The organism is Gordonia sihwensis (assembly GCF_029632925.1).
Lineage (GTDB): Bacteria > Actinomycetota > Actinomycetes > Mycobacteriales > Mycobacteriaceae > Gordonia > Gordonia sihwensis.
Map to the genome: position 1 here is coordinate 56432 of NZ_CP121249.1, position 46315 is coordinate 102746.

Below are 46315 nucleotides of genomic sequence, written 5' to 3' on the forward strand. Positions count from 1 at the left end.
AGGTACTCCTTTGGACGCGTAGACACTGCACTGAGCGATCTGCTGATCGAGATGGTGGCGGGTGCGAACAAGGCGTTCGACATGCGACTCGAGCAACGTCCGCGCCCGGTCTGAGGAGGGTGCCGCGAGTATGTCCCGAACGTCGGGGAGTGGGACGTCGAGCCAGCGCAGATCAGCGATGAGCCTTGCTGCCGTAAGCAGACTAGTGGAATAGCGGCGGTAGCCGGTCTTGGGATCGACTTCGGTGGGCTTTAGCAGTCCCAACGCATCATAGTGGCGCAGGGCGTGAACGCTGAGCCCCGCGCGCTTGGCGAACGGCCCGACATTGAGAAGATCATCACTCACAACTCCAGAGTCGTGCTTCGGGTTGCCCGAGAGTCAACCCCCGGGACGCGAGCATGGCCACTGGCGCACGCTCTTGCCGCGTTGGGCTACTGCTCCAACGTTCGCTGTCCCAACGACATCTGGAGACGCACCAGGTAGCCGTCGGGGTCCTGCACGAGGAACTGGCGAACGCCCGCCTCCTCGCTCAGGCCGATCCTGCATCCCCGTCTCGCCCTCAGCCCGGTAACGAGCAGCCCCTTTGCGGGCGGTGACCTGCGAAACCATGAACATCCTCGCCGCGACGGCGACCGGGTAACCGTCATCGACGATCAGGCGCGCGAGACGGAGTCTCGTGCGCGGGGTCAGGACAGCGTTAGCGTGGGACACGAGGGCCTCCTCGGGCTCGTGAAGCGGTCAACTAGACAGCTCCACTTCACAGCCCGGAGGCCCTCACCCGTTGGAAAACTCAGCCCCGTGTCGGGAAACAACCTGCCCGGACATCACAGCTAAGGCGCACAAACAGCCCGTGGACGCCTGAGCCGCCGGCCGAACTCTTGCGTATGCTTCGAGCATGACCTCCGGGTCGTGGGCATCGAGCCCAGCGGCTCGCAAAGTGATGCAGGCAAACCGCAGCCGAGACACCAGCATTGAGTGGGCGGTGCGCCACATCGCCCACTCACGCGGCCTGCGCTACCGGGTGAACGCGCGACCGGAGAGAGACATCCGGCGCACAGCGGACATGGTTTTCGCTGGCCCCCGTGTGGCCGTGTTCATCGACGGGTGCTTCTGGCATGGCTGCGAGACCCACTACACGCGCCCCGCGTCGAACGCCGCCTACTGGTCGGAGAAGGTCGAGCGGAACCGTCAGCGCGATCTTGAGACCAGTATGCTCCTCAGTCAGCGTGGGTGGACGGTCTTGCGATTCATGGGGGCATGAAGACCCGTCGGGCGTAGCCGATGCGATCGAGGCGATCGTGCGAGGCCCCGCTGCGTGACCATGTGAGTCAGGCCACGCATGACCTGACCCAGCCGCGACACACGCCCCGGTCGACGCTTCGGCCAGTCGAGCGCATGCAAACAGCGACTACCCGCTGCTTTCCTCCTCTTCCGGACGCCACCGTCGAGTCGTACAGTAGAAGACGAGGCAGGGTTTCACTCTCTCTGCGGGTCCCTCGGGACAAGGCCCTTCGGGGCGCTCATCCACGTACTGCCTCCTCGACGGAGAACTACGTGTGATGAAAGGCCTGACCATGCTTCGCCTGCTCTGGGCGATGAGCGTCCGCACCCGCTACTTCCTGCGGCGCTACATGCCCACCAACATCCTGCTCGACCTGATCCGCATTCGCCGCGGACTGAAGTGGGGCATCCCCGCGATGCTCCTCGCCGTGCCCTACCTGCTCGCAGCGAGCATCTGCACCAACCTCATCGCGGACGGCGGCCCCGGATGGCTCAACCTCCTCGTACTCCTGTTCATCTGGAACGCGATGAAGTTCCTCATCATGGGCCCGGTAAGCCTCGCGCTGCTGGTCCGCGTTCGCATCCAGGAGGCCGTCGCCCGCCGCCGAGCCCGGCGTCAGGACGACGCGATGGAGTCTGTCGCCTATACGGAAGCGAGCGTGGCCTGATGCGCGCCGCGATCTACACCTGCACCGCGGTCCCCAACCGCGCAGCGCACGAGCGGCAGCGGGAAGCCTGCGAGCGGCCGGGGAAAGTTGTCAAACTCTCCACGAAGGTTCACAACGGCTTTGAGCGAACGAGCGCGACGACTCCGTGAGGCTACGAGATCGCGTCGTCGGAGCGGTTCCGCCTCACGGTGTCGGCGACTTCGGGGATCAAGCCGAAGTCGGTGAGGAGCTGGCCGATCTGGGTGTGGTCGAGGCGCTTGATGATGTGATTGCCGACGAACTTCGGGCCGGGCAGTTCCACTTCGTTGCCGTCTCGGAGGCGTGCGGTGGCCTTGAGCAGGAAGCGGAGGTCGTAGGTGGAGTTGAACACCTCGGGGATTCCGCGGTCGATGCCGAGCAGCTGGTAGGCGGCTTCCATGCCGGTGCGCACGGAGTACTCGGTGGTGAAGATGGTGTCGCGGGTCGTCTCGGCGAACTGTCCGATGAACGCGAAGTTCACGGCTCCCTCGGGCACGACGTCGGGACGGTCGCCGGCTTTGCGGGGCATGAAGAACGAGGTGACGTAGGGCATCATGACGGGCACCGTCTTGGCACCGTCGGCAGCCAGCCTCGGGATGTCCGAGACGGGCACGCCCATGTGGTACAGCCACTCCTGGGTGATCTCCTCGCCGGTCGACTCCTGCATCGTCTTGCCGGTGTAGTCGCCGGGGACATCGACGAACAGTCCGTATACCCAGACGACGATCTCGTCATCCGCCTGCGCCTTGAAGTGCGGCTGTCGGTTCACGGTCCAGCTCATCAGCCAGGCGGAGTCCTTCGCGGTGACGATGCCGCCGGTGACGACCTTGCCTGCGAACGGATCGCGCTTGGCGATCTTCTCGATGTAGGAGGGGATCTCGGGGCCGACGGTGGTGACGGTCGCGGACTCCCACTTGGTCTTGGGGATGTCGCCGGCGAACACGTCGGGACGCCCGAAGGAGGGATGCTTGTCTGCGATCCGTCGCCACAGGTCCCAGGCCGGCGCCGGGCCTTCGTCGAGCTTCGCGGCGCGGTGGTGGTTGCCGTCGTCGGAGTTCTCGGTGAGCGAGCCGATCGTCGCGAGGACGAGGTCGTCCGCACCGAGGTCGACGCCGCCTTCGACGCCGTCCTTGATCCAGTGGATGCGGGTGGCCTGCTTGCGGTCGCCGGCGAAGGCGAAGTCGATGTCGGTGACCTCGGTGGAGAACTCGAACCTCACGCCCTGGTCGAGCAGCCACTTGTACATCGGGAGCACGAGCGACTCGTACTGGTTGTACTTGGTGAACTTGAGCGCCGACAGGTCGGGCAGGCCGCCGATGTGGTGCACGAACCGGTGGAGGTAGAGCTTCATCTCAAGGGCGGAGTGCCAGTTCTCGAACGCGAACATGGTGCGCCAGTACAGCCAGAACTTGCTGTCGAGGAAGTCCTGGCCGAACACCTCGTCGATGCGCTTGTCCTCCATCTCCTCGCGGGAGGCGAGGAAGACCTTGACCATGTCCTTCTGTGCCTTGTCGGTCAGCCCGAACTCGTTGTTCGTGACGAACTCCTCGCCCTGGTTGTGCGTGACGCGGTTGAGGGAGTAGTTGGGGTCGTCCTTGTTGAGCCAGTAGAACTCGTCGAGCACCGACCCGTCGACCTCGAGCGACGGGATGGTGCGGAAGAGGTCCCACAGGCACTCCATGTGGTCCTCCATCTCCCTGCCGCCGCGGATGACGAAGCCCTTCTCGGGCTTGCGGATGCCGTCGAGCGCCCCGCCTGGCAGGTCGAGCCGTTCCAGGATCGTGATCCTGTTCCCGGGGAGCTGTCCGTCGCGGATCATGAACACCGCCGACGCCATCGAGGTCAGACCCGCCCCGACGAACCAGGCGGTTTTTTTCTCGACGTCTTCGGGCTTGCGGGGGCGGGCGAAGGCCTCGTAGTTGCCGCTGCTGTAGTACATGGTCACTCTCCCGTGTTCTGGTAGTCGTAGAAGCCGTGTCCGGTCGCGATGCCGAGCTTGCCTTGATCGATGTAGTTCGCCTTCAGCCAGTCTGCGAGGGGCTTCGCCTCCGGTCCCGCGTTGGAGAGGATGTTGTACGGAGTGGTCAGGCCGATGATGTCGGTGATCTGGAGGGGGCCGAGCGGGGCTCCGGTGGCGATCCGCCACACGTTGTCGATGTCCTTTGGCTCGGCATAACCGCCGGCCGCGAGTGCGTAGCTCGCGTTGAGGAAGGGCACCAGGAGGGAGTTGAGGACGTAGCCGGCCTTCTCCTTGTGGATCGGGATCGGCACCATGCCGATCTCTCCGGCGAAGGCGACGATCTCGTCGAAGACGGCCGGGTCCGTGTCGGCGGTCCCCATCACCTCGGCGGTGTTGTACTTCCACACCTGGTTGGCGAAGTGGAGCGCGAGGAACTTCTCCGGACGTCCGGTGAAGTCCTTGAGATCGCTGGGCAGCAGCGTCGACGAGTTCGTCGCGAAGATCGTCTTCTCGGGCGCGACCTCCCCGAGCTTCTCGTAGGTCTCCTGCTTGAGAGAGAGGATCTCCGGGATCGCCTCGATGACGAGGTCGGCGTCCTTCACCGCGTCGGCCAGGTCGGCACTGTAGCGGACGCGATCCAGCGCTGCGACAGCTTTGCCGTCGGCAGCGCCCGCGACACCGTCCACCCGGTAGGTGTCGGCGAGGCCGGCGAAACGCTGCCGCGCCTTCTCCAACACCTCGTCGCTGATGTCGTAGGCCGTCACCGCGAAACCGCTGTAGGCGGTCTGGAAGGCGATCTGGGAGCCCAGCACTCCCGTCCCTAGAACCGTCACATGGGTGATATCAGTCATCGTTGGTTGCCCTTCTGTTGTTGGTTGGCACCAGCCAGCGTCTTCGACGACGCCGGCCCGGCGAGAATGAGGTGGACCTGATCGTGCAGGTCTTGGCGGGCATCGCGCCCTGGATGTGCCTGGGTCGACGAGCGCGCGATGCCCAGGTGCAGGACCGCGAACACGGAGGCGGCGGTCAGTCGCGCGGAGTCGGCATCCATCTCGGGGGCGGCAGCGAGCAGTCGTGTCGCGATCGTGTCCTCCATTTCGGCGACGATCGCGAGTCCCTCGGCACGGTATCGCTCGGATGCGGGGCCGAAGAGCAGCTCTCGCTGATACGCAGCACTGTTCTCCGGCGACGCCATCGACGCGTCGAAAACCGCCATGACAATCGATTGGACCGCGTCCACGGCGTCCATCGGTCTCGCCGCGGAGCCGACGCCTTCAGCGATGGCCTCACGGAACATGCGGTTATAGATCATGAGAAGCAGTTCGCTCTTGGACGCCGCGTATCGAAACACGGTGCCCGCTGCAACTCCGGCGCGGTCGGCCACTTCCTGCGTCGTCGCGGCCGCGAAGCCGCGCTCGGCGAACAGCTCAGCCGCGGCGGCGAAGATGCGCTCGTGCTTGAGCTGCATGTTCCCTTCGCGACGGCCCAGCACCTGCGGCGCCGTCATGAGATCGCCCTTTCGTCCACAAGAATGAGCGTACTCATTATCGAGGAGCGCGCAACCCATGCGACCTCGCTGTCGTAGGGTCCGCACGCGCACGTCCGATACGTGCGATTGACCGGTCATGAGTGTCTCCAGGCCGATCACCGCGACGGGCGCGTGCACGCCGGCTGGGAGCGGGGTGGTCGCCGCGTGGACGGCGCCCCAGGCGAGGAGCTTGCCGGTCATCTGGTGGGGTTCGGGGCCGACTAGACGGTATGGAGTGACCGCTCAGGGTGGCTGAGTGGTCACTCCATACCGTCTAGGGCGAGGTAGGCGAAGCCCTCCTCGGGCCTGTCGTAGAGCACCTCGAATCCCAGCAGGTCACGCCAGAACCGCACAGACACACTGCAGTCGATCACGGCTAGCTCGGGCACAAGAGAAGGTTCAGCACTCATGGGCACCAGCCTCGCAGAGGGCATCTGCGAACGCCCTGTGCTGCTGCTGATCTCGCCCTGGCTGGAGCCAAGTCGGGCCGTCATCCCGGGGCCGGATGGAGTTGACATAGTCACTCGGTTCTCGCGCAAAGCTTCACCTGCGGCCTCGGGCGACTCGGACAGCAGCGCGTCTGCGTCGATCCCGTACTCGCGAATGCGTTCCATCAGGTTGTCGCGCAGCCGGGCGGCAGTCGCCGAACCGTCGCCGTCGCGGTCTGCCGCACGCAGCAGATCGAGCACATCGGCCGGTGCCGCCCGATCAGCCCACTGCCGATCATGTTCGCGGTCGCCAATTCTCGAAACATCCAGCCCGTATCGGGCCTTCACCTGTGCGTCGAGTTCGGAATCACTGAGGCCACCGATCGGGCTGGGTGCCGAACCAAGCTCCGGCTCAGTGTGCCGAGCGACGCTGGACAGTGCTGGATCGTCCTGCGCTGCCTCTTGCCGCATCTGCTCTTCGGCGCTTTGGCGCAGGCGCCGCATAAGGGCTTCGATCAGTGAGGCACCGTGGCCGAGTAACTTAGCTGCGGTCCGCTCCAGAACCTGCTCGAGTTCGTCGTGGTCTTGCACTGCATGCTCCTTCTCTAGTGGGTCTAGCCGGTCGCTTACGCTCCGTCGACGCCCATCACGGCTCGGACGAAGTCGTCGTCCATACGGTCACAGGGCATAGCTGCCGTCCGGGGGTTGTGAGCGTCGGGACTGCATCCCTCGAACGGACCTTCCGGATTCGTCAACGCGTTCATGTGGGGATCGAGATGGTCGCGCCACCACACGCTCATCCCGAGGGTCGGATCAAGGCGCAGCGATTCATAGGCCCGCCACACTGCTTCGAGTCGTGACACTGCTTCGGCGTGTTCGAACCACCTCCGACACCACAGGCGACTCTTGCCGGCGAACTCCCATTTGCGGGCGTACAACAGCGACAGGTGGTCTTCCACGAACTCATAGACCGAAGAAAATTCGGGCTCCGGCTCAGCTTCGGCGGCAGCTGCGCCGCTCGGCTCGTCGTCCTCGAGTTCTTCATCGCCAAACAGGTCGTCGTCCATCTCACTGTCCCTTCGGGGCGTATTCGTTGAGCGATTGCCGAATGATCCGCGAGGTCGATTTGCCTTGACGGGGCCCCCAGATGTCGAGGTGCATGTCCTCCCACGACCCCAGCAGTCGTCCCTTGCCAACCAGTTCCTTGCCGATCGGAACACCTTCGACGGTGGTTAACGGTGCAGGTGCAACTGACGAATCGATACCGAGACTCCGCGCCTTCTTCGCTAGGTCGTCGTCCATTTCACTGTCCCTTCGGGGCGTATTCGTTGAGCGATTGCCGAATCAGGTCGGCGTATGGCTTGGCCATCCACGGCACAGTCTCAGCGACCGTGGGACGGTTACCGGCAGACAGAACGAGCGCGCGGCCGCGCGGCCATGCCTGTAGATCAGCAACGGTGAAGATCTTCTTCTCGTCGGTGCTTCGCGACGATGACTTCCCAGTGCGAGCATCAGACACGCTCAATCGCACGCGTGTGAAATCGCCGCACAGTTCGGAGAGGCTGGCCAGGTATTCCTTCTCGCGCACGTTGCCGCCGTAGACGTACACGTTCGATGAGGATTCGAGCAGCTTCATGTTGCGTTCGCCGAACACTCCGACGCCCTGCGACCAGGACTGCAGGATCGTCATGATGATGATTCCGCGGGAACCGAAGTGACTGTAGAGCTTGGGCAGATCCGGCCACCGCACGACGTTGGCGGCTTCATCGAGCGGGCACAGCATCGGGACCGGAAGCCGCCCACCCGGCGATGCGGTCGCGATCTTTTCGGCCGTGCGGGTGGCCGCCACAGTCAACGCCGCGACCAGCGGCCCCGTCGACCCGACGCCTTCCTTCGACAGGCAGTACAGTGTCTCGCCGTTGCGGATGTACGCTTCCAGGTCCAGGTGCGGGCGCTCAGTGTCACCTCGAGTGATCCATTCCTGCACGGACCGGTTGCGCAGGCACTTGGCCATCTTCACGCTGGTTCCGAAAATGCCGGCCTTCTGTTTCTCCGGCAGGCCCAAACGGGCGTTGAGCGCACGCGCGATCATCGGGTAGCCGTGCTCACGGAGAATTTCGACAGCATGATGGCAGGAATTCTCGTCGACGAGGCGTTCGTAGACCGTGGTGATCGGCTCGCCGGCCAACGCCGAAGCGAGGATCAGATTAGCCAGCAGATCTTCTCCCTCGGGGTCGAAGTAGGGATCCTTTTTGGCTTCTAGCCCGTCGTCACCGACTGAGAACAGCTGGGCCAACTCCTCGGCCTGCGTTTCGTCCTCAACGTAGGACAACGGGTTCCACCACCACCACGCTGGCTCATTGGCGACCTGCTGCGGGTCGAAGACCCACACCTGCCGGGTTGGGTTGCCGTCCTCGTCGCGGAACTCGCGGACAAGCCGAGTGTGGTCGAGATTGCCCCGCTTGTTTTCGGTGGTCAGCACAGCTCCGGGCGCCTCACAGATCGCTGGAATGATCCGCGAGGTCGATTTGCCTTGACGGGGCCCCCAGATGTCGAGGTGCATGTCCTCCCACGACCCCAGCAGTCGTCCCTTGCCAACCAGTTCCTTGCCGATCGGAACACCTTCGACGGTGGTTAACGGTGCAGGTGCAACTGACGAATCGATACCGAGACTCCGCGCCTTCTTCGCTAGGTCGTCGTCCATTTCACTGTCCCTTCGGGGCGTATTCGTTGAGCGATTGCCGAATCAGGTCGGCGTATGGCTTGGCCATCCACGGCACAGTCTCAGCGACCGTGGGACGGTTACCGGCAGACAGAACGAGCGCGCGGCCGCGCGGCCATGCCTGTAGATCAGCAACGGTGAAGATCTTCTTCTCGTCGGTGCTTCGCGACGATGACTTCCCAGTGCGAGCATCAGACACGCTCAATCGCACGCGTGTGAAATCGCCGCACAGTTCGGAGAGGCTGGCCAGGTATTCCTTCTCGCGCACGTTGCCGCCGTAGACGTACACGTTCGATGAGGATTCGAGCAGCTTCATGTTGCGTTCGCCGAACACTCCGACGCCCTGCGACCAGGACTGCAGGATCGTCATGATGATGATTCCGCGGGAACCGAAGTGACTGTAGAGCTTGGGCAGATCCGGCCACCGCACGACGTTGGCGGCTTCATCGAGCGGGCACAGCATCGGGACCGGAAGCCGCCCACCCGGCGATGCGGTCGCGATCTTTTCGGCCGTGCGGGTGGCCGCCACAGTCAACGCCGCGACCAGCGGCCCCGTCGACCCGACGCCTTCCTTCGACAGGCAGTACAGTGTCTCGCCGTTGCGGATGTACGCTTCCAGGTCCAGGTGCGGGCGCTCAGTGTCACCTCGAGTGATCCATTCCTGCACGGACCGGTTGCGCAGGCACTTGGCCATCTTCACGCTGGTTCCGAAAATGCCGGCCTTCTGTTTCTCCGGCAGGCCCAAACGGGCGTTGAGCGCACGCGCGATCATCGGGTAGCCGTGCTCACGGAGAATTTCGACAGCATGATGGCAGGAATTCTCGTCGACGAGGCGTTCGTAGACCGTGGTGATCGGCTCGCCGGCCAACGCCGAAGCGAGGATCAGATTAGCCAGCAGATCTTCTCCCTCGGGGTCGAAGTAGGGATCCTTTTTGGCTTCTAGCCCGTCGTCACCGACTGAGAACAGCTGGGCCAACTCCTCGGCCTGCGTTTCGTCCTCAACGTAGGACAACGGGTTCCACCACCACCACGCTGGCTCATTGGCGACCTGCTGCGGGTCGAAGACCCACACCTGCCGGGTTGGGTTGCCGTCCTCGTCGCGGAACTCGCGGACAAGCCGAGTGTGGTCGAGATTGCCCCGCTTGTTTTCGGTGGTCAGCACAGCTCCGGGCGCCTCACAGATCGCTGGAATGATCCGCGAGGTCGATTTGCCTTGACGGGGCCCCCAGATGTCGAGGTGCATGTCCTCCCACGACCCCAGCAGTCGTCCCTTGCCAACCAGTTCCTTGCCGATCGGAACACCTTCGACGGTGGTGAACGGTGCAGGTGCAACTGACGAATCGATACCGAGACTCCGCGCCTTCTCCGCTACAGCCCGCTCGCGGATGGACGCGATCTCCTTGCCTGAACCGAGGTGCTGCTGCGCCGAGTCCACGCGAGTCCGGTGTGGCTTACGGCCGCTCCATACGTACAGACCGGTCCCTACCACCGCCCCGATGACGGCCACGATCACCACGGCCCACACCGTCGCGGCCGTCGGCCACGCGAGTTTGCCGCTCGCTACCATGATCACCGCGGCGAACGGGTTGCCGGGGATCTGCTGACCGCCGGCGAGCGTCAACGAGCCCCAGACGATCAACGCCGCCGCGACGATCACGCCAAGCCCAACGAGCATGAGCACGGTCTCACTGTTCCGCGACGGATTCTTCGTCTGTCCAGGATTAGCTACGGGCATTGCATTCCCCCATCGTTACGGAGTCCGGACAACTACTGCGCCGCACCGTCGCTGTCCTCGATCAGGTCGCCCAGCGAGACTTCTCGCCAGCCCCGGAAACCGGGAGCGCGGCACAGTTCCAAAGCCGGATTGCCGTTCGGGTCGTCGACGATATCGACAGTCACCCACACCTTGTGTTTGAGCATGTCTCGCATCAGCGCGGTGCGTGTCACGACATGGTTGGTGACCGACAACCGCAGATGCACGATGTCGAGTCCGGCGAACTCACGGGCTTTGCCCGCCAGATACACGGCCTTCCTCGCAGCGGACTCGTCTGCATGATCCTGATCTGCGACCTGATCGTTCTCGTGGAAGGTTCCGTACCAGGGGTCTTCTTCCTCTGCCCGGCACACCGCGTACGAATCGACCTCGACGTCACCGGCGCAGAAGAGGGTGATCGTCGGAGCCGTCTCGCCGGCAGCTTCCAGTTCGACCAACCGGGCTGCGAGGGTGTCCTTCCTGATCTGGTCGTAATCGATGCGCAGCTGCTTGCGGAGTTCGGTCTTGAACTTCGGAAACAGGAGCTTGGTCGCCAGGTTCTTCTCCTTGGCGAAGCTGTACAGCTCGGAGTGGCTGCCCATCGAGGCGAGGGCGTCTGCATGGTCACGTACCACGGCTGCCGCGGTATCCCAGTCCTGCGCTGTCGTGCTTGTCATGATTGTTCCTTCCATCGAGGGTTTGGTGAGGTGAAGCGAGTTCTCAGGGCCGGAGGGTGGGACGTACCGACGGCGCGAGACTGATGATCGCCAGGCCCGGTGCTCCAATGGTCAACGCGCTCACGAGCCACGTCGACCACGAGTGTTCGGAGGCGACAGCCACGACCCACACCGCCGTCAGCAGAAGCGCCGTAAGACGGAAGAACCGCAGTCCGTCGGCAACGAAAACGCTCAGCGCCAGCGCGCATGCGGCGGCGGCCGCGGCCGCCGCACCGGCGAGAACCGCCGCCGTTGCAGGGTCGGGAATGCGCGGTGCCCCTGCCCGTGCCCAGGTTTCTGCGGGCAGGTTCGTGCGCAGCGCCATCAGCAGCCAGCAAACGACCGCTGCAGTCAGCGCTCCGACGATCACAGTCGCCACGCCGCCGAAGATCATCCGACTCACCTGCACCTCCGACTCACCGCCACCATCGGTGCTGATCCTTGCTGGCCCCGGCACCCTGGCCGGTTCGGCGTTGTCGTCCATGAACGGGACCTCAACGCCGTACAGATTGCGGCCGCTGCGGTCGATGCCGTGCCGGTCGAACCCGTCCACGTCGTAGCCGTTACGGTCCCACCCGGCAGCATCGAAGCCGCGGCGGTCATAGCCGTTCGCGTCGTAGCCGTTCCGGTCATACCCGGCGGAATCCAAGCCGTGCCGGTCGTACCCGGCAGCGTCGTAGCCGTTTCGGTCGTAGCCCCGCGCATCGAAACCCGAGGCGTCGTAGCCGTATGGGTCGTAGCCGTTTCGGTCGTAGCCGGCCGCGCTGAAGCCGCGAGTGTCGTAGTCAGTCACTGGAACACCCCATCTGTCAGTGGTTGGGAGTCGACGATCTGGATTCGCCAGACTCGCCAGCAGTTGTCCTCATCGAGAGCGAGATCGACGTCGTAGGTCATCAGCGAGTACGAGTCGACGGATCCGTCTGCGCGCTGGATCTGTTGCAGAACAGCCGCCTGACGCTTCGTCGTTCGGCTCCCCGGCTCGTCCACTGCCGGGACAACCTTCACCGTGGCGGTCACGATCGCTTTTTCCGCTCGCCACTGTGCCCACTGACGCATCGGCCGCATCTGGTCGGTCCCGGTACTACTGCGAGTAGCGGCCTGAGCCATTTCGCCGCTGAGCCACGGCAGCGCAGTTCTCATCGCGACGCCGGAATCGGCCTGTCTCGCCGGCTCCCAGCTGTAGATCCTCGACAATGCCTCCTGTACTGAATCGTCCGGAGGGGCACCCGCGACGGGGCCTTGCCCGTCCGGATGCTGATGGCCCGCATCCCCCGGTCCGTCAACGGCGTCGTCCCCGCCGCCGCATGCCGCCACCACGATGGCCAGCATCACGGCCAGGAGCAGTGCCGAGGCCCGCCTCGCTGTGGCCGTCATCGGTCCCGTCCTCCCCAGCCAGCTGCCGCGACGGCCCGCATGACCGCAATCGCCAGCACCTCGAAGGCGAGCGTGGTCGCGACAGAGATCCCGATGACCAGGCCGCCCGAGACACCGAGAACCGACAGAAGCAGAGACACCGAGTAGAACGCCATCGCACCCCAGACCAGGAGAACGCCCACGATCATCACGCCGCCCAACACCTTCTCGCGCCTGGTCATCGTGTCTCCATGCACTTGGTGCGGTCGATCACGATTCGCACGTGGTCGACCGCGTTGAGAGTGGCGTTACCTCGGTCCTCGATCGTCGTGCCGCGCTTGCTGCCCGCCGGCCAGTACGTGCGATTCCACATGACATACTCGCTGCGATCGTCGGCGCGCCCCCGACGGGCGATCTGGTCGCCTACCCCGCCCGGTGTCGCGCCGTCAGCAGGCACCAGCGCAGCGACCGAGCGTCCCTGCTCTACTCCACCTTCGGCTCCGTCGGTGACCGCGGTTGTCACCGAGAACCGCGTGTGAAGCGCCGCCGCGAGCTGCTCGGCCGCGGGACACCGCGCTGCTGCCGATTCCGTCGCCGGCGCTGAGCATGCAGTCACTGCGAGCAGCGTTCCCGCGAGCACCACCGCGGTCGTTGTCTTCTTCACGGATTCTCCTTTGACTAGACGACCGCAGCGTCCTCGACGCCCCGGTATTTCGGCTCGTTGCGGATGATGATTTCGGCGTATGGCCGGGTCTCGCTGAAGTGGCGCGGATACAACGACGGGAATCCGTGGCTCTCCTGCACCGCGCCGGGGCCAGCGTTGTAGGCACCGAGGTACAGGTCGCGAACGTCGTGGTTCGGACCCGATTTGGGGTCAACCTGCCCGCCCGCGATCCATCCGTCGATGTCCTTTGCCAGGTCGCACATGTAATGGCCCTGGGCCATGATCGCGTCGCCCAGGCTGTAGACATCGACCCGACCGTCGCCGTCGTAGTCCTTGCCGTAAGTCGCCCAGGTGTCAGGGATGAACTGTCCAGGCCCCTGAGCCTGATCGGGGCTCTGCACATGCTGCTGGAACCCGCCGGTCTCCTGGTGACCCTGACTGGCCAGGAGGGAGGCGCTGATCTGCGGGCAGATCCGGCCAGCCTTGTTGTACCAGCGCGCCCAATCCGCGGGCACTGAGCCGGCCTTGACATTCACCATTCGTCCGTTGCCACTCACATCGGACGGACATTCCTCGCTGTCCGACCCAGCACCGCCGGCACCCCTGTCTTTGATCGTTCCCAGGTCCTCGCCGTTGTAGAGCGGCGACGGCAGCAGAGTTACGTGCACGTGGTCGAAGTGATTCTGGGTCCAGTCGCCGCGGTCCTCCATGACGTTCCCGGGCCCCTGCGCGGGCTGGTAATACTGCCGCCAAATCGTGTAGTCGACGTGGAAGACGGCCTTGTTGTCCATCACGTACTTCTGGATGCGATTGCCGAGCTCAACGCCCTTCTGATCGCGGCCAGAGTTCGGGATCATGATGTCGGCGGCGCGTCCGTCAGGGTGGTCGGAGAATCCACCACCATCGGCCCGCCAGCCGCCGATCGTCTGCAGCTCAGGGAATCGCTTGGCCACCGCCCGCGCCAGGCGGACGGTGTTGGTCTGCCAGTGGGCCTCGGACCCGAATCGGGCGGCCATCGGCTTGGACACGTCCAGTTCGCCCTCGTTATCGGTCACTCCCGAGAGCGTCTGCACGTCCGATGGACCTCCCGGCGCAGCCGGCGCCGGGGACGTTGGCTTGGGCGGGGATCCAGTTGCGCCAGCGAAGGTTCCCGGCGGCGCAGGCTTCTTGTCGCGGACACCGGCCTGATGCGAGGTCACCGGCCAGGCATCCCAACCCTGACCACTCAGCGTGCTGTTCGCGACCTCCATCTGTTCCTGTGGGGTCGCTTTGTCTGCAGTCGGTGCGAACTTGTCTCCGCCGAACGCCTTCCACGTCGACGCTGAGAACTGCAGCCCGCCGTAGTAGCCGTTGCCGGTGTTGATCGCCCAGTTCCCGCCCGACTCGTGTTGGGCGACCTTGTTCCAGTCCTCGGCCGAGACGATTTGTGAGTCCTGCCCCGCCGGCGGTGCATTGGGCGCGGAAGGCCGGGCCTGGCCTGGCTCGACAGCGTCAGCCAGCCAGGGTTTCGGGTCGATGGCCTTCTGTCCCCAGCCTCCTTCCCACACCTCGAAGTGCAGATGTGCACCGCCGGGTCCCGGGGGTGAGACCTCGCCGTTGTATCCGACCTTGGCGATCTGCTGGCCGGCGGTCACCTTCTGCCCCGGCTTGACCATGAGGTCCTGCGGAAACATGTGGCCATAGACGGTGTCGACACGCTTGCCGCCGATGTTGTGGCGCAGCACTATCCACTGGCCGAAGCCGGTCGCCTCTCCCGCCTTGTCCACGACGCCGTCGTAGGCGGCATACATGGGAGTGCCGGCCTGCGAGCCCATGTCCAGACCCTGGTGCATCACGCCGTCGCGAGGTCCGAACCCGCTGGTGTACTGAAAGGTTCCCTTCTTCATCGGGATCACCTTCTGCCCGGGCGACAGTGACGAGCTGCTGCTCGACGACGAGTCCGCCGGCGCACAGTCATCCGTGTCATCGCTGCCGACGAAGGCGATCAGTGCAAGGAGCGGGATCGCCACGGCGGCGACCAGAAATAGGGACAAGGACTTCGCAGCGTCGGTCATGATCGCCTCTGCTGCTCTTTCAGCGCGGCGAGTAGACCACTGTTGGCGGTCTTCATCGCTTCGATGTCGGCGTAGAGCTTCGCGACAACCTCACTGTCCGCGCTCGTGCGGAGTTCGTCGAGCTTCCCGGACGCCCGCGCCCAGTTCTTCACCGTGTTCGTGTGGACTTCCAAGCTCATCGCGACCTTTGTGCACGCAGCGGTCAGCGACAGTCCCCGCTCGATTGCCGTCAGCACGGCCTGCACCGCTGTGTCGCGAATGTCGTCGGTGATCCAGCCGTAGTCTCGCCTGTTCATCGATGTCATGACGCCTTCTTCAGCACGCCGTCGAAGCGGGCGTTCGTGTTGTGGACACCGCCCTCGGCTTCGGCAGGGGTGAAGATCATGCGGAACGGGATTCCTGCGCGATCGTCGGTGCCGAGTTTGGCGACGAATACGCCCTGGCCGTGCGGTCTCGGACGTTCCACAGAGGTCGACCCGGACTTGCTCGCGGCAGTGAGCTGTCGCCTCATCTCAGCCAGCGCATCCTCGGATGGAGGCGGCGTCGATGCCGCCGAGGTGATCAGCGCACGCTCCTGTGCGTTGAACGCGGTCACCTGCGAGAGTCGTTCGATCTCCTCCGGGCCGACCGGCCCGATGAACTTGATCTGTGCCTTCTCCAAGAACCCGATGGCCTTCGCGGCATCGGCCTGAGATTCGAAGGCAGACAGGTCATTGACCGAGTGCGTGACCATGATCAGCGATACCGCATCGGAACGGTTCAACCGGACCAGCGCGTCGACTCGATCGACGATGCCTGCGCCCGAGCCGATCACCTGCCATAGCTCGTCGATGATCACCTGAAAGGTACGCCGCGGACCCCGCCCCGCGTCTGCTCGTACGTGCGCGGCTTCGACCGCACCGAATCCGTCTGCCCAGCAGACCAGCAGCAGTGCCGCTTTGAGCTTGCGGTCGCCCTTCGGCACGCGCGAGACGTCGATACACACGGCCGGCGACGATGGGTCGATTGGTGTCGTGGTGTGGCCGTTGAGCACCTTGCCCAGACGGCCCGAGGTCAGGGCTCGCAGCGATCGGCACAGCTCTGCCGCCGAAGCTCGGTATTCCTCGGCTGTGCGGGCAGCGGTGTCCTCCCAGAGTTCGGCGTTACCGTCACGGATCAACCGGTACAAGTCCTCCAGGATCGGCGGCCGCTGGCCGGTGAATCCCTGACCGCCGTCGTGAATGGGGCGGTAGAGCTGTTCCAGCGCAGACCCGAGCAGTGTTTCCTCGAAGTCTCGGATCGCAGTGCCTCGGTTAATCTCAACCAGGCCCGCCACAGTGGAGACTTGTCGTGAGCGCAGATCTTCCTCAACCCGGCGGGTCATGTCGGCGATGGACTGCGGCGACCACGGCGTCGAATCCCTGATTTCTGCGAGCACGGTGCCGAGAGCGCCAACATCGAGCGGGTTGATCGTCTGGTCGCCGTATCCGCCAGTGATGATCTGACCGTCAACCATCTTGGTCAGCTCTGCGAAGTCAGGCTTCACGTCACCGAGGAATAGTGAGGTGTGGCCTTGGGCGATGTTTCCCAGTGCCATGCGGCGAACCAGAGACGACTTACCGAAACCGTTCAACGCGAGCACGAACGCGATCGGGGCAGTGATCAGACCAGAGAGGAACCACGTCAGCGGGTCACAGCCGAAGTCCTGCCCTGTATACAGGTGACTGCCCAAAGGTGTGCCGAGCATCGGGCTCGTCGCCCCGACCGAGAACGGCCAGAATCCTCCGGCGACCTGGCTGGTCGTGGCGCGCCACTCAGGAAGTCGAGGGACGACGTTCGTGCGACCACCGCCCGGCCCGGAGCTTCCGCGCGGTCCGGGCTCCCCGGCGTCGATGTCCCAGCCGCCCATCTCGCAGATCCTGCTGATCGCGCGTTTGCGGCATCGTTCCTCGGTAGCCAGGCGGCGGCGTGCCAGCCGGCCTCGCCACCCCGTGGCAGCTGCCTCGGCGCGCAGCTGCTCGTAGGCGCGCGCTGTGCGCAGTCGCACGCCCGCGACCCTGACTGTTGCGGGAACGTCGGTCTCGGCGATCTCGACCTGTGTGGGTGTGTCACTCTGAGGTGCCGCGTGCCGCGGAATTGTCATCGTCATGCCGTCACCCGCCTGTTCACGCTGGCGTACTCCGGCAACAGAACCCCGAGTCCGAGCGCCCCGGCGAAGGTCGCGTCCTGTCCGCCCCAGCAGCGCTGCACAGTGAGTCGGGACGCCGATGCCAGGCCTTCCAGTTCCGCAGCCAATGTCGGCATCTCCGCTGACGCCTCGGCGGTGAGCGTGATCAGAACACCGAAGCGGGTCACGCCAGCACCGCGCGCCTGTTCCTGCCGAGCGGCCATCGTGTTGTCCACTCGCAGGGACGCCGCTGCCGACCCGACGCCCTTCTTCGACTGTTCGGCGGCCAGCGCGTTCTTGAAGTCGTCGTCGACCATCTTCACCGCATCGGCAACACCGTGGATGCGGTAGATGATCGCCACCCTCTTGCGCCCGAGGTCGGCTCGGGGCGCCAGCAGTGGGAGCAGCGTGTCATGTGCGACAGTGCCTGCCGGCGCGGCTTCCATCTCCCACGTCACCGACTGAAATCCGTTGTGCACGAACCGGCCCCACTCAGCCTTGCAGCCGGCCGGTCCGATCTGGTCCCACTGCAACTGGTCGAGGGAGCCCGAACCGGCCATCGTTTCCAACTCCGCCGCGAGCTCCGGCCGGTAGGCGCGAGCGGCGACCATGCTCAGGTCTCCAGCGGTCAGCGGTCGTGCCGAGAGCCCGGCGGCCACGGCCTGATTGATGATTGTCGACAGGAGTCGGCCGATGGCCGCTCCCTGGTCGGCGACCTCGGCCGAGTCCGCAGTTCGTTGCTGCGTGAACGTCAGCTGAATGCGGACCTCGTTGCGGACCTTCGCTGAGGCCCGGTGCGTCACGGTTTCGACCATCACGCGCTGTGCGAACGCCGGCGCGTCGCGGTCGACAAGGCGCCGTACCTCGGCGTCGACACGGTGCCCGTTGTCAGGGACGGTCTCGACAATCACTGCCGCTCCGGCCATTCCCTTGATGGTGCCCAGATGCGACAGAAACCGGTCCCAGCCGCGGACCCAGTCGTTGATCTGATGCTGTTCCACGCGTTCTTGGCCCTGCGGCTGACCGGAGAGCACCACGGTGAAGTGGTTCTTCGCTCGCGAGTGAATCAGCCCGAATCGGCCCCCGCGACCGAGTTCGTATTCGTACAGCCGGGTATCGCCCTGTATCCCGGGCATGCGCGCAGATCCAGGGACTACGCCGAATACGCCGCCTCGGTACACGTTCTCGCCGCGGCGAGCGCCTTTCCAGAATTGAAGTCGCATGGCAATCAGTTCCAATCCCGACCGTCCGTGCCGCCGGTACGCCAGCGGCACAAACACGGCCGTGCCAATGAGGAAGAAGATGAGGATGAGAATCAGCGAGTGCGTGAACATGTAGAACAGCACTGTCACGACGATCCACGCGCCGGCGAATATCGTTTCGCCCCAGGTCCGGCCGAACAGACCGCTCGTGCGTGGTTGTTCCCATCGGCCGTAGAGAATCACTTGGTTGGTAGAGGTCATCGGAGGTTGTCTCCCATTCCTGCGTCCTGGCCAGGTTCGGATTCGAAGAAGGATTCGGAAGCCAGCGCGAGTGCACTGCCGGCCATCGCGAGCTGTTTGCCGGTGCCACCACTGAGACCTGAGCCGTCGCCGCCGCTGCTGCTGCTGTCTGGCGCCGGAGGCACGAGAGCTGATCCGCCGCCGGTCCCGCCGCCCGGCTGGGAGCCTCTTCCTCCTCCCCCGCTGTCGCCGGAGGGACCACCACCGCCCGACGGACCCATCCCGGTCCCGCCAGAGAGTCCCCCTCCGCCCGACGGGCCGCCGCCTCCGCCGGCGCCGGCGATCGATGCGGTCGAGGTGGCACCTCCTCCCGCAGCCGCGCCGGCTGACGAGCCACCACTGGCGAGCATCGTGCTGCCCGCGACCGCCGCACCCATCAAAGCCCCGACGGCGGCCGCGCCTGAGCCCCCAGACATCGCGGCTCCGCCGGAGACGAGCTTCATCAGGATCGGGAGGACTGCTGCGGACAGCGACAGCAAAATCATCCCCATGATGATCTGCTGAGAGTCTTTCGAATCGCTGCCGGCCATCCAGAAGGCGACCCAGTACACCGCCGCCGCGACGGGCTTCCACAGAAGGAGCGCGACGGTCCACATCATGACTTTCGAGAACGCCTGTTTGCCGGTGTTCGTCCCGCCGAACGCGCCGATTACCGGCACCAGCGACACGACAACGGCGAGCATCGCCTGCCGAGCCACCAGGAGTATGCCCTGCAGCAGAGCACCGAGGATCCCGATCACGGCCAGAACGAAGACCAACCCTGCTGACTGCATCGTTACCAACGAGGTTTTCATCAGGTTCGTCACCATCGACCCGGCGTTCTGACCGTTCGTGGCCTGGTTCAGCATCCACTTAGACAGCTCGTCGCTCGCTACCGTGAGTGAAAGCAGCACTGCACCGAATGTCCACGCGCCGAATACCGCCTTGGCCATCGACTTCACGGATTCTTCGGCCTCGGTGACCGCGGCCTGTCGTCTGGCGAGAACCAGCCGGAACCCGATCACGACCAGCGACAACACCAGACCGAAGAACTGCAGTCCGATGGTTGCGGATTGGATCTTCTGGACTATCGAGTAGTCCTGATACTTCGGGGTGGGGATCTTGATGAACCAGGTCATCGACATTTGCAGCATCCGGCCGAAGCCCTGCCACATCGACTCGGCCGCACCTTTGAACGCTCCCTTGGCGGCGTCCTTGGTGGCTTTCTTGGCCTTGCAGATGAAGTTGATCGCTCCGCAGCTGTCATCAGTGGCGCTAACAGCACCAGCTGTGTACTTAGTCATCAGCACTGCTAGTTGAGCGGTCAGCTCCTTCTTCTTCTCCTCATCCTTCTCCGTCGCGATCTGGGCCTTGAGGTCTTCGATCTGGTTCTGGAGGTCTGCCCGGGAGGGGGTCTCGTCATCTGCGCGCGCCTGGGCGCTGACCGCGTCCATGCCCAGCGCCTCTGACGAGACTGCGGGGCCAGCGGTTGTCAGGAACACCGCAGCGATGAGCGCCAGCACCACCGTCACCACGGTGCGGCGGCGTGACCGCGTCAGCGCACCCATGTGGCCCACTCCCCTCCGTCGAGGGAACCCATCGAGCCCTCCTTCTCGTCACGGGTGAGAAGAGACGGTTTGTATTTCAGGTGCCACTCACCGTCGACCCACACCGTGGAGAGGGACTGCCAGTAATAGACCGACTGCACGTCGCTCTCGTCGTCGGGGTTGACCTGCTCGTGAGGCCCGTATGCGATGTCGATCGTCGCTGCATCATTTGTCCAGTTCCCTGCTCGAATCCGGAAGGCGGCTGGCACGAGCGCTCTGTTCGCGGCGATGTCGCCGATCTCGGGATCATCGACCGTGATCGACAGAATGTCGCCGTCACGCCGCAGCGCCTGCTTATCCGACTCGGTGGCACCCTCAAGACGCTGATCGATGACCGCGTAGCGGTCGGCTTTGGTGCCGAATCGAATCCGAGAGACGATCTGCAACGCAGCGATAGTCGCTCCCTGCGGGGTGCGGCTCATTCCTCGAGGAACTCCGTCGGCGCTGATGGCGGCCGGACCGTCTGACCGGCTGAAGGGTGCAGGACTGCCGTACACGCGTTGCCACTCCAAACCCTTCGGCCGAGCGAGAGGGTTCGAATCAGATGTTGACGAGGGCTGCTCGGACTGAGGCAGTGCGACGCCGCGGCGCTCCGCCGGCACGACAACCGGACGCCCGAGGTCGTCAACGTCGCCTGACTCCGACTGTGAACTCTCCGAAGGCAGCGGCAGCCGCTCGGCTTCGGACGGCGTGGAGCTGGCGGGCCGATCGCCGGCGTCATCATTAGGAATGAACGCCAATGTCAGAATCACTACGGTCACCACCGTCGTCGCGGCAGCGATCCACACCCACGGCCGTTTCAGAAGCGGCTGGCGCTCCTCCTTGAGGTCCATCACTGGGGCTCCTCGAACAGGAGCGCCGTCGAAGGCACCGCCGAGACCGCCCGGACGACCGGCTTATCGCCCGACGCCAGCGCCAACCGCCAATCACCGGCCACCCACTGCGTAGCCGCGGTGTTCTCGGTGTAGGACCCGTCGCTGAGACGACTGTAGATCTTCACTGTCACCCGGTCCGGACTGCTGTCCGTGATCGAATATGCCTCCACCTTCGGTGCCTGGCCGGCTTTGACGGGAGCGGTGATCGACACCTGAGCTCGATCGACCGCCCACGCATCACGTTCGGTTCCGGGAGCAATGAGCTTCTGCCCGACCGTCGGCCACTGTGTGTCGTCGGCGACCGACATACGGATCGTCGCCGAAACCGCGGCCAGGACCGCCCCGGCCGGCGACCGGTCATAGCCTGTCGGCGCGACGGGGTCCGCATGCTGCGGCCCCTGCTCGCCGGTCGGGATCTGCATACCCTGAAACGATGTCCAGCCCAGGTCTGAGACAACCGTGGCAGGTGCCGCCGTGCTGGTGTCACCTCCACATGCCGTGACCAGAGCGGACACCGCAGACAGGGTTAAGACAACTGCAGCAGCGCTGCGCCGATACCGGAGGCTGAACTGGCGACGATCAGACCGACGAACACCCACGTCGGAGTATCCGGCGGCTGTGTGTCGCCCGGCTGGTGCCGGTGATAGCTCATTTCGCCGCCGATCCACATCAGACGACCAACCGCGGCAGCCATCACCATCCACAGGGCGTAACCGAGAACCTTTTCGAGCGGGTCTGTCACCTCCGGCGGCATGCCGCCCCATGCTGACAACATCGTGTGCTTCTCCCATCGTCGCCCGCTTTCAGACCAGTGCGCCGACGAGGCCACCAGCGATACCGATGACCACACAGCCGATCAGAGCTTTGGTGGCTCGCTCGGCCGACTCCGAGTCGGCAGTGCCCTGGCGCTTCTCGAAGCCGAACTTGCCGCCGATGATCACCAGCGCCGCGACAGCGCCGATCATCGCCAGCCAGCCGACCCACGACAGCAGCAGCAGGAACTTCGAAGATCCGGGCGGGGCCTGCGGGTTGACGTTGATGGTGTCTGCCAGGTTGAGGACGGTTGCGGTAATCATGCGTTTTCCTTCTGTGTCAGCGCCGACCGAACGTCGGCGAAGTAGGTGACGATGTCGAGGCCCGTCTGAGCGATGGCGCCGGGAACGGTTGCCAGGTCCGTGCCTGACCTGCGGGTGATCTGAACCGGATCGCCGGGAGTCCACATCGGCAGGTCGGCCGGCAGTGCGGAGATGAGTTCGTCGACCCAGCCGACCTGCCACCACGCGGGGACCAGCTCGGCGACGGTCGCGGCGTAGCGCCGTACGTCCTTCGGCGTCTTGCCGGGTCGTGCGGCCACCGTCACCAGACCGTGCACCTGCACCCCCGCCGGGGCCTGACCGGCATCGGCTTGCCTCAGCACCTCTGCCGCGGCGGCGATACCGGCCATGTGTTCGCGTGCCACGACGATCACATGTTGAGTGGTCGATGGGTCGCCCGGCCACTGGCCATCTGAATCCGCCGCCGGTGCCCACATCGCGGCCAGCGTTCCCGCGCCACTGCCACCGTGCGCGCCCATCAGTGCGAAGAGAGGTGGGAACTGGCGGGACACCGGCAGCGGCGTACGCCGTACGTCCCGGACGATCATTGCGCCACCGCCAGACGCCGTGGGGTCGCGTGTAGTGCGATCTGTTCGACCGCCGCTGCGGTGGCCGGCGCGAGCTGATCCCGATCCTCCGAGGACAGGGACAGTCCCGTGCCGAGGGTCGGGTCATAGTCCACCCCGACGCAGTCACGCGCAGCGACATGGAGAACATCGAGCAGCTGCTCCCGCACCACGTTCTCCCGAATCCCAGGTACTGCGGCGTTCAGGACGACCACTGCTGAGGCGAGAACGCCCCGGTCCTCCCACACCGAGAGAACCCCTCGGGCCCGGTTGATCAGATCGGGACGGATACCGATCACCAAGACAGGAACAACGCCTTCTGCGATAAGCGCCTGAACGCCCCGGATCTGCCCGACCGCAGTCGTTCCCGCATCGATCATGGGGACCAGCCCCTCGTTCTGCGCCTCTGCCAAGACCTGTGCCAGGTCCCCTATCCGGCTCGGTCGCCACAAGAACACGCCGTCGGGACGCTGCACGGTCGAGGTCGACACACCACCGAGGCGGCCCAGCATGTCACCGTCAGCGGGGGCCGCGTCAACCCATCCCGCAGGTACCGTCCGATCGGCCCAATACCCGGCTACCAGCGCCGACATCGTGGAAGCGCCTGCGCCACCAGCAGCATTGAAGAACGCCATCGGCATCGCCTCTCGGTGTCCTTCTTCGGGCTGGGGTTCAGAAATCTCGCGCATCCATTCGCTACCGGTCATGGCTGTCCACCTCCCCTTCTCTCGTCGAAGTCACCCGATCAGCGCGCATGCCGAGCGGTCTGCTTGCTCTTTGCGACCGTGGGCTCCTGCGGCCACTGCACGTTGAGGCCAGGCACGGCCTTGGACAGCTCCTCAGATGCGGCCCGCACCCCGTCATTGATCGCCCGCGACGCACCCGGCGCGACCGACTCGATGGCCCGGGTCGGAATCTGCGCCTGCTCGGCGCTCCACCCGGTCCGCGTCGCGCCCACCGTGAGATTCACATCGCCGCGGTTGTTCACGACGTAGTCCACGGCAGGCAGGCCGGCCTTCTGCGCCACGGGCGCAGGCACGTGAACCTCATACTGATTCGCATTCGGGTCAACGATCCGGACAGCCTCGGGCTCACGGTGCTTTCCCGGTCCCTGCTGCTCCCACGGCAGCTTCGGCTTCTTCGGGTCCGCACCCGGATCGCCGGCTCCGAGCCAATAGCCCAGAGCACCACCGGCCACAGCCGAGGCCGCCGCTGCGGCAGTGCCCACCACAACACCTGCACCGACGGCTACGCCGGCACCGCCCAGCGCACCCAGACCTGCGCCACCGGCGATGCTCACGGGGTTTCCACCGCCGACGACTGCGCCCGCGCCTGCACCGATCAGCGCACCGATCGGGACAGTCACCAGACCAACGGTGACTGTTGTGGCCAGGAACGCGGCAGTGCCGCCTGCCGCTCCTGCGGCAGCGCCACCCAGCACCGCGGCCGCGGCCTTACGGCTGGCCTCGTCCTTGGGTACGCCCATAGAAATCAGACCTCGGGCGATTTCGGCCTCAGCGTATGCCGACCAGTCATTCGTGGAGACGACCGCCCGGTCGCGATCCCGCTTGGACATGCCCGGCGGGAACGGCACGTCTTTGACCGGCATGACCATGTTCCCGATGCGGACGTGATCGGGGGGAGCGACCTTGCGGGGAACCGGTGGCACCCAGCGAGGTTCGTGCAGCGGCGCCGACGGGACGGGGTTGTAGTCGTCGTTGTATGACGGCGCAGTAGGCACCGTCTCGACCGGCCCGGGAGGCGGACCCGGGACCAGTCCAGGCGTAGACGGCGCGGGCTCCACCGGTACCGGTGCTGAGGGTGTCGTGCCGCCCTGCTCCGGCGGTGCTGAGGGTGTCGTGCCGCCCTGCTCCGGCGGTGCTGAGGGTGTCGTGCCGCCCTGCTCCGGCGGTGCTGACGGTGTCGTGCCGCCCTGCTCCGGTGCAGCGTGCGCGGTCGCTCCAAGCAGCAGCGACATACTCACCGCGACTGCCACCGCCGAGCCAGCCCGGTGCCGAGTAGTGGTGTTGAGATTCATCAGGGGTCCCTTCGGGGGTTGGTTGAGATAGAGGAAGAACGAGGCAGTCCAAGAACGGGCAGGTCAGGTCACGGCAGCCCCTCGTCCTTCTTGATCGACTCGATCCACCACCGGCCATTCGCCGGGGCAGTCTGTACGAGCTGCTTGATCGGATACGGCTGCTCTCCGGGAGGAGTCACCATCAGTCGCACCGCGTACAGTCCCTGGCCGCGGTCGATCATCGTCAGGCAGTGCGTGGTGCCCGCTGGCACCTGGTCGATAGCGGTCTGCAACTTCGGTTCGTCGGCCACAGCCCCGGCTGCGGTCACGGACTTGGCCTCACGGGCAGACCTGGTGACGTAGTAAGCGTGGTTCCACGCCTGGATCGCTCCAGCGCCGGATCGCTGGTCGCCGACACCGTCTCCGTAGGTGGTGTTTCCCTCCACCCGCTCCGGGCACGGATCGGGCGCGGCCGCCGCGGCGCTCTCCTGCGCGGACGAAACGCCATCACCGGGCTCCGCCGCCGGACTGTCGTCGCCACCGATGCTGGCCAGGGACATACTGACACCTACGACGATCACCGCCAGCACTGTGAAGAACGCGCTCAGGATCACCACCTGCCGGCGCGGGCGCCGGGGCTCGCGCCGTGGCGTCGGGACCACCACCGACGACGCGTTACGGTCCATATCGGGGATCTCGGGCTGCTCATGCTCATTGGAGATCAGCTCCACGGTCTCCGCGACCTCGGGGTTCAGCAACGTCAGCCATGACCACTGCGAGACTTCCGCGCTGTCGATCTCAGCTACCCCCCACACAGCACGGACGTCGGCCGCCAGGGCGCACGCTGGCAGCTCATCGTCGGCCGGCAGCGCCGGAAGTGTCGGCAATTTGTTGTCGGACAACAAAAATCGCTCCTTAAAAAGGGGGCTGGCTGCGCGTTTACCGGGCAGCCAGCCCCGTTGCCAGTTACTGCGAGGGAGTCGGTGCGGCAGGGGTCGAGCTCGTCGATGAGGACGGTGCGGAACTCGTCGCACTTGACGACACCGGTGTGTCGGAGATGGTGACCGTGCCTGTAGCCCACGGCGGCACCTCTTCGCTTGGTGCAGCCGGTGTGCTGCTGCTGATGGAGCTGACCGCCGTGGTTGAGGACGGAAGCGTCGGCACCGGAAAGTTCTTCACGTCGGGGTCCGCTGTCGGCACGCCGTTCTCGTCGGTCGGGCGGAAGTCGTGCTTACCCGCAAGATCAGCGGCTAGCGATGCGAACCATGCCGCCGTCCACGCAGCTGCACTGATCCCTCCGGTCACCGTCGGCTGCGCGTACGAACCGTGCTGCTGCGCTGCCTGCCAGTACCGAGTCAGGTTCGCGACGTCCAGAAGTTCCGAGTTATCAGAGACGTTCTCCTTCACTGCTGTGAACGCCTCTTGGGTCCACCGTGAAACCGTCGTTGGCGGTACCAGCTTCACCGTCGCAGCGAGTGTCTTTGACCCCAGAACGCCCAATGCTGCGACCGGGTTCGCAAGCCCCACGGTCCCCAACTCCACGAGGGTCTGCGGTTGCAGAACTTCCTTGGCGACCGACACGACGGCGTTAAGCCCGATCGTGCCGACCTTCATCAGCGCCTTGATTCCGTCCTCGACCGTCGGCATGGCCGTTCTCGGATCCGAGGCGGTCTCGATGCGCTTCGACACACTGACCTGAGGCTGATACGACAGATCCTCCAAGGTCTCGCCAGTGAAATCCTCATTGATCACCGGGATTGCGGACTTCACAGTTGTCGCAGCCAGGGCCTCGGCGATCGACGACAGGCTCTGCACCGGATCGGACTGATCCAATGTCGACGAGCCCGCAATGTTCGCCACGATGTGCGTGATCGGCGCATCAGACGGCGCATCACATGCCAGGTCGCCGCCTTCACAGCTTGAGGCGACTCGGCCGTCGAGGTCCCCGAACGTCGTTGTCGATTCCTTCGTCGGTCCGATACCACCACCGGTCGCCGTCGGCACCTCACGAGGTGCCAGTGCCTCCACCGCCGCACCGTCTGTACCCGGTGCCGGGTCCGGTGTCGTTGCACCGTCCTTGCCTGGGAACAACCCCGATCCCGCCGGACGGGTCGGATCACCGAAGAGGCTCGCGCCGGCCACCTTCTCCGCAGGAATTGGCCCGCGACCGAAGCCAATGTCTTTCAACAGGATCGACGCCGCGTACGCACCCTGGCTGTACCCGGTGTACGCGAACGCCGTATCAGGGCAGCGGCCGGCGATCTGCTTAGTCATTGCCGTCGCACGATCGACCGCCTTCTGCGCGGACACCTCGAACGGAACCTTGGCGCCCGGCACTGCCCCACCGAAGCCAGCCGGGTAGGGAACGTATGCGCGCTGAACCATTGACCCAGCCATCGACAGCAGTGGTCGCATCACCTGCGCCAACATTCCGCTGTCGGTCGTCGGCGACGCGTCCTCCGACGACTCACCCGTTCCCTGTATCGCCAGGACGAACAACGACGGGCAGTCGCTGGACGCCTCGGCGTGAGCGATCGGCGACGCTGCCACCGCAACCGGCGAGACCACCGCAGGAACGACCAAAGCGGCCACGAACCGCGACCGCCAACGGAAAGACTTCGCTTTCACAGAACCTCCCAAGCGGGACGATCCGCAAGCAGCGTCCTCCCGCACCGAATCGACTGAACGCCGCCCCACACGCAGAAAGCCAGCAGCACGACCACTCGGATCGTGCTGCTGGCTTCGGTATGAATCGACAGACACAGGACCTACCTCAGAAGTCACGAGGTAGGCACCCAAGCCCGTACACTAGGCACGGGCCTGCGATGTCTTTGGTGCCTACCTTCTACATCGCTGGTTCCAACCAGCTCGCGGCTCCTGAGTGCAGGTTTTGACCGTCCAAATCATCAACCTGCACTCGGGACCGCGAGCGTCTTCTTTCGCTGCTTCCCTCCCGATCCAGCTTTCGAGGATCTTGCTCTCCCGATCGCTGGAGGCATCCAGTTCTTCAGCAGGGATCACATTACAGGCATCTATGTATGCTGTCTAGAGGTGTCTATATATTGCCCATGTGGCATATATGTATGTCACAATCCAGTATATGTCATCCGTCACTGGCACATGTTTTCGGGCGACCCTGGTGTCCTTGACATGACTGTTCAGATCGCCCTTTAGGGTTGGTGCTGTGAATGACGACTCTGGCTCCGACTTCGGCCGACGCATCCGCGCCCGGCGGGAGCAGTTGGGCCTCAGCCGCCCTCAAGTGAGCGAACGAAACGGCCCGCCAGCGATCACCCTGTCCAAGATCGAGAAGGGCGAGACGAGAGCACCGTCGGCCGCCACCCTCAGCGCACTGGACACTGCACTCAACTGGGCTCCTGGTTCGGCAGCACGACTTCTTGCCGACGGTGCAGAGCCCGTGGTTCTTCCCGCGGACGCACATCGACTACAGCGCAAGTTCATTACCGCCGACCCAGGCGCCCCGCTCACCGCGTCGCGGGTCGTCGAACTCACGAGAGCCGCGCACCAGCTCGAGGAAGTCACAGCTCGGCATCCCGGGATGCTAGACCTCGTCGAGGCGAACAAGGCGATTCAGCTAGTGACCGATCGCTACCTCCGCACTTGGCTTATCTCGTTGATCGAGTCATCGACCGACGAACCCGGACGTATGCCCGCTGATCCCATCGTGGACGTCATGCTCGCGGAGTACCTGCGTAAACCCCCAGCAGACGGACTCGGCGATGAGGACCTAGCAGATGTACTCTACGTCCGGTGGCTGATCGGGCAGCTCGATGAAGAATCGGTCGAACCTGCTCAGCTTGCTGTCCTGCAAATGAGGTGGGCCGCCGCCCGCGACAAAGACTGATTAGGGGTCTCGATGCGTCCTGACCTGTATGCCCAGCGACTCGCAGTGCTTCTCGAAGCCCACCATCGCCGCGAGCAGCCGGCCATGACATCCGAGGAACTCGCCCACCAGGTGTCGCTTGTCACGCGAAGTGTTGTACCGGCGGTGATCGTCGACGAAGCCCTGGCCGGCACGGCACTGCCTCCTGATGAAGTCACTCAGGCGATCGTTCAGGTGCTTGATAGCGAGGATGTGCTGTTTACGGACTCCCCGGAGGGGGCTGATCTTGAACATCGTCTGCGTGTATGCGCCATCGTCCGCGACCGGTACAGGGACGGCGGCACGAACATCATCGCGCGCGGCACCTCACTTAGCCCCCGACAAACTCGGGAGCTTCTCGCGTTCCTCGAGGACGAACCGACTTCGCCGGCTCTCTGATTACGCTCTCGGTGCGAAGTCCAACCAGAGACCTCTCGGTCGGATCGTCAAGGTCTCATCGAACTCAAGCGCTCCCTCAGGCTCCACAACCGACCAATCGAGGCCCCGCACCATCTCGGCAATCACTACGGTGATCTCGAGTTGCGCGAACTGCCGACCGATGCAGCTCCTAATCCCCGTGCCGAACGGCTTATATGCTGCTGCGGGGTAGGAAGCTCCACCTGGCATGAACCGATCAGGAGCGAACTCGGCCGCGCTCGCTCCCCATACTTCAGGGTCCCGGTGCACAGCGAGTAACAGCACGAAGACCCACTCACCTGGACTGAACTGGTAATCGCCGAGCGCGGTGGCCTCTTTTGCTACTCGGAAGATCCCGGGAGCAGACGGATACAGCCGCAGGCTTTCGGAGATTGCTGCCCGCACCAGCCGCATCCGGGGGGCGTTCTCGAACGTGATCGGACCCTCGTCCGTCGTGGCTGCCACTTCCTCGCGCATACGCGCGACAAGCTCCGGACGTCGCCCCAGCTCGTACGCGAGGAACGCAAGCGTCGAGGCCGTGGTCTCCTGCCCTGCAATCAGGAACGTCAAGAGCTGGTTCTCGATCAGTTGTTGAGGCAGTCCCGCTTCGAGCATCGTGTCCAGGAGATCGTTCCCCGAAGCGGAGCCTGCCGACCTCCCTTCAACGACCTCGCGCACAGTCCCCAGGAGGAGATCGCGGTCTCGTTCGTACTGTGCCTTCTCCCCTGGTCTCTTCCCCACCAGCGGGATCGCAGCTTTCTGAACGTGCTGGAGCGCGCGTGCCATTGCGGCCGGAAACGCATGGGAGTTGTCCAGCATGTCCGGACCGAAACTGTACGAAAACCCCGCCCGCCCGATCACCTCGTGAGCTACTCGCGCGAACAGTGGTTGCGCTTCACGGTTTCCGGGTGCGGCCTTAAGCGATTCCACCAGAGACTGTGCGGTCTCCAACATGACCCCGAAGTACCGGCTCATCGCATCCTTGGAGAACGCCGGCATCAGAGCTTCATGCGACTTCTGCCACGAGTCGGACTCCGTCACCGCGGTGAACAAGCCGTCGCCGACCAACGATTCCAGCTGCTGAATCGGACGGCCTTCGTATCTCTTCCAAGACGCCTCGTCGAAGGCCTGCTCCGCAAGACTGGCCGAGCCGACGAAGGTCAAATCGGTCCCCATGATCGAGCGTCGGTAAATCGGCCCGAGGCGCTCCATCATCGCGAGTGTCGCCGTGTTCGGGTTGACCCGATCAATCCCGATGATGTCTCCAAGGAGTGGAACACGGTACGGAGGATGAGGGATGGTTGCCATGCGTATCACCGTAACGGTGCGCGCTCACGGAGCGTAGTAGGCCTCCCACCCCATATCGGCGCGACGGGCAAGCTCGAATACCGCGGCCTCATCCCTGCTCCACGGCAAGACTACTGCTCGCCGGAGCACTGGTCCTTCACACCGCGCTAACGCTCCGCGGACAGCCTCGTACCACTCATCGACCTCGGCGGCACGCAGCTCGTCATCTGTCATCCACTGAGAGAGCAGCAGGAGTGCGTCCTCGATTTCGATGAGAGTGCGGTGAAGATCTTCCTCCGGCTCGGTCAGTTCTGCCGGCCGACTCAACCTGACCTGAGGAAACGTACTCATCAATGTCAGCCACAGCTCTCTGAGCTGCCGGACCTTGCCTTCTGCTGGTGACGAAGCCAATCGATTCGCCACCGACACCACCACGACAGGCATCAAAGACACCAGCAGGATCCCCACGGGGATCACCAGCAGCCAATCAGTCGCGGCCGCCCGATCCTCCAGAGCTTGCTGCAGATCCCCTGGAGCCGTGTGCGATGTCCTCAGCGCCGTGAGGATACGGAACGAGTGATCGAGCACCGACAGCGCCGCCACGAACACGCACATCGCGCCAATGACACCGTTCATCCGATGCCCTCCGCTTCCGAACCCTGCTCGTGCGGCAACCCCGCCGGCGAACAGAGCCCCGATAATCGGCATGGCCGCGTACACGATCCCATAGAGACCGATCCGATTAGGGAACTCCTCGATAGCCCGGTTCTGAGCCAGAGCAGGGTACGAGACAACGGCCATCACTGCGATGCATACGAACGACGGGAGATACACCAGTGCGACGGTTCTCCACCAGCGCTTCTTCGGCATCCGAAAACCGGTGCTCCAAGCCACGCCGAGCGCGATGAGAACCGAGCCGCCCAACACTGCACAGCTATGGGCCATGAACCGGACCCACGCCAAGTTGACGCCGGCAGCGTGAAAGCCCGCTTGCACCCAAGGCTCCCGAAACGCGATCACGCCCAGCCACAGGGTGATCGCCAGCCATGCACACCACTCGAAGCGGCTCTGCTTGACAATCACTGCGCGGGCCACGATCGCGATGAACATAACGAACAGCAAGCTCATCGAGAATGCCGGATTCCACGGTGATGTGGCGACAGTTTTCAGCGGCGCAGACGGATCACTGATCATGCGCGCCCTCCGCTCCACAGCGAGAGAACCCGCGCATAGTTTCGTTTGGACCGCGCCGAGCTGTCCGACACCGATAGAACTGCGAGCTTCGTTCCAATCAGCTCCGCTTCCGCCTCGCTGCGATCCCGGCCCTGTCTAGGCGGGTCGGCGGGCCCGAAAACGGCCTCGATCATCGCTGGCGACATCCCCGCTACGAGGGGATGCTCCCCGGACTTCAGCGTCTCTTCCAACGGTCGCGCTTCATGGTGGCCGCAGAGTAGATGAGCGAACTCGTGAAACACCTGCTGCCGCTGATGGCGTGGACTCCTCGACGCGTCGTACCAGATCACTGCCTTGCTCCCCTTGACTGCGACTAGGCCGCACTCCCCCGTCAGCAGGTGGTCGCTGTCAGGGTCAGATCGACGTAGCTCGATCGACATGCCCAGATGCTCCGACAGCCACCTCCGAAACTCATCCACTGTCCAGGGCGGTTGAAGATGGACTCGTTCGAAGACAGCATCCACCAGTTCCTGCCTCGGAGAACGTAGAGCACCACTCCCCCTGCGACGCCGGACCTCCATGCACCGGAGCATACGACCCACACCGCCTCCCATCCGTGGTCGGACAGGACGAGTATATGACTAGATGACATACTGGAAGTCATCTACCAACCGGGTAAGGAGGTATCCCCGAGGACCTTTAGGAAGATCCCGCCGACACGCCGACGCAGATGCACGACGATCAGCTAGTTGTAACGCATGCTCGAAGCTGTAACGCACGTAGAGGAGGTGGGCCGAGATGGCCGATCCGCGATACAAGCGAACCGTCACAGCGAACTTTCGCCTTGACCCTGAGGTGAAGAACGCCGTTGCCCAGGCCGCCCGGGAAGAGGGCGTGTCGATGACGCAGTGGCTCACAGCGGCTATCGCTGACCGCGCGTGCAGACCCGACCTCATGCCGTCGCACACACGGCAGGAGGTGATCAGCCTCCGCGACTCCGCATAACGACAAACGCCCCCGGTAGTAACCGGAGGCGTTCGCCAAATCTGAATATGTGCGATGCGAGTTGCCGCTCGAATCGCTAGCTACCCCGAAGGGACTGAGTTTGCCGCTCACGTCTCAGAGTAGCGCGCACCCTGAAACTGTCAAGCCAACTGGCTTCGTGTCGTCGATGGCGCGTGCGACCCTATCGGTCGACGTCGACGTCCACCGTCCTGCCTGCTCGGGCACCGGCCCGCGAGCGGCAGGACTCTACGCCCGAGCATGCGGAATCCGCCTGTACCCGGGATCGTCCCGCACCCGTCGTCGGCGCGGGCAGATCCGTACCGGCCCAGCGCTGCTTCGCGCGATCGGAATCCACCAGCCGACTACCCTCGCTCTGCCGGCCACAGCACACCTCGGCATCGCCTGCTGGACTACCGACATCGACTGGTGCATGAAAGCCGACCTCGCCTACCAGCTCTACTACCCCACCGTCCGACCGCTCGTCTGCGACGAGCAGGGCCGCGGCGGTGTCAGCCGGACCTCCTTCCGCAAGGTCTGCGCCAGCATGGCAACCTTCGCTGAATGGTCGACCGGGCGGCGCTGCCGGCCGGCAGTGGGCACCCTCGTTCGTCTGACCGGACTGTCCAAAGCCGTCGTCCAGCGTGCCCGCCGCCTCATGCGCGCTCTCGGCCTAGCCACCGAGGTACTGCGAGGCAGGCAACGTACGTACAGGGAAAGGATGGCTTCGTGGCGGGTAGGAGACCGCGGCCGCGGCTGGGCCTCAGTATGGGCACTGCACCCCCCGCGTAATCCACAGGTCAGCCGCCTCAAAGAACGACTGGACCCTCGTAACCCTCACTCGGTGACACCCCATCCCCTACGGGGTCCCTTTAGGGATCCCTCTCACGTAAGAAGAACTCAACTAGACAGCGACACAGGCTCCGCCTGTGGAAAAAACCGCCGCGCTTCGCGCGTCAGCTACGACGGGAGGACCCGAAGCCGTCGGAACTACCCCCCAGCGGACCCACAAGGGGTCAAACTGGCCTCTCGTTGGCTCTCTGACCCACAAACACCGGCATGGGCACGACGACACTCTGCCGCAGGCTGGGCACGTATCCTCGCGGCACCAGCCGCTCACGATTGGCAAGCTGCCGACATTAACCAGCTCATCGTCGACTACCGCGGAATCACCGGACACTGGATCGCCAACACCCCCCGCCACCCGATCAAGCTCCTTGCCGGCATTCTCCGCTGGCACGGTGCCGACAACCTCGACGACCGACCAGCCGCCGCGATTCTCGCCCAGGAGGCCGAAGCCCTCGCCCGTCGCACCGCTCGTGAAGCGTGCCCTTTGTGCAGCGAATACGGGTGGCTCCTCGACGCAGACGGTCTTGAGAAGGAGCCGGCCGTGCGGTGCCAGCACTGACCCGGACCAACTCCAACGCCTATCAGCCGCAGCACACCGCACCGGGCTGCACTGAACTGCACCGCACTGGGATGTAGCGCACTGCAACGCACTGCGGCACACCACAGTGCAACGCCCTGCACTGCACCGCATTACACCGCCTTGTAATGCAGGCGAGTGCACTGTACTGTTATGCGCACCGCTGCAACGCGCTGCTATCGGTTGTATGCGAACGCACTGCACTGTCACGCACTACAGTGCAGATTGAAGCCCTGCACTGCAATCTAGTGAGAGGTAATTAAGTATGCCCAGTTCAGCGCCCGTCTACGCCATTGCAAACCAGAAGGGCGGAGTCGGCAAATCTGCCACTGTCCTTGGTCTAGCCGCTGCGGTCTCCCATAGTGGTGGTCGCGCACTGCTGGTCGACCTCGACCCACAGGCGAACATTACGACGGGCCTCGGCGTCGAGATCGACGACGACACTCCCACCATGAGCGACCTCCTTGCAGACCTGACGGAAGGCGCCGCCCTCGACGTCCGAATCAGCACCTCATGGCCGGGCATCGACCTCCTGCCTGCTGAACTCGCTCTCGCCACCAGAGATACTGATGGAGCTGCCGATATGCCATACCGGCTCCGCGCCGCGTTCGAGGGCGTCGACCTGAGCGAGTACGACGTGGTCCTCATCGACTGCCCTCCAAGCCTGGGACGCCTCCTGCTCAACGGGTTGTACTTTGCCGACGGCATGATTCTGGCGACGGAGGCGATGGTCGACAGCGTCCGGGGCATCGAGAACATTGTCGAGACCTCGAAGTTCGTTCAGAAACAGGTCAATCCGAAGTTGAACATCAAGGCGATCGTCATCACTCGGCGGGAGAAGACCGGCGAACAGGACTTCCGTGAGGAAGAACTGCGCGACGCATACGGCAACTTGAGCGACGGGGGACTGGTCGCACGAACGGTTACGCCCAAGCGAGCGGCGTGGGGCGATGCACACGGTACAGGCCAGTCAGTGTTCACCCTTCGCGGCGATGGCGCGCTAGCGCTCCAAGTGGCATTCACCGATCTTGCGCGTGAGCTGGATCTAGTGGCGGCAAAGTAGGGGAGAGGGGAACTGATTATGGTTGAACGTCAACGCGTCACCAAACGGCACGAGCCGCATCCCGCCGACGCACAGGCGACCGCCAAGCCTGCCGAAGGGGTCTTACCGCCGGCCCCGGCGGTTGCCGATGCCCCGCCGCCTGTGAAGGAGCGCCCCGCAGCCAAGCGGCGAGTGCCGGCAGCCTCGGCGTCGAGCCCAAGTGAGTCAGCCGCCGAGGACGAGGGCCCTAAGGTCCCGACTTCGTTTCGATTGCCACGGTCCCTGCTGAACAGGCTCGACAAGGGATCCCGTGTGATTCCGGCCGAACTCGACAAGAACGTCTCGAAGAACCAGATCGTAGAGATGGCGATCGACCACTACCTCGCACAGTTCAATATCTAGCAGTGCAATGCAGTGCAGTGCATTGCACTACACAGCGCATTAAGGTAGAACGTTAGTTCGATATGCTGATGTGATGAACACCGAACTAGGCGGCCCAGCCTGCGACCTCGTGTCGCGGACAGGTCCGCCTGTTCGCATTCAGTGGGAGCCTGGCCGCAATGAGATGGTGCGGATCTGCGACCCTCCGATTCCCGTCCTCGTGTCGATGAAGGACGTGGATCCGTCCGCCGGAGCGCTGGACTTCAAGTCCAACAAGAACCATCCGAGTCTTCGGGTACGTGCGGCAGGACTTCGGTTCGAACCCGTAGAACCTGCTTCCTTACTGGCGTGGGTAAAGCTCTGTGACGGTCAATGGCGGGCGATCGTGTTTGTGGAGCTGCACAGTTCAAACGGTCGAACAGGGCTCACGATCCCCTTGTACGTCAGCCACACGGTAGTAAGAAGGAGGAACGCTCGTGAATGAAGGGGCCAACGAACCGGCTGGGGGAGTGGTGGACCGTCGCCGGCCCAAACGGCAGCGCCACTCCCTCTCGGAGCTGGTCGCGATTGTGCGGCCGCCGGGCAACCCGCACGGTGTGCGGGCATTCGCCGCAGACGAACTCGAGGAGGCCGCCCAGTACGCGGCAGAGTCAGGCGGCGAGGTCGAACACCTTGCCGAGTAGCTCGACAGACCAAGTCTTATTGAACGAGAAAGCCCGGTTCCCGTCTCGATGGGGGTTATCGAGACAGGAACCGGGCTTTCGCTTGCGATTGTAGCGATCAGGGAATGGCGATGTAGTACGAAACACCTTTGCTCGCAGGGGTATTCGAGGTGATCGACACCAGATCAACGCCCGATCCGATCCAGTATTGCTTGCGAGCCAGGACAGTCCCAGCCTTCCGCGTCCCACGAACACTGATGAACCGTTCGTGGTTGAACGGCGCCACCGTGTTGTGGAACACGAACTTGATCACGGCGCGGCAATTGTCGGAAGTGAATCCCCTCGACCGCAACGTCACCTGAGCAATGCCTGGGCGGCGGGGGTCGTTCTGAAGGCCGGCATGGATGCTGCCCCGGCATGCACCGTTGTTGCCGACTGTCCAAACTTCTTCGCCCATGACACCGATGCGCGGAGTCTCGCGCATCTTCGCCTCGGCAGTGCCGGCACCAAAGAGCCCGGCCGCGGCGATCATGCCGCAGAGAGCAACCAGCACTGTCTTCATTATTCTCGTCATGTTTCAGATCCTCCCGATTCGGTTGTGGGTCACACCGTACGGGGCGGCATGGGGATCCGGCCGGCCAGTACGAACTCAGTGGCTGCGTTCGCGGCGAGGAGGCGGTGGGCGTCTTCGGTGAGGGCGCGGGCCAGGGGAGGGGAGTCGGTGCTGGCTGCGGCGTGGATGAGGCTGTTGGCGGTGAATCGGATTTCCATGGGTGCGACGGCGACCCATCCGGGTGGGGTGGTCTCGAGGTCGACGCGGGCGGCGAAGGAGCCGAACATTGATAGATGGCGGTACACGCTTTCGCTGGCCAGCAGGGCGAGTTCGGGATCGCGGTGGTGCCGGTCGATCGCGCTCTCGGCGATGGCACTGATGGTCCGGCCGAACAGGTCGATACTGATGAGTGTGGTCCACGGGCCGGCATCGGGGTCGGGAGGGTTGCTGGCCGCCAGGGCCTCCGCAGTGACGGCCGAGGCCGTGGCGATCTCTCGGGCGATGAGCGCGAGCTCAGCCGCGCCGATGTTCTTGGAATCGTTGGTGGCCGCGCGCAGTGCCAGCCGATCGTCGACAATCAGCTCACACGTGTGAGCGGTCAGAAACAGCCCGTGCGCCGCCGCGGCGTGACGCCGCAACTTCTCTGCCATTTTCACCGTCTGGCTCCTCTCACACGAACCTCGCGTCAAAGCCGTGTTGCTTGCTCGAATGCCGCTGCTAAGCAACGGGATTCGTGACCGCGGTCAGGACCAGGAGGAGTGGCGAGGTGATGCATCTGATGCAATATGCAGTGGTTAACTTGACATAAGGTACATTATCGGCTCGACATGTACTGAATAACGTTCGATTCGTAGCGAATACGGACCTGTACGGTCCTAGTGCGCTAGGGTGGGTGGCATGGAGACGAGAAGCATTACGGAGGTCCGCGCCGAGCTGCCTGCACTGGTTCGCGCCCTTGACGCTGATCCGGCAGCTGAAATCGGGATCACGGTCAATGGGCGGCTGGTCGCGAGCGTGGTGAGCGCTCACCGACGGCCGGATGCCAGCTTTCATGGCTGGATCGACACTGGAGGCCACGTGTACTCCCAGCTGACTGAGTCCATGAAAGCGTGCGGGCTCCTCACCGTCGACAACCGAGGACAAGCCCGTATCTGGCGCCATGCAGTTTCCGGGGCTCAACTCGCGGTGGCACCGTCCGGCAACTGGGATGAGTGGGGTACCCCTCGCGTCACGTACTGGCATCCGGCGACCCCAGCGGAGCTCATGGAGATCCGCAGCTGGCACCTCGGTCAATGGGACGGATCAAGCTCTGCTGACTACGGCAACATCCTCGACGATGCCGAACGGCAGCTCGCCAAACGCATCGCCGAGACCGGCTCCGGGGCCTGAGTCGCAGCACTGGCGGAAGAATGCTTCAGCTACCAGGTTTCACAGAACGAGCACAGGGCCGAATTGATCGGACTCGGATTGCGACGGCCGGCCCCGGGCGGTCGCATGCAACAACTGGCGTCAGAAGAAGCCGATCCGAGATGCCGGACCAAACATTGAACGCCTCCGGTAGATGGCGATCAGTGAGTCACTGGCCGCTCTGCTGCATCGAATCCACGTCCATCCAGACCGTGTCTGATGAGGAGTAAATGAATGAGCGGTGACAACAAAGAGTCCGATTCTGAGGAGCGTGTCATCGAATCAGTCGAAGAACTGCGCTGGTTACGCATGAACGACGAGCTTCTATGGTGGGGACCAAAACGCATGCGCCCGCGACACTCCCCATGCCTCTTCGACACTACGCCGCTCGTCCCCTACTGGGATGACAACGGTCTTCCGACAGGGGGTTACGGGCTGAGGGCTTCTTGTGCGCTTAATGGATGGGTGTTGAATCTCGACGTCGGTCCAGGGGTATTCCCGATCAAAGTCAGACGTAGCGTTTAGTTCCCGGCCGAGTAGTCTTGAGTGCTAATCACCCCGGAAAGTAGACCACGATAGATCGAAGGCCTGCCGCGAGGACCCTGGTCGCGGGGCGCCCAAGAACCTCTTGCCACTAACCGGTGAACCCTCGCCCCGAACACCAGGACTTACTGGTGAATCACGCGAGTGAACTCCAAATATTTATCGCGCAGCAGAAGGCCCCCAACTCGTGAGAAGTTGAGGGCCTTCTTGGGTAAGTCTGGCTTGCGGCTGTTGATGCTTAGAGGTGAGCCAGCTCGATGTGCGGCTCGTCGGGGATGTCAGTCCACGACCCACCCCATACGAGTCCGAGCTCTGCGGCCTTGGCTGCGATCGCCGAGGCCTGCTCGGGGGTGAAAGTCCCGCTCGCGCCCTGGCCGGCGTGGCGTTCGAGATTCAGATCGATTGCGGTGCCGCTGCCGTGATTGCTGTAGCTGACGTTGCTTGGGGGAACTAGTGCCGGCTCGGCCCACGACCAGTCGTCTCCGTTTCCGAGCGACACCGGCTCGATAGCCGCATCGAACCATGTGACGAATGCCTGCAGTTTCTCAGTCGGCGCACCGGGCGCAGTCCAGAACGTGACTCCGTTCACGCTCCACTCGACTGTCTGGTCCTGACTGATCAGGGGGAAACCGTTCTGTGACAGCTCTGCTGCGTGTGCCGGAGCCGAACAGAGAACAGTACCGCCTACGCCTGCCGCGGCGACCATTGTTGCCACGAACGAACGCATGCCAAATTTTGACATTGGTTGCCTACCTTCTGTTGTTGTGTGAGACCGTCCAAATCTCGCTTTCAATACTAATGCCGAAGCTCCTGAGATGACGCAGGAGGCAACCGCATTCAGGCAGGAACGATGAAATCCGCCCTTGACGTGTCCTATTTTAGGACATATGGTGAAGGTACCAGGTAGGGCATGTAGGCCCAGCCGAGGCCCGAAGGGGAATCGCATGACCATCACGCGCACCGACATTCACTCTTACGTCGTCGAAGCGGCCGTAGGAGATGAGTTCGACGCCGAGACTATCGATCGACTCACCGACGCCGTTGTCGAAGCAGCGCCGCTGAGCACATGGTCGCTGCAGGGGACCGAGTACGTGTCTACGGCCCTCGACGTCGAAGCGTTCTGGTCGCTGGTCGAGACGATCACTGCGCGTCCCTCCGACGCGGGACGGACCGACCAGGATGAGACCCTGCAGTGATCCTGCGTGCCACCCAGCTTCCTCAGATTCGCAAGCAGATGGTCGCAGCCCTGCGGGCCGACGCTACCAAGGCCCGATCACTCGACCCCGCGATCTGGGGAAGCGGCCACGACCTCCCTGCACGACTGTGGGACGCCGAAGCAGATGGACTGGAAACGGGCTCCTTGTGGTGGGTCTCCCCCGACATGACGACCCTGGCCCTCGACACGGCACTGTCCGGGAGACGTCTGCCCGAGTGGGAGTTTCCTTCCGAGCACCGCACCGGTCTGGTCGTCTTCGACGGCGGCCTGTCGATGCAGTTGCCGCACAGCGACCGAACCGTCGACGCGATCTCCTGGACCCGATTCGCGGAGGCTCCGCAACATACGGCACTGATGGGTGACTTACGAGTGTCCGGCTGGACGAAGGCTGCGGTGCGCGCTGGCGGCCGAGCCGGGCTCGAGAAGCTGCTGATGCCCGAACCGGCAGACACCACGGACTTGGAGTCGCTGGCGCACATGACAATCAGCATCGGTGAGGCGTTGATGTCGCCGGAAATCGTGCTCTGGCGGATCCTCATTGCAACCATGCTTCTCTCACAGGAACCGAAGGTGGCCGGCACCCGCCCAGCGAACCTCGCTACCGATGGCCACCCACGAGAGACAAGGAACAGGCCGATCCCGGAGGTCACGGTCATCGATCTGCGAACGGTCCGTGATTGGTCGGTCGGCCCGGACGGCACCGCGGCATCGGCCGGCGACCGCCACTACTCGTGCCGGTGGATCGTGCGCGACCACTGGAAGACCTACCACGTCGGCCCGGGCCGCTCACGCAAAGAGGAGCGATGGATCGCCCCCTACGTCGCCGGCCCAGAAGGTGCGCCGCTAATCAGGAAGGAACGAGTGTGGGTATGGAGACGATGACCGGAGCCGAGTTCCGCGTAGCTCGGGAACGACTAGGCGTCACCGGAGCCTGGATCGCCGCCCAACTCGGAGTCCAGGACCGTACTGTCCGCCGCTGGGATGCCGGGACCTCGGTCATCCCGCCGAGAGTCGCCGCCCAGGTCCGCAGCATGCTCGCCGCAACCGACGACTTCATCGACCAAGTCACCGCCGCCATCCGCGAGGACGGCGACACCGTCGTCCCGATCTACATCGATGACGAACAACTCTGGGAACACTGGCCCGACGTGACCTACCCAGCCTCCTGGCACCGCGCGGCCCTCGGCCGCGTCGCCGAACGCATTCCCGGACTCCGCCTTCGGTACATGCACGAGGAGGTCCCCGAATGACCAGTGAGGCCACGCTGCTGCTGCGACTGGCCGGCCCCACCCAAGCCTGGGACGTCCATCGCGCGCAACCCGACTTGACTCGCCGACCAATCAAACGGGACCTGAGCCCCGAACGCCTCGCACCCACGAACACCGGCCTGGCCGGCCTGCTCGGATCAGCCCTGGGCCGCTACCGCATCGCAGGACCACCGCGCCACGCCCGACCGGAGCTCGCCGACCTACTCGCACTCGACATCGTCGTCCGCGCCGACCAACCCGGCCGCGCCCGAACCGAGTTCCGCACGACCCGGCGCCGGACCCAATCCCGAATGATCGTTCAACCCCTGATCGAGTCCGTCCTCGACGACGCCGTGTTCCTCGCCGGGATCGGCGGCGACCGCGCGTTCCTGGATCAGATCGCCGCGGCCCTTCACGCCCCACGATGGGCACTGTTTCTCGGCCGCCGGGAGTATCCACCGACCTACCCTCTCCTGCTCGGCGTCGTCGACGGAGATCCCGTCGACATCCTCCGCGCCCACGACTGGATCGCCGCTCCCTGGTACCGCCGCACACAACCCCGACGCACCGAAGCACGCCTCTACCGCCCACGAGACCAACGCCGCGCCACCGAACTCGGCTACATCCAGATCGACAACCCCGACGGCTACCCCGACCGCATCTCGCCAGGAGCTTGGATCGACGCACTCATCCCGCCGACCAGGAAAGGCTGAGCAAACCCACCTACCACGAAGAAGCCTCGGCGCCGCCCCGAAACGGCTGCGCCGCGGAATGAGAAGGGTCCGCAGATGCGCCAACACCTGCGGACCAGAACCCACCACACGGAAAGGCCCCGTGACGATGAATCCAGCCACCAACCTACTCGCCGAAATCACCGAGTACCTCCACGCCGACGACGTCGTGCGCAACGCATCCACGCCAGCAACGCGACTGGCCATCGCCGCCACCCTCATCCGCAAGATCCCCCGCCACGGAACCCCCGCACAAGCCGGATTCCGACTCCGCCTCGAAGACGAACTCCTGCTCACGCCCGCCACGGACGCCCCCTGATGTGGCGCCTTCACGCCGCCGGCACCGCCGCTGCCGGCCTCGCCTACGGTGTCCTTCTCCTGACTCGTATCCTCACGATCAGGTAGACACTGACCCAACGCCCTCAGCCGAAGAATCGCCCCACCCTCCGAATCACCGGAGGGTGGGGCGATGTCGTGCGCGCATCTTCCCTACGCGCACCCGCGACACTAGCCCACCCCTACGACAGAGCCAGATCGATCGTCGGGTGACCCGCGGCCGGAAATGGCGCTGGCGCACCGATGCCGTGCCTACTGCCGGCGATCCGCAAGCAGCCGCGGTGCCGAACCTGCTGGGACTACGCAGCCCTCGCGCGATCGCCCCGCCACGGTGATCGGAGGAAGCGGCAGCGTCAGGCAACTGTCGGCAGCCCCAGCCCTGCCGACGCCACGTCACGTCGGATGCTCCGCACCATAAGGAGCCGGCTACGCCGGCACTGAAACCGACCAAAAAGCGGTCGGTGTTTGTGTTGTTCCCACCATTCTTTTCAACTCGTCGCTGCACTACAAGGGCATGACTCCACTCGCTGCGCTCGCTCCGGCCCTCCGGGCTCGAAAACAATTTTGACGCGGTCGCTGCGCTCCCTTATTTCGCCAAAATTCTTTCCGCTCAACCCTTTCCGTTCCACTCCTCGCCGAAACGAAGGCCGGTAACAACACAAACCGCACCTAACAACAGTTCAGGAGGAACCTCATGTCCCAGCCCACCGACACCGAGCCCTACGAGGCCCCGGTTTGCAGCAGCTGCGCCGCCGCCATCGTCAACTGCGACTTCACCGGCCACGAGGGATTTCGGTTCGACCTGCTCATGTGCTTCCTGGCTGTGGCCGGACCGCTCGTGCACGACCGCACCGCCGATGTCCCCGACACCTTCGAATGGACCTGCACCGGATGCCACGAACTGTGCATCGGTGAGGCCGAGTGGATGACCACTCGGAACTAAGAGAAAGGAACACCCCCATGTCCGCAACCGTCTACCCCGTCGAGGTGTGCGACCGCATGATTGCCCGCTACCCCGACCGCATCGCGGACGCAGGCGGCGACGTCCAGTTCGCCGTGTGGCTCCTGGACGTGGATCGGCACCTCGCGCGCCGCCTCGGCGGCCTCGGCCACCGCGACATGCCCGACCTGTGCTGGGCCGACGCCTACGAATCGGGCACCAGCGCCCGCCAAGCCGCCCTCGACGCCATCTGCGAATGGCACGACAACGGAGACCTCGGACTCTAACCAGCGTCCGAACAACGCGCCAGCCGGTCCGCAGGACCCGGACCGGCTGGCGCGCCCCCACGGTAACCCACCCCGAAAGGAACATCATGACCACCACCAACGCGCCCGCCGCCGAGCTGCGCCACGTCGACCCCACCACCGTCGCCATCGCCGACAACATCCGAACCAACACCGCCGCCGTCACCGACCTCGCCGACAAAGTCGCAGACGGCGTGCTCGTCCCGATCCTGGCCTACCTCGCCGACGACGGCACCGTGACCGTCATCGACGGCCAGCTCCGCACCCTCGCCGCCCGCGAAGCCGGACTAGCGACCATCCCGGCCTACATCGTCCCGGTCACCGATCCCAGTGCCACCGACACTGAACGGATCATCGCCCAGTACATCACCAACGAGCACCGCACCGAGTTGCTCCCGTCCGAGCGGGCCAAGGCCATCGAACAGCTGCACCTGGCGGGAATGTCCGCGAGCAAGATCGCCAAGAAGCTGCGTCGCACCAAGGCAGAGGTAGACCACAGCCTCATCGTCGCCAAGAGCACCGAAACCCTTGACAACCTCGACACTCTGCCCGAACTGACCCTTGAGCAGGCCGCAGTCCTGGCCGAGTACACCGATGACCCGGAGGCCACCGACGACCTCCTCGAAGCCCTGTACGAGGGCCGATTCCACCACATGGCCCAGTACCTCGCCGACACCGCCGACCAGCGTGCCGCGATCGCCGCCGCCGGAGCCGATCTCGAGGCCGCAGGCATCACCTGGGGCAAGCACTACCAGGGCAGAGCGCTCCGCGAGTTCGTCAAAGTCGACAACGGCACCGCTATCACCATCGAGGACGTTCCGACCGAGCACCGCTACGCCCGAGTCTTCGCCGACGAGGAAACCACCTGGACCGCCGCCGACGGCACCGCCGTCGATGAAACCCTCATTGACTGGTCCCTCAAACACAACACCGACCAGGACGCCGCCCCCGCCGACGGGATGATCGACCCCCGAACCCTCACCCAGCACACCGAGGTACGCGCCGAAATCGACTGGCACATCATCAACCCCCAGGGCCTCGAAACCGTCACCACCCTGTGGGAATGGAGGCGCGCCAACCCCACCCAAGAAATCGGCAAGCAGATCACCGAACAGCAGCGCGCCGAAGAGGAAGAAGCCGCACGGCAGGCCCGCCGCCGCGTCAAGATCCTCAACAAGAAGGCCGTCGCCGCCCGCGAGGTCCGCATCACGCACCTCACCAGCTGGTTCACCCGCAAGACGCTCCCCAAGGAGCACAAGCAGGCCATCAGCCAGTTCGTCTCCGACACCATGTGGTCCCGCTACGAACTGTTCGGAACCGCCCGCCAGGACGGCGACGCCCGTAGCATCACCGCAGCCATGCTCGGCATCGACGAACGCGACATGACCGCGACCCTCGCCGACGCAGCCCCCGAACGCGCGCAGCTCATCGGCCTGGCCATCGCCGTCGGCGCGCACGAATCGATCATCGCCAAGGACACCTGGCGTGACCCCTACGGACGACGCGCCCGCACCGCCTACCTCGACTTCATCGCAGAGGTGACCGGCTACACCCTGGCCGACATCGAGAAGGCCATCGCCGGACACATCGACCCCAACACCATCGACCTGGACTGACCGCCCCCGGCCGGGTGAGCACCACACCACTCACCCGGCCCCCAGCCCAGGCCTCGCGCGCGAGCGGGTGCCGGCCCCATCGAGGGACCGGCACCCGCCGGCCAAACGGCCGAACAACGGAGCGACCCTGACGGGCCGCACCCACCCGATCGGTGCACGCCGCCCACCTCCGCTCCGCTCCGGCGACCACCGCACACCCCGCGGCTCCGCCGCGACAAGGAAACGGCCCTACCGGGCCGCTACAGCCCCTCCCCTGACGTGGTGCGGGCCGCTCCGCGGCCCCGCACCACCACACCCATCCTCACGCGCCCAGCTCACGCAGCGTTTCGTGAGCCTTCTCCAACGCCTTCAGCGCCCGCAGTCGTGCTCGTTCTGCCACCTGTGTATCGCGCACAATCAGCAGTTCGGGCGAATGCTCCATATCGTCGATGAGTCCTCTCAGATTCTCCAGACTCATCAGACGTTCCTCTTCCGTTACTAACCCGCAGAACGCTGACAAGTCGACCATCGACGAACGTTCATTATTCCACTCAATAGCGTCCAGAACAGGTTCCCTCCACGCAATTCCGTCCGCGTCCATCGCGTTGCGAAAAGCCTCAGAGACAGTCAGCTCAACTCCTGGTACTGGCGCTGAAATAGCGTTCTGAATGCGTCGAATCTCCCTCCAACGCAGCCGCTCCCGATGTAGGAAACCCTGATCATCCAAGACCATGAGAACCTCGCGAGCGGACAGGCCACCACCTCGCCTGCATACCGATTTGATGGTCACCAACTCCCACCAATCAGCCAGATCACGAGCCCGACAAACAAGGGCAAAAACGTCAACCATGACCGGAACTTTACGGTAAATGACCAATTCTCTGAAGGCCGGTGACAGCCGCAGCGTGAGTGCCCCGACGGCCAGGACCAGCACCATCACCTACGAATCGATCAGAGCTACCGCGACAGACAAACCTCACGCAGCCACGTCGCTCCCGCACAATCACCTTTACGTTGAAGTACGTCCGGGGCGGTTGCCTCGGGCGCTCGTCCGTGGTTCGGGGCGTGGCTCGACAATCACCTGTTGCCCTTGGTGGCTTGGCGGGGAAGGCCACCCCGGACCGTGACGGGTCGTTTCGGCCGCTGATTGAGATCTGTTCGCGAACTTGTCGCTGTGTAAAGGTGTGCCGGAGAAACAACCCCTGACGAGGTGACCGCGTACGAGCAGAGAGGTTCAT

At 64.3% G+C, this 46315-nt stretch carries 52 protein-coding genes and 1 pseudogene (1 of these 53 only partly in view); 17 read left to right on the forward strand and 36 right to left on the reverse strand.

What is annotated here, in order from left to right; translation table 11 throughout:
- Both P5P27_RS20430 and P5P27_RS20840 read right to left on the reverse strand, forming a co-directional pair.
- Positions 1–345, reverse strand: the 5' end (the start) of a protein-coding gene (locus P5P27_RS20430; RefSeq protein ID WP_203567443.1) for a MerR family transcriptional regulator. The gene continues 387 nt to the left of window position 1, outside the view; only the first 345 of its 732 coding nucleotides appear in the window; it begins with the start codon at positions 343–345; its stop codon lies off the left edge, out of view.
- 111 nt (positions 346–456) lie between these two features.
- A pseudogene (locus tag P5P27_RS20840) lies at positions 457–711 on the reverse strand (helix-turn-helix domain-containing protein); the annotation flags it as partial.
- A gap of 229 nt (positions 712–940) precedes the next feature.
- Between P5P27_RS20840 and P5P27_RS20440 the strand changes: the two are divergent.
- Positions 941–1261, forward strand: a complete 321-nt coding sequence (locus tag P5P27_RS20440) for a very short patch repair endonuclease (protein ID WP_341338959.1) — start codon at positions 941–943, stop codon at positions 1259–1261.
- A 313-nt stretch (positions 1262–1574) separates the two neighbouring features.
- A complete protein-coding gene (locus P5P27_RS20445) occupies positions 1575–1949 on the forward strand; it encodes a sulfate permease (protein WP_278127492.1) in 375 nt (124 codons plus the stop codon).
- Between the two features lie 151 nt (positions 1950–2100).
- Here the strand turns inward: P5P27_RS20445 and P5P27_RS20450 are convergent, their stop codons facing one another.
- From P5P27_RS20450 to P5P27_RS20580, 27 genes are all read right to left on the reverse strand, one after another.
- On the reverse strand, positions 2101–3906 hold the full coding sequence (locus P5P27_RS20450) for an oleate hydratase (protein WP_278127481.1): 1806 nt from the start codon (positions 3904–3906) through the stop codon (positions 2101–2103).
- A 2-nt stretch (positions 3907–3908) separates the two neighbouring features.
- Complete coding sequence (locus tag P5P27_RS20455) at positions 3909–4778, reverse strand: 3-hydroxyacyl-CoA dehydrogenase (RefSeq protein WP_278127482.1); 870 nt, start codon at positions 4776–4778, stop codon at positions 3909–3911.
- A complete protein-coding gene (locus tag P5P27_RS20460; RefSeq protein ID WP_278127483.1) occupies positions 4775–5575 on the reverse strand; it encodes a TetR/AcrR family transcriptional regulator in 801 nt (266 codons plus the stop codon). Before P5P27_RS20460 ends, P5P27_RS20455 begins: the two co-directional genes overlap by 4 nt.
- A gap of 140 nt (positions 5576–5715) precedes the next feature.
- A complete protein-coding gene (locus tag P5P27_RS20465; protein ID WP_278127493.1) occupies positions 5716–6474 on the reverse strand; it encodes a VOC family protein in 759 nt (252 codons plus the stop codon).
- Positions 6475–6509: 35 nt separating this feature from the next.
- Entirely contained in the window at positions 6510–6950 is a 441-nt protein-coding gene (locus P5P27_RS20470) for a DUF4913 domain-containing protein (protein ID WP_006897738.1), read from the reverse strand.
- A 1-nt stretch (position 6951) separates the two neighbouring features.
- A complete protein-coding gene (locus tag P5P27_RS20475; RefSeq protein ID WP_006897739.1) occupies positions 6952–7185 on the reverse strand; it encodes a hypothetical protein in 234 nt (77 codons plus the stop codon).
- 1 nt (position 7186) lies between these two features.
- Positions 7187–8587, reverse strand: coding sequence for a type IV secretory system conjugative DNA transfer family protein (locus tag P5P27_RS20480; RefSeq protein ID WP_278127489.1), 1401 nt, complete (start codon positions 8585–8587; stop codon positions 7187–7189).
- Position 8588: 1 nt separating this feature from the next.
- Complete coding sequence (locus P5P27_RS20485) at positions 8589–10262, reverse strand: type IV secretory system conjugative DNA transfer family protein (protein WP_278127484.1); 1674 nt, start codon at positions 10260–10262, stop codon at positions 8589–8591.
- Positions 10263–10372: 110 nt separating this feature from the next.
- A complete protein-coding gene (locus tag P5P27_RS20490; RefSeq protein ID WP_006897741.1) occupies positions 10373–11035 on the reverse strand; it encodes a hypothetical protein in 663 nt (220 codons plus the stop codon).
- A 43-nt stretch (positions 11036–11078) separates the two neighbouring features.
- On the reverse strand, positions 11079–11867 hold the full coding sequence (locus P5P27_RS20495; RefSeq protein WP_278127485.1) for a hypothetical protein: 789 nt from the start codon (positions 11865–11867) through the stop codon (positions 11079–11081).
- Positions 11864–12448: a hypothetical protein gene (locus P5P27_RS20500; protein WP_006897743.1), complete on the reverse strand. Its 585-nt coding sequence runs from the start codon at positions 12446–12448 to the stop codon at positions 11864–11866. The genes P5P27_RS20495 and P5P27_RS20500 overlap by 4 nt, the downstream gene beginning before the upstream one ends.
- Positions 12445–12669 carry a hypothetical protein gene (locus P5P27_RS20505; RefSeq protein ID WP_101841742.1) on the reverse strand — a complete coding sequence of 75 codons (225 nt, stop codon included), beginning with the start codon at positions 12667–12669 and terminating at the stop codon, positions 12445–12447. Before P5P27_RS20505 ends, P5P27_RS20500 begins: the two co-directional genes overlap by 4 nt.
- Positions 12666–13091: a hypothetical protein gene (locus P5P27_RS20510; RefSeq protein ID WP_006897745.1), complete on the reverse strand. Its 426-nt coding sequence runs from the start codon at positions 13089–13091 to the stop codon at positions 12666–12668. Before P5P27_RS20510 ends, P5P27_RS20505 begins: the two co-directional genes overlap by 4 nt.
- Before the next feature lie 14 nt (positions 13092–13105).
- Positions 13106–15145: a transglycosylase family protein gene (locus P5P27_RS20515; protein ID WP_006897746.1), complete on the reverse strand. Its 2040-nt coding sequence runs from the start codon at positions 15143–15145 to the stop codon at positions 13106–13108.
- Positions 15142–15441: a hypothetical protein gene (locus tag P5P27_RS20520; RefSeq protein WP_157225333.1), complete on the reverse strand. Its 300-nt coding sequence runs from the start codon at positions 15439–15441 to the stop codon at positions 15142–15144. The genes P5P27_RS20515 and P5P27_RS20520 overlap by 4 nt, the downstream gene beginning before the upstream one ends.
- 5 nt (positions 15442–15446) lie before the next feature.
- Positions 15447–17171 carry a hypothetical protein gene (locus tag P5P27_RS20525; RefSeq protein ID WP_278127486.1) on the reverse strand — a complete coding sequence of 575 codons (1725 nt, stop codon included), beginning with the start codon at positions 17169–17171 and terminating at the stop codon, positions 15447–15449.
- Between the two features lie 98 nt (positions 17172–17269).
- Entirely contained in the window at positions 17270–18754 is a 1485-nt protein-coding gene (locus tag P5P27_RS20530) for an SCO6880 family protein (RefSeq protein ID WP_006897749.1), read from the reverse strand.
- Positions 18751–20340 carry a hypothetical protein gene (locus tag P5P27_RS20535; protein ID WP_006897750.1) on the reverse strand — a complete coding sequence of 530 codons (1590 nt, stop codon included), beginning with the start codon at positions 20338–20340 and terminating at the stop codon, positions 18751–18753. The genes P5P27_RS20530 and P5P27_RS20535 overlap by 4 nt, the downstream gene beginning before the upstream one ends.
- A complete protein-coding gene (locus tag P5P27_RS20540) occupies positions 20328–21212 on the reverse strand; it encodes a DUF8175 domain-containg protein (RefSeq protein WP_006897751.1) in 885 nt (294 codons plus the stop codon). Before P5P27_RS20540 ends, P5P27_RS20535 begins: the two co-directional genes overlap by 13 nt.
- The gene (locus P5P27_RS20545; RefSeq protein WP_479724241.1) at positions 21212–21853 is read right to left on the reverse strand and encodes a DUF8175 domain-containg protein; all 642 of its coding nucleotides are present in this window, start codon (positions 21851–21853) and stop codon (positions 21212–21214) included. Before P5P27_RS20545 ends, P5P27_RS20540 begins: the two co-directional genes overlap by 1 nt.
- The gene (locus tag P5P27_RS20550) at positions 21781–22008 is read right to left on the reverse strand and encodes a hypothetical protein (RefSeq protein WP_233500211.1); all 228 of its coding nucleotides are present in this window, start codon (positions 22006–22008) and stop codon (positions 21781–21783) included. Before P5P27_RS20550 ends, P5P27_RS20545 begins: the two co-directional genes overlap by 73 nt.
- Before the next feature lie 49 nt (positions 22009–22057).
- A complete protein-coding gene (locus P5P27_RS20555) occupies positions 22058–22330 on the reverse strand; it encodes a hypothetical protein (RefSeq protein WP_006897754.1) in 273 nt (90 codons plus the stop codon).
- Positions 22327–22896 (reverse strand): DUF6668 family protein, encoded by a 570-nt coding sequence (locus tag P5P27_RS20560; RefSeq protein ID WP_006897755.1) that lies wholly within the window; start codon positions 22894–22896, stop codon positions 22327–22329. The genes P5P27_RS20555 and P5P27_RS20560 overlap by 4 nt, the downstream gene beginning before the upstream one ends.
- Positions 22893–23621 carry a hypothetical protein gene (locus P5P27_RS20565; protein ID WP_101841761.1) on the reverse strand — a complete coding sequence of 243 codons (729 nt, stop codon included), beginning with the start codon at positions 23619–23621 and terminating at the stop codon, positions 22893–22895. Before P5P27_RS20565 ends, P5P27_RS20560 begins: the two co-directional genes overlap by 4 nt.
- 38 nt (positions 23622–23659) lie before the next feature.
- Complete coding sequence (locus tag P5P27_RS20570) at positions 23660–24523, reverse strand: hypothetical protein (protein WP_233500210.1); 864 nt, start codon at positions 24521–24523, stop codon at positions 23660–23662.
- Between the two features lie 497 nt (positions 24524–25020).
- Complete coding sequence (locus P5P27_RS20575; protein ID WP_006897758.1) at positions 25021–25833, reverse strand: DUF8176 domain-containing protein; 813 nt, start codon at positions 25831–25833, stop codon at positions 25021–25023.
- Positions 25834–25897: 64 nt separating this feature from the next.
- Positions 25898–27559, reverse strand: coding sequence for a cutinase family protein (locus P5P27_RS20580; protein WP_006897759.1), 1662 nt, complete (start codon positions 27557–27559; stop codon positions 25898–25900).
- Between the two features lie 556 nt (positions 27560–28115).
- Between P5P27_RS20580 and P5P27_RS20585 the strand changes: the two genes are divergently transcribed.
- Entirely contained in the window at positions 28116–28796 is a 681-nt protein-coding gene (locus tag P5P27_RS20585; RefSeq protein WP_006897760.1) for a helix-turn-helix domain-containing protein, read from the forward strand.
- A 12-nt stretch (positions 28797–28808) separates the two neighbouring features.
- On the forward strand, positions 28809–29213 hold the full coding sequence (locus P5P27_RS20590; protein WP_006897761.1) for a hypothetical protein: 405 nt from the start codon (positions 28809–28811) through the stop codon (positions 29211–29213).
- On the opposite strand, the gene P5P27_RS20595 is transcribed toward P5P27_RS20590, so the two are convergent.
- Genes P5P27_RS20595 through P5P27_RS20845 form a run of 3 tightly spaced genes read right to left on the reverse strand, consistent with a single transcriptional unit; the run spans position 29214 to position 32305 of the window.
- Positions 29214–30539 (reverse strand): cytochrome P450, encoded by a 1326-nt coding sequence (locus tag P5P27_RS20595; protein WP_006897762.1) that lies wholly within the window; start codon positions 30537–30539, stop codon positions 29214–29216.
- A gap of 24 nt (positions 30540–30563) precedes the next feature.
- The gene (locus tag P5P27_RS20600; RefSeq protein WP_006897763.1) at positions 30564–31712 is read right to left on the reverse strand and encodes a DUF6545 domain-containing protein; all 1149 of its coding nucleotides are present in this window, start codon (positions 31710–31712) and stop codon (positions 30564–30566) included.
- A complete protein-coding gene (locus tag P5P27_RS20845) occupies positions 31709–32305 on the reverse strand; it encodes an ImmA/IrrE family metallo-endopeptidase (protein WP_369403327.1) in 597 nt (198 codons plus the stop codon). Before P5P27_RS20845 ends, P5P27_RS20600 begins: the two co-directional genes overlap by 4 nt.
- A gap of 184 nt (positions 32306–32489) precedes the next feature.
- On the opposite strand from P5P27_RS20845, the gene P5P27_RS20850 reads away from it, so the two are divergent.
- The 4 genes from P5P27_RS20850 (at position 32490) to P5P27_RS20615 (ending at position 36225) form a co-directional block, all read left to right on the forward strand.
- Positions 32490–32696 (forward strand): hypothetical protein, encoded by a 207-nt coding sequence (locus tag P5P27_RS20850; protein ID WP_006897765.1) that lies wholly within the window; start codon positions 32490–32492, stop codon positions 32694–32696.
- 1688 nt (positions 32697–34384) lie between these two features.
- Positions 34385–35182, forward strand: a complete 798-nt coding sequence (locus tag P5P27_RS20605) for a ParA family protein (protein ID WP_006897767.1) — start codon at positions 34385–34387, stop codon at positions 35180–35182.
- An 18-nt stretch (positions 35183–35200) separates the two neighbouring features.
- Positions 35201–35563, forward strand: coding sequence for a hypothetical protein (locus tag P5P27_RS20610; protein WP_233500208.1), 363 nt, complete (start codon positions 35201–35203; stop codon positions 35561–35563).
- Between the two features lie 455 nt (positions 35564–36018).
- Positions 36019–36225, forward strand: coding sequence for a hypothetical protein (locus P5P27_RS20615; RefSeq protein WP_006897770.1), 207 nt, complete (start codon positions 36019–36021; stop codon positions 36223–36225).
- A gap of 97 nt (positions 36226–36322) precedes the next feature.
- On the opposite strand, the gene P5P27_RS20620 is transcribed toward P5P27_RS20615, so the two are convergent.
- Together P5P27_RS20620 and P5P27_RS20625 are read right to left on the reverse strand one after the other, a co-directional pair.
- Positions 36323–36766, reverse strand: coding sequence for a hypothetical protein (locus tag P5P27_RS20620; RefSeq protein ID WP_006897771.1), 444 nt, complete (start codon positions 36764–36766; stop codon positions 36323–36325).
- 41 nt (positions 36767–36807) lie between these two features.
- Positions 36808–37407 (reverse strand): hypothetical protein, encoded by a 600-nt coding sequence (locus tag P5P27_RS20625; RefSeq protein WP_101841758.1) that lies wholly within the window; start codon positions 37405–37407, stop codon positions 36808–36810.
- Between the two features lie 247 nt (positions 37408–37654).
- Between P5P27_RS20625 and P5P27_RS20630 the strand changes: the two genes are divergently transcribed.
- Positions 37655–38146: a type II toxin-antitoxin system Phd/YefM family antitoxin gene (locus P5P27_RS20630; RefSeq protein ID WP_006897788.1), complete on the forward strand. Its 492-nt coding sequence runs from the start codon at positions 37655–37657 to the stop codon at positions 38144–38146.
- Between the two features lie 799 nt (positions 38147–38945).
- On the opposite strand, the gene P5P27_RS20635 is transcribed toward P5P27_RS20630, so the two are convergent.
- The gene (locus P5P27_RS20635; protein WP_244874927.1) at positions 38946–39296 is read right to left on the reverse strand and encodes a M15 family metallopeptidase; all 351 of its coding nucleotides are present in this window, start codon (positions 39294–39296) and stop codon (positions 38946–38948) included.
- 355 nt (positions 39297–39651) lie between these two features.
- Here P5P27_RS20635 and P5P27_RS20640 point away from each other — a divergent pair, with 355 nt between their 5' ends.
- The 8 genes from P5P27_RS20640 (at position 39652) to P5P27_RS20675 (ending at position 45098) form a co-directional block, all read left to right on the forward strand.
- Positions 39652–39903, forward strand: coding sequence for a hypothetical protein (locus tag P5P27_RS20640; protein ID WP_006897791.1), 252 nt, complete (start codon positions 39652–39654; stop codon positions 39901–39903).
- Positions 39900–40805, forward strand: a complete 906-nt coding sequence (locus P5P27_RS20645; RefSeq protein ID WP_006897792.1) for a hypothetical protein — start codon at positions 39900–39902, stop codon at positions 40803–40805. Before P5P27_RS20640 ends, P5P27_RS20645 begins: the two co-directional genes overlap by 4 nt.
- Positions 40793–41173, forward strand: a complete 381-nt coding sequence (locus P5P27_RS20650) for a helix-turn-helix domain-containing protein (protein ID WP_006897793.1) — start codon at positions 40793–40795, stop codon at positions 41171–41173. The genes P5P27_RS20645 and P5P27_RS20650 overlap by 13 nt, the downstream gene beginning before the upstream one ends.
- Positions 41170–41883, forward strand: a complete 714-nt coding sequence (locus P5P27_RS20655; RefSeq protein WP_006897794.1) for a type I-E CRISPR-associated protein Cas5/CasD — start codon at positions 41170–41172, stop codon at positions 41881–41883. The genes P5P27_RS20650 and P5P27_RS20655 overlap by 4 nt, the downstream gene beginning before the upstream one ends.
- A gap of 121 nt (positions 41884–42004) precedes the next feature.
- Positions 42005–42220 (forward strand): hypothetical protein, encoded by a 216-nt coding sequence (locus P5P27_RS20660; RefSeq protein WP_045539841.1) that lies wholly within the window; start codon positions 42005–42007, stop codon positions 42218–42220.
- Positions 42221–42931: 711 nt separating this feature from the next.
- Positions 42932–43180 (forward strand): hypothetical protein, encoded by a 249-nt coding sequence (locus P5P27_RS20665; protein WP_045539842.1) that lies wholly within the window; start codon positions 42932–42934, stop codon positions 43178–43180.
- Positions 43181–43197: 17 nt separating this feature from the next.
- Complete coding sequence (locus P5P27_RS20670; protein ID WP_278127490.1) at positions 43198–43464, forward strand: hypothetical protein; 267 nt, start codon at positions 43198–43200, stop codon at positions 43462–43464.
- Between the two features lie 86 nt (positions 43465–43550).
- A complete protein-coding gene (locus P5P27_RS20675) occupies positions 43551–45098 on the forward strand; it encodes a ParB/RepB/Spo0J family partition protein (RefSeq protein ID WP_045539844.1) in 1548 nt (515 codons plus the stop codon).
- Positions 45099–45399: 301 nt separating this feature from the next.
- On the opposite strand, the gene P5P27_RS20680 is transcribed toward P5P27_RS20675, so the two are convergent.
- Positions 45400–46014, reverse strand: coding sequence for a hypothetical protein (locus P5P27_RS20680; protein ID WP_278127491.1), 615 nt, complete (start codon positions 46012–46014; stop codon positions 45400–45402).
- Positions 46015–46315: the final 301 nt, after the last annotated feature.

Bases quoted from the DNA above. Each gene is read 5' to 3' on its own strand.
- P5P27_RS20440 (WP_341338959.1), top strand. From the start codon at position 941: ATGCAGGCAAACCGCAGCCGAGACACCAGCATTGAGTGGGCGGTGCGC.
- P5P27_RS20445 (WP_278127492.1), top strand. From the start codon at position 1,575: ATGCTTCGCCTGCTCTGGGCGATGAGCGTCCGCACCCGCTACTTCCTG.
- P5P27_RS20450 (WP_278127481.1), bottom strand. From the start codon at position 3,906: ATGTACTACAGCAGCGGCAACTACGAGGCCTTCGCCCGCCCCCGCAAG.
- P5P27_RS20455 (WP_278127482.1), bottom strand. From the start codon at position 4,778: ATGACTGATATCACCCATGTGACGGTTCTAGGGACGGGAGTGCTGGGC.
- P5P27_RS20470 (WP_006897738.1), bottom strand. From the start codon at position 6,950: ATGGACGACGACCTGTTTGGCGATGAAGAACTCGAGGACGACGAGCCG.
- P5P27_RS20475 (WP_006897739.1), bottom strand. From the start codon at position 7,185: ATGGACGACGACCTAGCGAAGAAGGCGCGGAGTCTCGGTATCGATTCG.
- P5P27_RS20480 (WP_278127489.1), bottom strand. From the start codon at position 8,587: ATGGACGACGACCTAGCGAAGAAGGCGCGGAGTCTCGGTATCGATTCG.
- P5P27_RS20490 (WP_006897741.1), bottom strand. From the start codon at position 11,035: ATGACAAGCACGACAGCGCAGGACTGGGATACCGCGGCAGCCGTGGTA.
- P5P27_RS20500 (WP_006897743.1), bottom strand. From the start codon at position 12,448: ATGACGGCCACAGCGAGGCGGGCCTCGGCACTGCTCCTGGCCGTGATG.
- P5P27_RS20505 (WP_101841742.1), bottom strand. From the start codon at position 12,669: ATGACCAGGCGCGAGAAGGTGTTGGGCGGCGTGATGATCGTGGGCGTT.
- P5P27_RS20515 (WP_006897746.1), bottom strand. From the start codon at position 15,145: ATGACCGACGCTGCGAAGTCCTTGTCCCTATTTCTGGTCGCCGCCGTG.
- P5P27_RS20520 (WP_157225333.1), bottom strand. From the start codon at position 15,441: ATGAACAGGCGAGACTACGGCTGGATCACCGACGACATTCGCGACACA.
- P5P27_RS20530 (WP_006897749.1), bottom strand. From the start codon at position 18,754: ATGACCTCTACCAACCAAGTGATTCTCTACGGCCGATGGGAACAACCA.
- P5P27_RS20535 (WP_006897750.1), bottom strand. From the start codon at position 20,340: ATGGGTGCGCTGACGCGGTCACGCCGCCGCACCGTGGTGACGGTGGTG.
- P5P27_RS20540 (WP_006897751.1), bottom strand. From the start codon at position 21,212: ATGGACCTCAAGGAGGAGCGCCAGCCGCTTCTGAAACGGCCGTGGGTG.
- P5P27_RS20550 (WP_233500211.1), bottom strand. From the start codon at position 22,008: ATGCCGCCGGAGGTGACAGACCCGCTCGAAAAGGTTCTCGGTTACGCC.
- P5P27_RS20555 (WP_006897754.1), bottom strand. From the start codon at position 22,330: ATGATTACCGCAACCGTCCTCAACCTGGCAGACACCATCAACGTCAAC.
- P5P27_RS20560 (WP_006897755.1), bottom strand. From the start codon at position 22,896: ATGATCGTCCGGGACGTACGGCGTACGCCGCTGCCGGTGTCCCGCCAG.
- P5P27_RS20565 (WP_101841761.1), bottom strand. From the start codon at position 23,621: ATGACCGGTAGCGAATGGATGCGCGAGATTTCTGAACCCCAGCCCGAA.
- P5P27_RS20570 (WP_233500210.1), bottom strand. From the start codon at position 24,523: ATGCCGGTCAAAGACGTGCCGTTCCCGCCGGGCATGTCCAAGCGGGAT.
- P5P27_RS20590 (WP_006897761.1), top strand. From the start codon at position 28,809: ATGCGTCCTGACCTGTATGCCCAGCGACTCGCAGTGCTTCTCGAAGCC.
- P5P27_RS20595 (WP_006897762.1), bottom strand. From the start codon at position 30,539: ATGGCAACCATCCCTCATCCTCCGTACCGTGTTCCACTCCTTGGAGAC.
- P5P27_RS20600 (WP_006897763.1), bottom strand. From the start codon at position 31,712: ATGATCAGTGATCCGTCTGCGCCGCTGAAAACTGTCGCCACATCACCG.
- P5P27_RS20845 (WP_369403327.1), bottom strand. From the start codon at position 32,305: ATGGGAGGCGGTGTGGGTCGTATGCTCCGGTGCATGGAGGTCCGGCGT.
- P5P27_RS20850 (WP_006897765.1), top strand. From the start codon at position 32,490: ATGGCCGATCCGCGATACAAGCGAACCGTCACAGCGAACTTTCGCCTT.
- P5P27_RS20605 (WP_006897767.1), top strand. From the start codon at position 34,385: ATGCCCAGTTCAGCGCCCGTCTACGCCATTGCAAACCAGAAGGGCGGA.
- P5P27_RS20610 (WP_233500208.1), top strand. From the start codon at position 35,201: ATGGTTGAACGTCAACGCGTCACCAAACGGCACGAGCCGCATCCCGCC.
- P5P27_RS20620 (WP_006897771.1), bottom strand. From the start codon at position 36,766: ATGAAGACAGTGCTGGTTGCTCTCTGCGGCATGATCGCCGCGGCCGGG.
- P5P27_RS20625 (WP_101841758.1), bottom strand. From the start codon at position 37,407: ATGGCAGAGAAGTTGCGGCGTCACGCCGCGGCGGCGCACGGGCTGTTT.
- P5P27_RS20630 (WP_006897788.1), top strand. From the start codon at position 37,655: ATGGAGACGAGAAGCATTACGGAGGTCCGCGCCGAGCTGCCTGCACTG.
- P5P27_RS20640 (WP_006897791.1), top strand. From the start codon at position 39,652: ATGACCATCACGCGCACCGACATTCACTCTTACGTCGTCGAAGCGGCC.
- P5P27_RS20650 (WP_006897793.1), top strand. From the start codon at position 40,793: ATGGAGACGATGACCGGAGCCGAGTTCCGCGTAGCTCGGGAACGACTA.
- P5P27_RS20655 (WP_006897794.1), top strand. From the start codon at position 41,170: ATGACCAGTGAGGCCACGCTGCTGCTGCGACTGGCCGGCCCCACCCAA.
- P5P27_RS20665 (WP_045539842.1), top strand. From the start codon at position 42,932: ATGTCCCAGCCCACCGACACCGAGCCCTACGAGGCCCCGGTTTGCAGC.
- P5P27_RS20670 (WP_278127490.1), top strand. From the start codon at position 43,198: ATGTCCGCAACCGTCTACCCCGTCGAGGTGTGCGACCGCATGATTGCC.
- P5P27_RS20675 (WP_045539844.1), top strand. From the start codon at position 43,551: ATGACCACCACCAACGCGCCCGCCGCCGAGCTGCGCCACGTCGACCCC.
- P5P27_RS20680 (WP_278127491.1), bottom strand. From the start codon at position 46,014: ATGGTGCTGGTCCTGGCCGTCGGGGCACTCACGCTGCGGCTGTCACCG.